This is a genomic window from Methyloversatilis sp. XJ19-13, assembly GCF_024580155.1.
Lineage (GTDB): Bacteria > Pseudomonadota > Gammaproteobacteria > Burkholderiales > Rhodocyclaceae > Methyloversatilis.
Map to the genome: position 1 here is coordinate 1 of NZ_JANINH010000019.1, position 41,243 is coordinate 41,243.

Sequence of the window (41,243 nt, forward strand, 5' to 3'; positions counted from 1 at the left end):
GTGAGGGCAGCGGACGCGTTTGCCGCGCAGTTCCATGACATGTTCGAGAACATACTGATTGCAGGAGACCTGGCTTGTTCAACAAGATACTGATCGCAAACCGCGGCGAGATTGCGTGCCGCGTCATCCGCACGGCACGCCGCATGGGCATCGCCACGGTGGCGGTGTATTCCGAAGCCGACCGCAGCGCGCTGCATGTCGAGCTGGCCGACGAGGCCGTGTGCATCGGCCCGGCCGCGGCGCGCGAGTCCTATCTGGTGATCGACAAGATCATCGCCGCCTGCAAGGCGACGGGTGCCGAGGCGGTGCATCCGGGTTACGGCTTCCTGTCGGAGAACGAAGCGTTCTGTGCCGCGCTGGAGCGCGAGGGCATCGTGTTCATCGGGCCGAAGGCGCACGCCATCGGCGCCATGGGCGACAAGATCGCGTCGAAGAAGCTGGCGAAGGAAGCCGGCGTGACCACGATTCCGGGCTGGAACGACCCGATCGAAAGCCCGGAGCGCGCGGTCGAGATCGCGCGCGGCATCGGCTATCCGGTCATGATCAAGGCCAGTGCCGGCGGTGGCGGCAAGGGATTGCGCGTGGCGTTCAACGATGCCGAGGCGCACGAAGGTTTCGCCTCGTGCGTCAATGAGGCGAAGAACGCTTTCAACGACGATCGCGTGTTCATCGAGAAATTCGTCGAAGAGCCGCGCCATATCGAAATCCAGGTGCTGGGCGACACTCACGGCAACGTGGTGTATCTGAACGAGCGCGAGTGCTCGATCCAGCGTCGGCACCAGAAGGTGATCGAAGAGGCGCCGTCGCCCTTCATCGATCCGGACACCCGGCGCGCGATGGGCGAGCAGGCGGTGCGGCTGGCCAAGGCGGTGCAGTATGAGTCGGCCGGCACGGTCGAATTCGTCGTCGGGCGCGACAAGTCGTTCTACTTCCTCGAAATGAACACCCGGCTGCAGGTCGAGCACCCGGTGACCGAACTGATCACCGGGCTGGACCTGGTCGAACAGATGATCCGCGTGGCGGCCGGCGAAAAGCTCGCCTTCACGCAGGCCGACGTGAAACTGGAAGGCTGGGCGATGGAAGCGCGCATCTGTGCCGAAGATCCGGCGCGCGGCTTTCTGCCTTCGGTCGGCCGGCTGATCCGTTACCGTCCGCCGGTGGCCAGCGATCGTGTCCGCGTCGACACCGGCGTGTTCGAGGGCGGCGAAGTGTCGATGCACTACGATTCGATGATCGCCAAGCAGATCTGCTACGGCGCCACCCGTGCCGAGGCGATCGCGCAGCTGCGCGATGCGCTCGACGCCTTCTGCATCCGCGGCCCGAACCACAACATTGCCTTCGTGTCGGCGGTGCTTGGTCACCCGCGCTTCGCAGCCGGCAACTTCACGACCGCCTTCATCGCCGAGGAGTATCCGAACGGCTACGACCCGACGACCGCAGCCTACGAGGACGAGGCGCTGCTGGTGGCGGTGGCCGCCACGGTGAACCAGCGCTACATCGAGCGTGCGTCGCGCATCGTCGGCCAGTTGCCGGGGCACGAATTCCGCATCAGCCCGGACGCGGTGGTGCGTCTGCGTGACGTCGAACACCGCGTACACGTCGAGAACGACGGCGACCACCACGCGGTGTTGATCGATGGCAAGCGTCACCGCATGGTGAGCGACTGGCGCGTGTCCGACCCGGTGTATCGCGGCGAGATCGACGGCCGCCCGTTCACGCTGCAGGTCGAACGCATCGGCTTGCGCTACCGGCTGCAGCACCGCGGAGCGCGTGTCGACGCCGAAGTGATGAGCCCGCGCGCTGCCGCGCTGCTCGAACGCATGCCGGTCAAGGCGGCCCCCGACCTGTCGCGTTTCCTGCTGTCGCCGATGCCCGGCCTGCTGCGTGAGGTCGCGGTGAAGCCCGGTCAGGCGGTGAAGGCCGGCGAACGGCTGGCGGTGATCGAGGCGATGAAGATGGAGAACATCCTGCGCGCCGAGCGCGACGGCGTGATCGGCAAGGTGTCGGCACAGCAGGGCGAAAGCCTCGCGGTGGACCAGATCATCCTGGAGTTCGCTGCCGGTTGAGCCATGGCGGCGGCACCGCCGCCATGGCTCAAGTCCGCTGCTGCGGGTGTCGTTAAGCTTTGCTGCTTCCCATTTCTGGCGTAACGACAACCCGGATCCATGAACTTCCGACACTTCAGCCCCGCCCGGCCACGGGTGGCAACCGGCCGTTCGCGTTGCGGCGGAGCGCTCTGACATGCGCGCCCGCGTCATGCTGGTGGAAGACCAGCGCGAGATCCGCCAGTTGATCCGCATGACCCTCGAGTTCGGTGATTTCGAGCTGGCCGAGGCGCCGGATGCGGATGCCGGCTGGGCGCTGATGCAGCAACGCCCGCCCGACCTGATCCTGCTTGACGTGATGATGCCGGGCTCGATGGACGGTCTCGAGTTGTGCCGCAGACTGCGTCAACACGCGGCGCTGCAGGCGATTCCGGTCATCCTGCTGACCGCACGCAGCCAGCAGCGCGACATCGAGATCGGTTTCGAAGCCGGTGCCAATGCCTATCTGACCAAGCCCTTCAGTCCGATGGAACTGCTGGACCGCGTCGCCGGGCTGTTGAATCCGCCGGACGCAAAATGAACCTGCGCGACCATGTGCGGGCCGAACCGGCCGGTGCATCCGGCGGCGACGCGCCGCCCTTCGTGCGTGCGTTGCGCGATCCGTCCGCGCTCGCCTGGCCGGCGCTGGCGCTCGGCATGCTGGTCACGCTGGTCATCACCTTCCTGCTCTGGGACAGGCTGGCCCAGGCCACGGCGCAGCGATTCGACAGCGAGGTCGAGAAGGTGGTCGCCCAGATCAGCCGCCGCATGGAGGCGCACGAGAACATCCTGCGCGCCGCAGCCGGCCTGATGCAGGCGAGCGATGAGGTGACGCGCGCCGACTGGTACAGCTATGTGAACGAACTGGGGCTGGAGCGCAACTTTCCGGGCGTGCTCGGGGTGGGCCTGTCACTGCGCATCCCGGCGGCACAACTGGCCGCTCATGAAGAGACGATCCGGCTAAACGATATGCCGACCTATGCGGTCTGGCCGAAGCACGCGCGCGACGAATACCACAGCATCGTGTTTCTCGAACCGCTGAACGAACGCAACTTCAGGGCCATCGGCTACGACATGTATTCCGAGCCGGTGCGGGCCGAAGCGATGCGGCGCGCGCGCGACAGCGGAAATGTGGCGCTGTCCGGGCGGGTGACGCTGGTGCAGGAAGGCAAGGGACCGGTGCAGCCGGGCTTTCTGCTGTACTACCCGCTGTACGTGCGCGACGAGCCGACCGATACGCCGGCCGAACGGGGTCGCGCACTCCTCGGATACACCTACAGTCCGTTTCGCGCGCACGATCTGTTTGGCGACATCCTGCTCGGTTTCGCCGACAAGGTGGTCGTGATGATCCACGACGGCCGGGGCGTGTCGACCGATACGCTGCTGTACAGCAACGCCGACGGCAAGCCGGTTTCGTCGCTCGAAGCGGTGCGCGAGATCGAACTTGCGGGGCATGAATGGACGGTACGCATGTGCGCGCCGGCGGCCTTCAGCGCCGACCACTTCGTGCTCTGGCTGGTACCGTTGATGGGCGCCGGGCTGAGTGCGCTGCTGTTCTACCTGCTGCGCCTGCTGGCGGCGACCGCGCGTGCCAATCGCAGCGCGCACGCCATGACGCAAGCGCTGACCATCAGCGAATCGCGACTGGTCGCATTGCTCGACACCGCCGCCGACGGCATCGTCACCACCGACGAATCCGGCATGGTGCTGACGGTCAATCGTTCCGCTGCCGAAATGTTCGAGATCGGCATTGATGCCGCGATCGGCCTGCCGCTGGCGCGCCTGCTGCCGATGTTCGATGCCGCATGGTTTGCCGGTCAGGCGGACACGCAACCCATCGGGCTGCGCTGGCGCTTCCGGAAGGATGTGCAGGGCGTGCGCCGCTCGCGTCGTTTTCCGGTCACCGTATCGGCCGGCCGCTTCAACCTGCACGCGCGACCGGTGTACTCGCTGCTGATGCGTGACATTTCCGAACAGGTGGAAGCGCAGACGCGCATGCGACTGCATGAGCGCGCGCTCGAATCGTCGAGCGAAGCGGTGATCATCCGCGACGTTCAGCGTGGCGGATACCCGGTGGTGTATGTGAATGCGGCATTCGAACGGCTGACCGCGCGCGCGGCCGACGAAGTGATCGGCCGCACCTTCACCCTGGCGTCGGGGGAGCAGAATCCGGAGCACGTGCTCGATGAAATGCGCTGGGCGATCGCACACCAGAAGCCCTTCAGCACCACGCTCGACGTGAGGCGTGCAGACGGCCGGTCGATCTGGGTGGCGCTTTCATCTTCTCCGGTGCGCGACAACGAAGGCCGGGTCACGCACTACGTCGACGTGTTCGGCGACGTGACCGAGCGCATCGAGTTCGAACGCAAGCTCATCCGCCGCACCAACCGGCTGCACACCGTGTTTTCGCTGTCGCCGGACGGTTTCGTCACCTTCGACGAGAGTGGCACGCTGACCAATGTGAACCCGGCGTTCTTGTGCATGACCGAGCTGACGCAGACCGATCTGCTCGGCCTCAGCGCCGCCGTGTTCGACGGCCGGTTGGCCCGGCTGGCCGACCCGGACAAGCCGTGGCCGGGACTGGTGCTCGATCAGTCGAGCGCCGAACCGCAGCGCCTGTGGCTCCGGCTGCCCGAACCTCGGGTGCTCGAACGCAGCGCGCGCGTGGCGCCCGAAGGTCGCTCCGAGACGGTGCTGTACTTCCGCGACATCACGCAGCAGTTCGAGGTCGACCGCATGAAGAGCGAGTTCCTCAGCACCGCGGCGCACGAGCTGCGTACGCCGCTGGCGTCGATCCTCGGTTTTGCCGAACTGCTGATCAACCGCGAGTACGACGAGCCGGCGCGCCGGCGCATGCACACCATCATTCACCGGCAGTCGCGCGTGCTGGTCAATCTGATCAACGATCTGCTCGACCTGGCGCGCATCGAGGCACGTGCCGGGCAGGATTTCCGGTTCGAAGACCTGTCGGTGAAGGCCATCATCAGCGCCACGCTGGACACGCTGACCATGCCGGACGACAGCCATACCGTGCGGCTGGACATGCCGCCGGCGGTGCCGCGCATCCGGGTCGATCACGCGAAGATGGTACGCGCGCTCGGCAACGTCATCACCAATGCCTTCAAGTATTCGCCGGGCGGCGGCGAGGTGGTGGTGACGGTATGTGAAGCCCTGCGCAACTCGCGGCTGATGGCCGGCATGCGTGTGATCGACCGCGGCATCGGCATGACGCCGGACCAGCAGGCGCGCATCTTCGAGCGCTTCTACCGCGCCGACCCGTCGGGCAATATTCCGGGCACCGGTCTGGGCATGTCGCTGGTGAAGGAAATCATGGACCTGCATGGCGGCGAGATCGAAATCGCCAGCGCACCGGGTGTCGGCACGACGGTGACACTGTGGCTGCCGGTGATGGACACGGCGACCACCTGATCGCCGAAGTTCTGCCATGATCCGCGCATTCAACGGAGATCGACATGCGACTGGGCGACGGGCGGGAAAGCGACAACATCGAGGACCGCCGGGGGGCGCGCGGCGGCGGCATGCTGGGCGGCGGCGGGCGCAAGATCGGTGTCGGCACCATCGTGCTGGCGCTGGTGGCGATGTATTTCGGCGTCGATCCTTCGGTGGTGCTCAATATGGGGGCCGGCCTGCCGCAGACTTCGCAGCAGGCACCGGCGACACCGGGCGTGCAGGCCACCGGTCGGGCGGAAGACGACGCACTGGCGCGTTTCACCGCGCAGGTGCTGGCTGATACGGAAGACACGTGGAACGAACTGTTCCGCGCCGGCGGCAAGCAGTACCGCGAACCGAAACTGGTGCTCTACACCGGTGGCACGCAGACCGCCTGCGGCACCGGGCAGGCCGCGATGGGGCCGTTCTACTGTCCGGGCGACGAGCGCGTCTATCTTGACCTCGACTTCTATCGCGACCTGCAGGCGCGCTTCGCCGCGCCGGGCGATTTTGCGCAGGCCTACGTGATCGCGCACGAGATCGGCCATCACGTGCAGCATCAGCTGGGCATTGCGGAAAAGGTGCAGGCCACAAAGCAGCGCGTCAGCGAGCGCGAAGCCAACCAGCTGCAGGTGCGAATGGAATTGCAGGCGGACTGCTTCGCCGGCATCTGGGCGCACCACGCCAACCGCTCGCGCGGCATTCTCGAACAGGGTGACATCGAAGAAGCGCTGCGCGCTGCGTCCGCCATCGGCGACGACACGCTGCAGAAACAGGCGCAGGGCTATGTTGTGCCGGAAAGCTTCACCCACGGCAGCGCCGAACAGCGCATGCGCTGGTTCAAGCGCGGCCTGGACAGCGGCGAAATGAAGGCCTGCGACAGTTTCGGCGCGCGCGAGCTCTAGCGGAGCAGCCGCTGTGGGAGCGGCGATCCAATCCCGGCTCTGCATGGCGGGCCGGCTCTGCGGGCGGCGAGCAGTGCTCGCCGAACCCCCCGCTCCGCCCTCGCCGCGGTGGGCACCGGCCCTGTGGGAGCGGCGGCCTCGCCGCGATACGCACTCCGCACAACGATGGTCGCGGCACGATCGCGGCGAGGCCGCCGCTCCCACAGGCACGCCCACAGGGAACCGTCCCCATCGCCATGGCTTCAGCCGATGCTGACGACGACCTTGCCGACGTGGGCCTGGCTCTGCTGGTGCGCGAGCGCCGCGCGTGCTTCGTCGAAGCCGAACACGCGATCGATCACCGGGTGGATCTTGTGCAGCGAAATCACCCGGTTCATCGACTCGAACATTTCGCGCGAGCCGACGAATACGCCGCGCACCGTCGAGGTGGTGAACAGCAGCGGCAGCGGATTGATCTCGCCGCCGGTCAGCACGCCGATCAGATGCGCCTGACCGTTCTGGCCGAGCGAAGCGATCGAGCGCTGCAGCGTGCCCGGGCCGCCGACTTCGACCACGTGGTCCACGCCCACGCCACCGGTGGCGTTGCGCACTTCCTGATCCCAGTCCGGATGGCTGCGGTAGTTGATCAGCGTGGTTGCGCCGAGCGCCTTCGCCTTTTCCAGCTTGGCGTCACTCGACGACGTGGCGATCACTTCGGCGCCCGCCGCCTTCGCCAGCTGCAGTGCGAACATCGACACACCACCCGTGCCGAGCACCAGCACGCGATCGCCGGCGCGCAACGGCGCCGGACCTTCGAATAGCGCATTCCACGCGGTCACTGCGGCGCACGGCAGGGTGGCCGCTTCCTCGAAGCTCAGGTGAGCCGGCTTGGCCACCAGCGATTCCTGCGGGAACAGGCGGTATTCGGTCAGCACGCCGGGCGCGGTGCCGCCCAGTGTCTTGCCGAAGTACTGCGGCTGCAGCCGCCCGGCGATCCAGGTTTCGAAGAAGGTGCCGATCACGTGGTCGCCGGCGGAAAACCGGTCAACGCCAGCGCCCACCTCGACCACCTCGCCGGCGCCATCGGACAGCGGCACCAGATCCTTGGAGTCGACGCCGGGATACAGGCCCTGCAGGATGAACAGATCGCGGTAGTTCAGCGACGCTGCGCGCATCTTCACCAGCACCTGACCGGGACCGGGACGCGGTACAGCCGCTTCGATCATCGTCAGGCTGTCGGCATTGCACTGCTCAAGATAGGCTTGGTAACGCATTCGTGTGAACCTCCGTTTGATATTGTCGTGGGCGCATGGCTCGAACTGCTTCGTGATGGTGCCATGCCCCGGCATGGTCAGGTGTCTCGCAGGCGCCTGCCTATATAGTCTGACTAGACTGACGACCTGACCGTATTGTCCCGCGACCCTCACATGTTGAAATTCCCGTCCTGCTTCCGCCGCTTGGTGCCGGCCTTTCTGCTGCTCTGCGTGCACGTCGCACACGCCCTCGGCCCGGGCGAACTGGCGGTCATTGTCAATGTGTCGGATCCGGCGAGCGTGGAAGCCGCCGCCTATTATCGTCAGCGGCGCGACATCCCGGCCGCCAACGTCATCGAGGTGAGCTTTCCGCACGAACGCGGCGCGCTGTCGCGGGAAGAGTTCGAACGGTTGTACGCCGAGGTCGGCGCAAAACTGGCGCCCGGCATCAAGGCCTTAGCGCTGGCCTGGACGCGGCCGTGGCGCGCCGGTTGCATGAGCGTCACTTCCGCTTTCGCCTTCGGTTACGACGAGAGCTTCTGTTCATCGACCTGCGGTCCGACACGGCCGAGCGGCTATTTCAACAACGGCCGCAACGCGCCCGAGAACGCCGCCATGCCCCGGCCCGCCATGCTGCTGGCGGGCGAATCGGTCGAACAGGTGAAGCGCCTGATCGACCGCGGCGTGGCCGCCGACTACAGCTATCCGAAAGGCACGGTGTATCTGGTGCGCACCGAAGACACGGCGCGCAATGTTCGCTCGCTGCTGTTCGACGAAACGATGACCCAGGTGCGCGGCCTGCAGTTCGCCAGCCCGAGGGCGGCCGAAGCGTTCGGCCAGCAAGACGTGATCGGCTATTTCACCGGCGCGGTGCGCGTGCCGGCGCTGCCGACGCTGGGCTTTCTGCCCGGCGCACCGGCCGACCACCTGACATCAGTCGGCGGCACATTGCTCGACAACAGCGCGCAGATGAGCGCACTCGAATGGCTGACGGCTGGCGCCACTGGCAGCTATGGCACGGTGATCGAGCCGTGCAACCACCTGCAGAAGTTTCCCCATCCGGGCATCCTGATGAGCATGTACGCGGAGGGCGACACGCTGATCGAGGCCTACTGGAAGAGCGTCGCCTGGCCGGGTGAGGGTGTGTTCATCGGCGAGCCGCTGGCGCGCCCGTTCGGCACCCGCGCCGTGCGGGACGAGGCTGGCTGGTGGGTCGAGTCGCATTCAGCGACCGGCCGGCGCGCGGTGATCGAAGTGGCGCCGAGCGTGGTGGGGCCGTATCGCGCGGTACAGCAGCTGATGCTGCCTGCGGGCTTTGGGCGGCAACGGCTGAAGGTCGACCGCGGTGTCGGCGCCGTCAGGGTGCGCTGAGGCCTGCCTGAAAGTCGCGAAAGGCGCGCGCGAGGCCCTCGGCCAGGCCGGTGCTTGCTTGCCACCCGATCGAATTGAGTCGCGTCACGTCCATCAGCTTTCTCGGCGTGCCGTCCGGCTTGGTCGTGTCGAACATCAGGTCGCCGTCGAAGCCGACCACCTTGCCGACGAGTTCGGCCAGTTCCTTGATCGTGACGTCTTCGCCGACACCCACATTCACCAGCGGTGGCTCGAAGCGGCCGGACTTTGACTCGTCGCTGCCCAGCAAGCTCGTGTATTTATCGTCCGGCAGGTTGATCAGGAAGACGCACGCGTCGGCCATGTCGTCGCTGTACAGGAATTCGCGCCGCGGCGTGCCGGTGCCCCACAGGGAGATGCAAGATTCAAGATTCAAGTTGCAAGTGGCGCGCAGTTGCGCCTTGAGGTCGTCGGGGATGGGGCCACGCGCCGCCTCGTCCTGCTCGATGGCAGCCCAGTTGCGTTGCGAGGCGAGTTTGGCGAGGTAAAACTTGCGAATCATGGCCGGGATGACATGACTGTTCATCAGGCTGTAGTTGTCGCCCGGCCCGTACAGATTGGTCGGCATCACCGCCAGATACTGCGTGCCGTACTGACGGTTGTAGCTCCAGCACATCTCGATCCCGGCGATCTTGGCCAGCGCATACGGCCGGTTGGTGGGTTCGAGCGGGCCGGTCAGCAGGCAGTCTTCGCGCATCGGCTGCTGCGCCATTTTCGGGTAGATGCAGCTCGAGCCGAGGAACATCAGCCGCGTCACGCCGTGCGTCCACGCGCTGTGGATCACGTTGGTCTGGATGACCAGGTTGTCGCGGATGAATTCGGCCGGGTAGCTGTTGTTGGCGACGATGCCGCCGACCTTGGCCGCGGCGAGGAACACGTACTCGGGCTTTTCGGCGGCGAAGAAGGCATCGGTGGCGGCCGCATCCGTCAGATCCAGCTCGGCGTGCATTCGGGTCACGAGATTCGTGTAGCCCTTGGCTTCAAGGTTGCGCACGATGGCCGAGCCGACCAGGCCGCGGTGGCCCGCTATATATATACGCGCGTTCTTGTGCATGTCTGTGCCCCGCGCCTATTCGAAGTGGTCGTAAGCCTTGAAACCCGCCATCTTCACCAGCGCATCGCGCTTGGCGCTGGTGTAGTCGGCTTCCACCATTTCCTTCACCAGCTCACGCAGCGTGGTCTTGGGCGTCCAGCCCAGCTTCTCGCGCGCCCGGGTCGGGTCGCCGAGCAGGGTTTCGACTTCGGTCGGGCGGTAGTAGCGCGGATCGACCTTCACGATCACATCGCCCACCTTCGCCTTGGCGCGGTCACCGGTGATCGCGGCGACGACGCCCACCTCCTGCTCGCCCTCGCCTTCGAAGCGGATCGTGATGCCCAGCTCGGCGGCGGCGAATTCGACGAACTGGCGCACGCTGTACTGCACGCCGGTGGCGATGACGAAGTCCTCCGCCACGTCCTGCTGCAGCATCAGCCACTGCATTTCGATGTAGTCGCGCGCATGGCCCCAGTCGCGCAGCGCGCTCATGTTTCCGAGGTACAGGCAGTCTTGCAGCCCGAGCGCGATGCGCGCGATGGCGCGCGTGATCTTGCGCGTGACGAAGGTTTCGCCGCGCACCGGCGACTCGTGGTTGAACAGGATTCCGTTGCAGGCGTAGATGCCGTAGGCCTCGCGGTAATTGACGGTGATCCAGTAGGCGTAGAGCTTTGCGCAGGCGTACGGGCTGCGCGGATAGAAGGGCGTGGTTTCCTTCTGCGGGATTTCCTGCACCAGGCCATAGAGCTCGGAGGTCGAGGCCTGGTAGAAGCGCGTCTTCTTTTCAAGCCCCAGGATGCGGATGGCTTCGAGGATGCGCAGCGCGCCGATGCCGTCGGCGTTGGCCGTGTATTCCGGCTCTTCGAAGCTCACCGCGACATGCGACTGGGCGGCCAGATTGTAGATCTCGTCCGGCTGCACGGCCTGGACGATGCGCACCAGATTGGTCGAATCGGTCAGGTCACCGTAGTGCAGGATGAACTTGCGGTTGTCGACGTGCGGGTCTTCGTACAGGTGGTCGATGCGGTCGGTGTTGAAGAGCGAGGAGCGACGCTTGATGCCGTGCACCTCGTAGCCCTTCTTCAGCAGGAATTCGGCGAGGTAGGCGCCGTCCTGGCCGGTCACGCCGGTGATGAGTGCGATTTTGGTCATGTGCTTTGATCCGGTGTGAATGGCACGGGATGACAGCGCGCGATTATCGCCGATGATCGTGCGCAACCTGCTCGAGTCGCGTAGCGAGCAGCGGTTCGATCAGTGCGATGCAGCGCCCGGTGGCGCCACGGTGCAGGGCGGCATACGCCCGGCCGGCGTCCGCCATGCGCCGTCTTGCCTGCGGATCGTCGAGCAGGGCGACGACCATCGAAGCCAGCTCCTCCGGTCCGGTGGCCCGCGCGGCGGCACCGGCCGCCAGTGCGTCGTCGGTGGCCTGGGCGAAATTGAACATGTGCGGTCCGACGACGACCGGGCAGCCCGCCGCGCACGCTTCGATCAGGTTCTGCCCGCCCAGCGGCAGCCAGCTGCCGCCGATGACGGCGACGTCCGCCAGCGCATACCAGGCGACCATTTCGCCCATCGAGTCGCCGAGCCACACCGGGTCGCTGTCGCCCGGCAGCTCGTTTTCGCTGCGCCGTATCGCGCGCAAGCCGTATCCGGCCACGATGCCGGCCACCTCATCGAAGCGCTGCGGATGTCTCGGCACCAGTGCGATGAGGACATCGCCCGGCAGCTGTGCCTGCAGCGTCGGCAGCAGCAGCACCTCTTCGCCGTCGCGCGTGCTGGCCAGCAGTACGACCGGGCGGGCGCCGAGCGCCGCGCGCCAGCGCTGGCCCAGCGCGAGTTGATCTGGTGCCGGTGACAGGTCGAATTTCAGATTGCCGGTGATCGTCACGTTGCGCGCACCGAGCGCATTCAGTCGTGTGGCGTCGGCAGCCGTCTGGGCCGCAATGCCGGACAGTGCTTGAAGCATCGCGCCGGTCAGTGCGGGCATTCTTGCGTAGCGGCGCGCCGACCGTTCCGACAGGCGCGCGTTCGCCAGCACGACCGGAACGCCGAGGTGGCGGCACTCGGCAATCAGGTTGGGCCACAGTTCGGTTTCCATCAGGATGCCGATGGCCGGACGCCAGGCGCGCAGGAAGGCACGCTGCGCCCACGGCAGATCCCAGGGCAGCCAGGCAAGGGCCACCGTGTCCCCGTAAAGCGCCTGCGCCGTGGCCCGCCCGGTCGCGGTCGTCTGGGTCAGCAGGATGCGCGCGTCGGGGTGGGCGTGGCGCAGCGCAGCGATCAGCGGCTGGGCGGCGCGCGTTTCGCCGACCGACACAGCATGTATCCAGAGGGTCGATGCAGCCGGTTCAACGCGGAAGAAGCCCAGACGCTGGGCGACATCGCATGCGTAACCCGATTCCCGGCGGGCTCGCCACGCCAGGCGCAGCAGCACGGCGGGCAGTGCGACCAGCCAGATCAGGGTGTACAGGATGCGATTCAGGGGCACGGGTCAGGAAGCCGGAGGCGGACAGCCGGCAGGGCGCCGGACCGATCTGTGCCAAGGATACCAAGATGGCGGCAGCCTCCCGGCTGCCCGCGGCGGCGTGAGATAATCGCCGGCCTCACCGGCGCGCAAATCCGTCGCGCGTTTGCAGCATGACTACTGGACCCGTCATTCAATGAAAGCCGTGATTCTCGCCGGCGGCCTCGGCACCCGGATTTCCGAAGAGTCGCACCTCAAGCCCAAGCCGATGATAGAAATCGGTGGCCGGCCCATTCTGTGGCACATCATGAAGATCTATTCCCGTTACGGGATCAACGACTTCGTGATCTGCCTCGGTTACAAGGGCTACGTCATCAAGGAGTACTTCGCCAACTACTTCCTCCACATGTCGGACGTCACGTTCGACATGTCGAAGAACGAGATGGAAGTGCATCAGCGCTATGTCGAACCGTGGCGGGTGACGCTGGTCGATACCGGCGAAAACACGCTGACCGGCGGCCGTCTGCGCCGGGTGCGCCAGCATCTGGGCGATGAGCCTTTCTGCTTCACGTACGGCGATGGCGTGGCCGATGTCGATATCGGTGCACTGGTCAATTTTCATCGCGCGCACGGCAAGGCGGCCACGGTGACGGCCATTCAGCCGCCCGGACGCTACGGCGCGCTGAACCTCGACGGCCATGCGGTGCGAAGCTTCCAGGAAAAGCCGGCCGGAGATGGCGCGTGGATCAACGGCGGCTTCTTCGTGCTCGATCCTTCGGTCATCGACCTGATTGCCGGCGACCAGACCAGTTGGGAAGGCGACCCGCTGATGCAGCTGGCGCGGGACGACAAACTGATGGCCTATCCGCACGCCGGTTTCTGGCAGGCGATGGACACGCTGCGCGACAAGAACCAGCTTGAAGAAATCTGGCAATCCGGTCGTGCGCTGTGGAAGTGCTGGGAATGAGTGGCGGCTTCTGGCGCAGCCGGCGCGTGCTGCTGACCGGGCACACCGGCTTCAAGGGAAGCTGGCTGTCGCTGTGGCTCCATGCGCAGGGTGCCGAGGTACACGGCTACGCGCTGGTGCCGCCCGCCTCCCCCAATCTGTTCACCGTTGCCAGGGTGGACGGCGCGCTTGCGTCGTCCACCCTGGCCGACATCCGCGACCTGACGACGCTGACGGCGTTGTGCCGCGAGGTGCGGCCGCAGATCGTGTTTCACCTGGCCGCCCAGGCGCTGGTGCGACAGTCCTACCGTGAGCCGGTCGACACCTTCGCCACCAACGTGATGGGCGTCGTGAACCTGCTGGAAGCCGTGCGCAGCGCCGGTGGCGTCAGGGCGGTGGTCAATGTCACCACCGACAAGTGCTACGAGAACCGGGAGTGGCCCTGGGCCTACCGTGAGATCGAGCCGATGGGCGGACACGATCCCTACAGCGCCAGCAAGGGCTGCGCCGAGCTGGTCACGGCCGCCTACCGCGCGTCCTTCCTGAAGGAGGCAGGCGTTGCGGTGGCGACTGCCCGGGCCGGCAACGTGATCGGCGGCGGCGACTGGGCCGAAGACCGGCTGCTGCCGGACATTTTCCGTGCGCTCGACGCGCGCCGCACCCTTCCGGTGCGTTCGCCGCATGCTGTGCGGCCCTGGCAGCACGTGCTCGAACCGCTGTCCGGCTATCTCGCGCTGGCCGAAGCCCTGGCCCGTGGCAACGGCGATTTCGCCGAAGCGTGGAATTTCGGTCCGGCGGAGGAAGACGCGCGCAGTGTCGGCTGGATCGTCGAACGCCTCGCGTCGCGCCTGCCCGATCTCGTCTGGCAGGTCGACGCGGTGCCGCAGCCGCACGAAGCCCATTATCTGAAGCTCGACAGCAGCAAGGCCCGTTCGCGGCTGGGCTGGCAGCCGCGCTGGCGTCTGGCCGAGGCGCTCGACCGCACGCTGCAGTGGCATCAGGCGTGGCGTGCCGGCGCCGATATGCGCGCTGTCTGCCTGGCGCAGATCGCCGACCATGCCGCGGCAGCGGATGCGGACCGTTCATGAGCAATCGCCCTGACTGGTCGCCCACCCCGCTTGCCGGACTGGTCGTCGTGCAGCGTCCGCGCTTCGAGGATCACCGCGGCTTCCTGTCGCGCTTCTTCTGCGCCGATACCCTGCGCGAAGCCGGCTTCGACGCGCCGGTCGCACAGATCAACCATACCCTGACGCGTGAGCGCGGCGCGCTGCGCGGCCTGCATTACCAGCGTCCGCCGCATGCCGAAGTGAAGATGGTGAGCTGCCTGCGCGGCGAGGTGTTCGACGTGGCCGTCGACCTGCGCGCGGGCTCACCCACCTTCCTGCGCTGGCACGGCGAAGTGCTGTCCGCCGACAACCGGCGCAGTCTGCTGATCCCGCGCGGCTTCGCGCACGGGTTCCAGGCGCTGACCGACGACTGCGAACTGCTTTACCTGCACAGCGCGGCCTATGCGCCCGATGCCGAGGGTGCGGCCAACGCGCTCGACCCCGCGCTGGCGATACGCTGGCCGCTGGACATCACCGGCCTGTCGGAGCGCGATCGCACGCACCCGATGCTCGACCCGGATTTCAAGGGAATCACCGCATGAAATGTCGCCACTGCGGCACCGAGCTGACGCTGCCGCTGATCGATCTGGGCAGCGCACCGCCATCCAACGCCTACCTGACGCAGGCCGCATTGTCGGAACCTGAGAAGTGGTATCCGCTGCGCGTGCTGGTGTGCGATCACTGCTGGCTGGTGCAGACGGAAGACTACGCGCACCACGGCGAGCTGTTTTCCGACGATTACGCCTATTTCAGCTCGTTTTCGACCAGCTGGCTGGCACATGCCCGGGCCTACGTGTCGGCCATGGCGGAGCGCTTCGGCCTCGGCGCGACTTCGCATGTGGTGGAGGTCGCGTCCAACGACGGCTACCTGCTGCAGTACGTGCGCGAACGCGGCGTTCCCTGCCTCGGCATCGAACCGACCGCAAGCACCGCCGCCGCTGCGCGCGACCGCGGCATCGAGGTGATCGAACAGTTCTTCGGCGTGTCGCTGGCCGATGATCTGGCCGCCGCGGGGCGGCGCGCCGACCTGACGGTGGCCAACAACGTGCTGGCGCACGTCCCCGACATCAATGACTTCGTCGCCGGCTTCGCCCGCCTGCTCAAGGACGACGGCGTGGCCACCTTCGAATTTCCGCATCTGCTGAATCTGGTGCAGCTCAACCAGTTCGACACCATCTATCACGAACATTTTTCCTACCTGTCGCTGGCCGCGGTTGCACGCATCTTCGAGTCGAACGGCCTGAGTGTATTCGATGTGGAAGAACTGCCGACGCACGGAGGCAGCCTGCGCGTATTCGCACAGCGCGCGCAGACCGGCCGCCGGCCGGTGGGCGCGGCCGTGGCCGGCATGCTGGCGCGCGAGCACGCGGCCGGCATGACCCGGCCCGCGTTCTACAGCGGCTTCCAGCACAAGGCGGAAAAGGTGAAGAACGATCTGGTCGCCTTCCTGATCGATGCGCGGCGCGACGGCAGGACGGTCGCCGCCTACGGAGCGGCAGCCAAGGGCAACACCCTGCTGAACTTCGCCGGCGTCCGCGGCGACCTCATTTCGTATGTCGTCGACCGCAATCCGGCCAAGCAGGACATGTTCATGCCGGGCAGCCGCATACCCATCGTCGACGAGTCGCGTCTGCAGGCCGAGCCGCCTGATTACCTGGTGATCCTGCCGTGGAACCTGCGGGATGAGGTGATGGCGCAGCTGGCCGATGTACGCCAGGGAGGGACAAAGTTCGTGCTGGCAGTCCCGACACTGGAGGTGATTGCGTGAAGGTGGTGGTCACAGGTGCCAGCGGTTTCGTGGGCCGTCACGTCGTCACCGCATTGATCGCTCGCGGACATGACGTGACTGCGGTTTCGCGCGCCCTGCGCGAGACCGCTCCCTGGACAGGATCGGCGCGGCAAATTGCGCTCGACCTTCACGACCCCTCCATCGACCCGGTCTCCTTGATCGGCACCCCGGATCTGCTGATTCATCTCGCATGGCCCGGCTTGCCGAACTATCGCGGGCTGTTTCACATCGATCGGAACCTGCCTGACGATTGCCGTTTTCTTCGCCGGATGGTCGATGCAGGGCTGCCAAGGCTGCTGGTGACCGGCACCTGTTTCGAGTACGGCATGCAGGACGGCGCGCTCGCCGAAGACAGTCCGACGCTGCCGGACAACCCCTACGGCGTGGCGAAGAACACGCTGCGCCTCTATCTGCAGAGCCTGTGCAGCGAGCAGGCCTTCTCGCTGCAGTGGGCACGGCTTTTCTACCTCCATGGGCCCGGTCAGAACCCGAACAGCCTGCTGGCCCAGCTCGATGCGGCGATCGATCGCGGCGATGAGGTCTTCCCGATGTCGGGTGGAGAACAGTTGCGCGACTACCTGCCCGTCGCAGACGCCGCCGCCTTGCTGGTCAGGCTGGCCGAAAGTCCGAATGCGCAGGGCGTGTTCAACTGCTGCAGTGGCGCGCCGGTATCCGTGCGACGCCTGGTGGAGCAGCGGCTGCGAGAACGTGGCGCGTCGATGCAGCTCGAGCTCGGGCGCTATGCTTATCCGGATTACGAACCTTTCGCATTCTGGGGCGTCAGGAAGCGCCTTGACGACCTTCATGGTTCTTCCGCCATATTGCATGAAGCTTGAGAATTTGTATTTCAATTATTCAAAATCCAAACATGGCACTGTCCCGTCAAAGCGTTTGGGCCTGCTTTAAGAAGCAAGCTGTTTTCCCTGGTTCAAAAGGAATTTATAATGAGTAATGAATTTGAAAAAGAGATTGTCGAAAGAATAGGTGAAAACAGTAGAAACGAAGCGCTCAAAAGCGGTGCCCGTTCATTCTTGCTCGAGTCGGTAAAGGCCAAATATTCATATAATTTTTCGTGGCTTGGTCGTCCGATAATACAATATCCGCAAGATATCGTTGCCATGCAGGAAATAATATGGAGCCTGCAGCCTGATCTGATCATTGAAACCGGTATAGCACACGGCGGCTCGTTGATTTTCTCCGCGTCGATGCTTGAATTGAATGCGGCATGCGGAGGCCCGGCGGATGCGATGGTTTTGGGTGTCGATATTGATATCCGGGCACACAACAAGGAAGCGATCCTTGCACATCCACTTGCGAGACGAATATCAATGATAGAGGGGTCTAGTATCGATCCAGAGATCATCGAAAAAGTACGCGCGCAAACGGAGGGCAAACAATGTGTTCTCGTCTGCCTTGACAGCAATCACACGCATGCCCACGTTCTTGCAGAGCTCGAGGCATATGCTCCGCTGACTACTGTCGGTAGTTACTGCGTGGTATTTGATACCGTGGTTGAGGACATTCCAGCTGATTATTTTACCGATCGGCCATGGCGTGACGGGAATAGTCCGAAAAGTGCGGTACGGCATTATCTGAAGACGCATGCTGAATTTGAATCAGATAAAGGCATTGACAATAAATTACTGATTTCAGTTACGCCCGACGGTTACTTGCGTCGCGTACGCTGACACCGAGCCATCCCGGGTCGAAACGGGTGTCGGTACGTCGTAACGTCATCGCCAACTATGTGGGGCAGGGTTGGGTAGCGTTGATGCAATTTGCATTTGTGCCCCTCTACATCCATTTTCTTGGTGTCGAGGCGTTTGGTTTGATCGGCGTCTTCACGATGCTGCAGGCCTGGATGGTGCTGCTGGACCTGGGCATGACGCCGACGCTCACTCGCGAAATGGCGCGCTTCACCGCTGGCTCCCACTCGGCGCGGAGCATCAACGACCTGTTGCGCACGCTCGAATGGATCTGCGTCGCGATGGCGGCCGGCATCGTGCTCGTAATCTGGGGTGTGTCCGGCTGGCTGGCGTCGGACTGGCTGCAACCTGGCGCGCTACCCGTTTCGTCGGTGGCCGACGCGATCGCGCTGATGGGCATAGTGATCGCGCTGCGCTTCGTCGAAGGCATCTACCGCGGCGCGTTGATGGGTCTGCAACGACAGGTCTTCGTCAATGCCTTCAATGGCGTGAATGCGACCTTCCGTGCGGCGGGCGCTTTAGCGGTGCTGATCTGGTTGTCGCCGACCATCGAAGCCTTCTTCATCTGGCAGGCGTGTGCGTCACTGTTCGCCGTCGCAGGGCTTGCGCTGGCCACCCATCGCACGCTGCCCGGCATCGACACCGTCGCGCGATTTTCAAAGCAGGCGCTGCTGGACGTGCGTCATTTCGCAGGCGGCATGGTCGCCACCACTCTGCTGGCGCTGATGCTCACGCAGATCGACAAGGTGCTGCTGTCGCGCCTGATTTCGCTCGAAGCCTTCGGTTACTACACGCTGGCCGCAACCGTTGCGTCGGCGCTCACGTTGCTCGTTGGACCTGTTACGCAAGCCGTTTACCCGCGATTCACCGAAATGGTTACCCACGGGGAATCTGCCCGACTTGCGGAGCTATATCATCAAAGCGCCAAAACAGTTACGGCCATTTGCGCACCTGTCGCAATGGTTTTTTTGATCATGCCAGACGTCCTGCTGAACGTCTGGACTGGAGATTCAAAGATATCGGCCGAGGCTGCTCCTATCCTCGCCCTGTTATCCGTGGGAACGTTTCTAAATTCATTGATGCATGTTCCTTACGTGCTTCAGCTCGCATATGGATGGGTAAGTTTTGCAGCAACAATGAACCTCATCGCTGTTCTGTTATTGGTTCCCTCAATTTTTTGGCTGGTGCCTCACTATGGCGCCGTTGGTGCTGCATGGGCTTGGGTCGCATTGAATGCCGGTTATGTTTCGGTTGGCTTGTACTTCATGCACCGGCGCCTCTTGCCAGCCGAAAAGACGGAATGGTACCTAAAGGATGTGTTCACGCCGCTTGCAGTAGCTGCCATCGTAATCAGCGCCTTTTCATGCCTGGTATCCGATTCGATGCCACGTTGGTTACAAGCGCTTCTATTGATTGGGTCTGGCATCAGCGCGCTTATTTCCTGTCTTTACAGTGTAGGCAGATTGCGCTTCTTTAAGGCGAAATTTTAGAACTAAATCGGAGTACTGCCGATTGAAAAGCCAAATGACCGACATTCCTTCTCTAACAGTAACGCTGTGTCGTTTTTCGGGGATTCTGTTTTGGCAATATTTGTCATTTCAGTCGAGGGTTTGTCAATTTTCCATTTCTAATTTTGGTGTATTGAGTGATGAATTCGTCGGTTAAAGTAAGTATAGGTATGCCCGTTTTTAATGGTGCTATCTTTATTGAATCGGCAATAGAATCGTTGTTGGCGCAATCGTTCACAAACTTTGAATTGATTATTTCCGACAACTGCTCAAGCGACCAGACTAGAGAGATATGTACGAAGTATCAAGCCGCTGACTCCAGGATCTGCTATTTTCGCCAAAGCGAGAATATTGGGGCTGCGGGAAATTTCGAGTTTGTGCTCAAAAAGGCTCGAGGTGAATTTTTCATGTGGGCTGCGCATGATGACTTGTGGGATCAATCGCATCTCGCTTCGGCTTTGGCTGTATTAGAGAATGATGGGTTGGATTTCGCATTCCCTAGTTTTTGGCTTGAGAGCACGCGCTTCGGCATTCGAAAGCGAGTCGATCCGCAGATGTTCGATTTTTTGGACCATCAAGACCGTCGCGTGAGGGTCTTGCGCTTCCTGGCATTACATCATATGTCGCACAAGTGCAATCTCGTGTATTCGTTGTTCCGAGTTGATTTGATACGCACTGCGTTGCGAATGCAGTCTATCGACGATGATGCAGTCTTGTCGGCAGTGTTGCTTGGGCTCTCCAGAGGCCGGGCGCTCAAGCAGAATTCTTTTCGTAAAAGGTATCAGCTTCTCTGGCCGGGTCTTTTTAATTTCCGGAGGTTTTTCAGTTTTTTTTTCCATGATCGTCGACCGTTCACGGAATATAAAGGCCGCGCCGTTTCAAAGCTAAGCGCTTTCTTTCCAGATTATTCGGCTGAAATTGAGAAGATTTTTTCGAAATATGGTGAATGGCGATACGGTCAAAAGTATAAAATATGCGATTCGGATTTTTACGAGGCGCGATGATGCATCTCTTGCTCAGAGAGGCGGTTCTTTTCTAGAAAGTGCTTCGGACGATTCACGGTGCCTATTTAAAATGTTTTTTGTGCGATTAGCGGCATTCGAGCGCTCATAACCTCACGATTACATCGGGCCCATTCAATGCCTCACTGATGCAACGCCTCCAGCCTTCCAGGATTTGATTCAACGTGATCGCCCTTCTCAGAAAACAGCTCCGCACGAACCCCCTGTTCGCCTTCAACCTCGTCTTCCGCGATCGCTGGGTGGCGCAGCAGGCGGCGTCGCTCCCTGCCGGCACGCGGGTGCTCGATGTGGGCGCCGGCTCCTGCCCCTACCGACCGCTGTTCGCGCACTGCGACTATCGCACGCAGGACTTCACCGGCCTGAAGGACGACCAGCTGCGGCACGGCGGTTACGGACAGATCGACTACATCTGCGATGCCGCGGCGATCCCGGCACCGGATGCCAGTTTCGACGCCGTGCTGTGTACCGAGGTGATCGAACACCTGGCCGAGCCGGAAAAGGTGATCAACGAGTTTGCGCGCCTGCTGCGCCCGGGCGGCCGGCTGATGCTGACGGCACCGCTCGGTTCCGGCATCCACCAGGAGCCGCATCATTATTTCGGCGGCTTCACGCCCTGGTGGCACCGGCGCGTGCTCGAAGCGGCCGGGTTCGAGTCGATTCACGTCGAAGCCAACGCCGGCTCGTTCCGCTTCTTTTCGCAGGAATCGCTGCGCTTTGCCGCCGGCACGATGCCGTTCCGTCGCCTGCCCCTGTTGCCCAGCCTGCTCTGGCTGCCGTTCTGGCTGCTGCTGCTGCCGGTGCTGGCCGGCCTGATTCCGCTGGCGGCCGCGCTGCTGGACCGCTACGACCGCGAGCAGCGCTTCACCATCGGCTATCACGTGACGGCGGTGCGTCGTGCTGCGGCGCCCGTCCTCGGGACGCCCTGAAGCATGAATATCCTGTGTGTGTTCGGTCGCCACAACTACGGCGACCCGTCGCGCGGCGAGGGCTACGAGTACAGCAACTTCCTGCCGGCGCTGCGTGCGCTCGGCCATGACGTGCACCATTTCGAATCGTGGGACCGCACGGCGCAGGCCGATTTCGCCGCGCTCAACACGGCATTGCTCGACCGTATCGATGCGCTGCGTCCGGACCTCGTGTTCTGCGTGCTGATGGGTTACGAAATCTGGTCGGAAACGCTGCAGACGTTGCGCGACGCGGGTCTGCCGGTGCTGAACTGGGGCACCGACGACTCATGGAAGTACAGCCAGTTTTCGCGTTTCGTCGCGCCCGAAGTCAGCCTGTGGGCGACCACCTCGCATGACACCGTCGACGCAGCCCGCGCCGACGGACTGGCCATGTTCCGCCTCAGCCAGTGGGCAGCCAGCGGCACCCGCACGCGCGAGCCGCTGGCGTCGGCCGACTGTGAGCATGACGTGAGCTTCATCGGCTCGGCCTACGGCAACCGGGGTCGCTGGGTCGAGCGTCTGCGCCAGCGCGGCTTGCCGGTCGCGTGCTTCGGCCAGGGCTGGCCGAGCGGGCCGGTGGCGGCAGAGCGCATTCCGGAGCTCTACCGCAGTTCGCGCATCAGTCTCAATTTCGGCGATTCGGGCTTGCAGTGGCGCGGCTTTCGCCCGTACCGCAGCCGGCAGATCAAGGCGCGCGTATTCGAGGTGCCGGCGGCTGGCGGGTGCCTGATGACGGAGGTCGCCGACCGTCTCGACGCGTATTACGCCTGCGGCAGCGAGATCGAAACCTTCACCGACGAGAGCGACCTGGTCGAGCGCGCGCGCGCGCTGCTGGCCGACCCGGCGCGCCGCGACGCCATGGCGTGGGCCGGCTACCGGCGCACCATGGCCGAACACCTGTACGAAAGGCGCTTCCAGCCATTGCTGGACGAATGCGCCGGGACGTCGCGCACGGCGGTCTGGCCGATTGATCGCACGAGATTCCTCCGGGCGGTGGCCGGGCATCGCAGCGGCCTCGCGCTGCGCGCGCTGCGCGGCCTGATGGTGCGGCCGATGCAGTGGCTGTGGGGCGAACGCCGCGGCGAGCGCGCCGCACGCCGGCTGCTCTTCGAACTGAGCTGGCGGCTGTGCGGTGCGGCGACCTATCGCGCGGCCGGTCTGCCCGGCCGGCTGTTCTACCGTGCGAGCTGACGCCGTGTCAGAAGCAGCGCCGCGCATCAGCGTCGTGCTGTCCTTCCGCGATGGCGGCAGCGGACTGGATGACGCCGTGGCGTCGCTGCAGTGGCAGACCGAAGAAGACTGGGAACTGATCGCCATCGACGACGGCTCGCGTGACGCGGGCGCCGAAATGCCGCGCCTGCTGGCCGACCCGCGCATCCGCCTGATCCGGCACGCGCACAGCGCCGGGCTGGCCACCCGGCTGAACGAGGGCGTGCGACTGGCGCGCGGCCGCTACATCGCGCGCATGGACGCCGACGACATCGCGCTGCCGCAGCGCCTGCGCGTGCAGGCCGACTACCTTGACGCACATCCGGACGTCGATCTGCTGGCGGCGTCGGTGCTCATGATCGATGACGCCGACGCGCCGATCGGCGTGGCGCTCAGCCCGACCGGGCATGACCAGCTCGTGCATCGTGCGGCGCTGCATTTTCCGATGCCGCATCCGACCTGGATGGGCCGGGCGGAGTGGTTCCGTGCGCATCCGTATGACGAGAAGGCCGTCAAGGCGCAGGACCAGCATCTGCTCTACTGCACTTTCCGCAGCAGCCGGTTCGCGGCGATCGGGCAGCCGCTGCTGGCCTACCGCTACGCGCAGCTGTCGGTGCGCAAGACGCTGCTCGGGCGCTACCACTTCCTGCGTGCGGTGTGGGCGCACGGCTCGCCGGTGGACGCCGTCGTGTCGACGATGCTGCACGCGGCAGCGGCCGTGCGCGATCTGCTGGCCATGGCCTTTCGCCGCGATCGGGACGTTATCCGTCGCCGCGTCGGTACGATCCCGGATACCCTGCGCGACGAATGGACAAGACTATCGGCGCAGCTTCGCGCCGCGCGGAACTGAAAGACACCCATGTGTGCAATTGCAGGACTGTGGTCGCCGCGCGCCGACCCCGCTGAAGCTGTGTTGGAGGCCATGGCGGCGACCATGCTGCATCGCGGTCCGGATGACGGCGGTACGTGGATCGACAGCGGGACCGGACTGGGCCTGGCGCACCGGCGGCTGGCCATCGTCGACCTGTCGCCAGCGGGCCATCAGCCGATGCAGTCGCGCTGCGGCCGTTACGTGATCGCCTTCAACGGGGAAATCTACAATCACGCCGCGCTGCGCGACGCGCTGGATGCGCAGCGCGGCGGGGCCACGCCGTGGCGCGGCCATTCCGACACCGAAACGCTGCTCGAGGCGTTTGCCGAGTGGGGCTTCGCAGCCACGCTGCAGCGCTGCGTCGGCATGTTTGCGCTGGCGCTGTGGGACCGCCAGGCGCGCGTGCTGCAGCTGGCACGCGACCGGCTCGGCGAGAAGCCGCTCTACTACGGTCGTGCGGGCAATGGCGATCTGGTGTTCGCGTCCGAATTGAAGGCGTTCGGCGCGCTGCCCGGCTGGTCGCCCGAAATCGACCGCCAGGCGGTATCGCTGTTCATGCGCTACGCCTGCGTGCCGGCACCGTGGTCGATCTATCGCGGCATCCGCAAGCTGGAGCCGGGCGCGATGGTGCGCTATGACGCGGTCGACGCCGAGCCGGTGATGGGGCGCTACTGGCATGCGCTGTCCGCCATCGAGGCGGCGCGCGCACAGCCGTTTTCCGGTTCGCTGCAGGACGCGGCAGACACGCTGGAGCAGCTGCTCGGCGACACGATCCGTCTGCAGAGCATGGCCGACGTGCCGCTCGGCGCCTTCCTGTCGGGCGGCATCGATTCGTCGACCGTGGTGGCGCTGATGCAGAAGCTGGGTGGCGCGCCGGTGCGCACCTTCAGCATCGGTTTCAACGAAGAGGGGTACGACGAGGCGCAGCACGCAGCGGCCGTGGCGCGCCATCTGGGCACGCAGCACACCGAACAGTACGTGACGGCCGACGAGGCGCGCGCGGTCATTCCGCTGCTGCCGCAGCTGTACGACGAGCCGTTCGGAGATTCGTCGCAGATCCCGACCTATCTGGTGTCGAAGCTGGCGCGCGGACATGTCACGGTAAGCCTGTCGGGCGACGGCGGTGACGAGCTGTTCGGCGGCTACAACCGCTACTTCATCGCGCAGGCGCTGTGGCGCAGGCTGTCCGGTCTGCCGACGCCGGTGCGGGCGCAGGCCGCAACGATGATCCGTCTGCTGCGGCCGGTCACCTGGTCGAAGCTGCTCAAGCCCTTCATGGGCCTGCTGCCGGCCCGCTACAACTACGCCAATCCGGGCGACAAGCTGCACAAGCTGGCCGAAGTGCTGGCGCTGGTCGAGCCGCGTGCGCTGTACGACCGACTGGTACGCTTCTGGGAATGGGACATCTGCCCCGGCGTCGAGCCGCCGGACGCGATGGCCGCCGATGCCGGCTGGGAGAGCTTCGGTGGCAACGACCGTTTCGTCGACGCGATGATGTATGCGGACACCGTGAGCTATCTGCCGGATGACATCCTGGTCAAGGTCGACCGCGCGTCGATGGCGGTCAGTCTGGAATCGCGCGTACCGATGCTCGACCACCGCATCCTTGAATTCGCGTGGCGCCTGCCGGACAGCGCGCGCGCATCGGGTGGCGTGGGCAAGCGCGTGCTGCGCGAAGTGCTGGCGCGCCACGTGCCGACCGCGCTGACCGACCGGCCGAAGATGGGGTTCGGCATTCCGATCGGCGAATGGCTGCGTGGTCCGCTGCGAGCCTGGGCGGATGCGCTGCTCGACCCGCAGCGCCTGCGCGCCGACGGTTATTTTGCGGCCGATCTGGTGCGCGCCCGCTGGGAGGAGCATCTGTCCGGCCGGCGCAACTGGGAGTATTCGATCTGGAACGCGCTGATGTTCCAGTCCTGGCTGGAGCACTGGCATGGCAAGCGGTAAGGCGCCGGTGTCGCTCGCCGGAAAGAAGCTCCTGTTTCTGGTGACCGAGGACTGGGCGCTCATTTCGCACCGGCTGCCGCTGGCGCTCGCCGCGATGGATCAAGGCATGCACGTGTTGGTGCTCGCCCGTACCGGCGATCGCGCCGACTACCTGCGCAGCCTTGGCCTCGAAGTGCACCACGTGCCGTTCGAGCGCGGCAGCCTGAACCCGTTCAGCGACCTCACGCTGCTGATGCATATCGTACGGCTGTACCGACAGCTCAGGCCCGACGTCGTACACCACGTTGCGCTCAAGCCCGTGATCTACGGCGGGCTGGCTGCCCGACTGACAGGCATGAAGCATGTGGTCAACGCGCTGCCCGGTCTGGGCTTCGTGTTTTCTTCATCGACGCTGACCGCACGCCTGCTCAAGCCCTTCGTGCGCGCCGTGCTGCGCAGTGTGCTGGCCGTGCCGGGCAGCCGCCTCATCCTTCAGAATCAGGATGATGTGCGCATGTTCACCCGGGAGGGTCTGGCACCCGAGCGGAGCATCCGTTTCGTCCCGGGTGTCGGCGTCGATCTCGATGCCTACAGTCGTGCGCCCGAGCCGGATGGTCGCGTCAGGATCGTGCTGCCGGCACGCATGCTGGTTGACAAGGGCGTCAATGAATTCGTCGAGGCCGCCCGCCTGCTGCACGCCCGCGGCATCGACGCCGATTTCGTGCTGGTCGGCGGCATCGACGCCGACAACCCGGCTGCCCTGAAGGCCGAACAGTTGCGGGCCTGGGAGCACGCCGGCCTGGTGAGCTGGAGCGGGCACTGCACCGACATGCCGGCCATGCTGGCGTCGGCCCACATCGTCTGCCTGCCGTCCTACCGTGAAGGTCTGCCCAAGGCGCTGCTGGAGGCCTGCGCCGCGGCGCGTCCCATCGTCACCACGGATGTGCCCGGCTGTCGCGAGGTCGTGCGCGACGGTGAGAACGGCCTGCTCGTGCGGGTGCGCGATGCCCGCGATCTGGCCGACAAGCTGGCGACGCTGATCGCCGATCGGTCGCTGCGATGGCGCATGGGGCAGACCGGACGCCGGATCGCCGAACGTGAGTACTCGGCGGCGCTGTCGTCCGAACAAACGATTTCGATCTATCGCGAACTGCTCTGAAGCCGATCCGCTCGCGCCCGCCGCAGCCGGTAATCCGCGAGAATGAGCGCCCATGCTTGATAATATGTCCGGCGGATCATCCGCACAGCCTTGCAGTCCTCAATGTCCATCGAATCAGTCCTGCCCGCCCTGACCGCCTTCGGCATGACTGCCATCGTGCTGCAACTGTTGCTGATGCGCGCCCGCCACCTGCTTCCGATGGATAGACCGAACGAGCGCTCGCTGCACACGCAGCCCGTTCCGCGTTTCGGTGGTCTGGCCATCCTGATCGGGGGTGCGCTGGCCCTGCCCCTGGCCGGCCAGTCCTGGGCCGGCTGGCTCTGGCCGGTGCCGGTGCTGGCCGCCGTGTCGCTGATCGACGACTTCGTCACCCTGCCTGCCGTACCACGCTTTGCGGTGCAGATCGGCGTGGCCGCTGCCTTCGCCGCATCGTTGATGGGCATCACCTGGTGGCTGCTGCCAACGGTCTTTGCAATGGTCTGGATGACCAATCTGTACAACTTCATGGATGGCTCCGACGGGCTGGCCGGCAGCATGGCGCTGATCGGCTTCGCTGGCTACGCGCTGCTTGCGGCACTGGGTGGCGACCTGCAGCTGATGTCGGTCTGCCTCGTGATTGCCGGCGCCGCGCTTGCGTTCCTGCTGCGCAATGTCCATCCGGCAAAGGTGTTCATGGGGGATGCCGGCTCGATTCCGCTCGGTTTCATGGCGGCCGCGATCGGCCTCATCGGCGTGGAACGCGGATTGTGGGATCTTTTTGCGCCCGCGATGCTCTTCCTCGTGTTCGTCGCGGATGCATCGGCAACGCTGGTGCGCCGGCTGCTGCGCGGCGAGCGCGTGTGGCAGGCGCACCGGACGCATTACTATCAGCGGCTGGTGCGCATGGGCCTGGGACATTCGGGCACGGCCCGACTGTATGTCGCGGCGATGGTGGGTTGCGCCGCCTCGACCGTGATCATGCAGATGCTGTCGCCGGCCCGCACGATCTGGTTGCTTGTCGCGTGGTGCCTGCTGTTCGGCGCCATGGGGCGGCGTATCGACAAGCGCTGGCGGTCGTTCGAATCGAAGCTGACGGAGGGTCAGTGATGAAATTGCTTTCCCGTTCCACGGTTGTATTCCTGTGCGACATCGTGCTTGCCGGCGCCGCCTGGTATCTGTCCTTCCTGCTGCGCTTCAACTTTTCCATCCCGGAAGATTTCGTCCGCTCGCTGTGGGTCACGCTTCCGTGGGTCGTCGGGGCGCAGGCGCTGGTGTTCCGGCTGATCGGGCTCTACCAGGGCATCTGGCGCTTCGCCAGCCTGCCTGACCTGCAGCAGCTGGTGCGTTCGGTCGCCGCGGCGGCGCTGTGCGCGCCACTGATCGTGCTGCTCGGCATGTCGGTCGTCGTGCCGCGTTCGGTCTACGTGCTGGACCCCATCCTGCTGATCATCCTGATGGGTGGAGTGCGCTTTGCATACCGCGCCTGGCGCGAGCATCGCGAATTCGGCGCGCTGATGGCCAAGGGCAAACCGGTGCTCGTGCTGGGTGCCGGCGAGACGGCGGCGCGGCTGCTGCCGGACATCAGCCGCTCGGGCCAGTGGCGCGTGGTCGGCCTGCTCGACGACAACGCGAAGAAGCACGACCGCACGCTGTACGGCTTGCGCGTGCTCGGACCGGTGCGCGAGCTTGAACGGCTGGCGCGCGAAATGAAGGTGTCGCACGCCATCATCGCCATGCCGAACGCTTCGCACGAGGCGCGGCGCGATGCCGCCAACACGTGCGTGCGGGCCGGCGTGAAGCCGATGACCGTGCCGTCCTTCGATGACCTGATCAGCGGAAAGGTGTCGGTCGCCGCCGTACGCGAGGTCGAGGTGGAAGACCTGCTCGGGCGCGATCCGGTCAAGATCGACGCGCCGCGCCTGCGTCAGCTGATCGAAGGTCAGGTGGTCATGGTGACAGGCGCCGGCGGCTCGATCGGCTCCGAACTGTGCCGGCAGATTGCGCGTTTTTCGCCGTCGGCCATCGTGGCGTTCGAACGCGGCGAATTCTTCCTCTACAACCTGGTGGAAGAATTCGCCGAGGTGTTTCCGCAGCAGCGCATCGAGCCGGTGATCGGCGACGTGCGCGACGAGACGCGCCTGACTGCGGCGATGCAGCAATACCGCCCGGTCGTCGTGTTCCATGCCGCCGCCTACAAGCACGTGCCGCTGATGGAAGGCGCCAATGCGGCCGAGGCCGTTCGCAACAATGTCGGCGGCACACTGGCGGCGGCGCGCGCGGCGCAGGCTTGCGGCGTACCGCGCTTCGTGCTGGTGTCGACCGACAAGGCGGTAAACCCGGTGAACGTGATGGGAGCCACCAAGCGGCTGGCCGAAATGGCCTGCCAGGCGCTGGCTGCGCGCGGCGGCACGACCGCCTTCAGCACGGTGCGCTTCGGCAACGTGCTGGGCAGTGCCGGCAGCGTCATCCCGAAGTTCCAGGAACAGATTGCGCGCGGCGGGCCGGTTACCGTGACCCATCCGGACATCATCCGTTATTTCATGTCCATCCCCGAGGCGGCGCAGCTGGTGCTGCAGGCGGCGCTGATGGGCGAGGGCGGCGAAATCTTCGTGCTCGACATGGGCGAGCCGGTGCGCATCGCCGATCTGGCGCGCGACATGATCCGCCTGTCCGGTGCGTCGGAAGACGAAGTGAAGATCGAATTCACCGGCTTGCGGCCGGGCGAAAAGCTGTTCGAGGAGCTGTTGGCCAGCGACGAAACCACACGGCCGACCCATCACCCCAAGGTACGCATTGCGCGTGCCCGGGTGATCGATGACACGCTGTGGCTGGCCCGTCTCGAACGCTGGCTGTCCGGTGCACTGCCCGTCGATCCGGTGGCGCTGCGCAGCGAGCTGGCGCAGTGGGTCACCGAATACAAACCGCAGAACGACGCACCGCAGCCGGTGATGCTGGCGCCCGCGGCAGCCGGACCGGACAGTCAGCAGGCATGAGCACCTACGCGATCGGCGATCTGCAGGGCTGTTTCGATCCACTCGAAGCACTGCTTGAACATTGCGGCTTCGATCGCAGGCACGATCGCCTGTGGTTTGTCGGCGATCTGGTCAATCGTGGCCCGAAATCGCTCGAAACGCTGCGCTTCGTGCGCGATCTGGGCGACGCTGCCGTCACGGTGCTCGGCAACCACGACCTGTCGCTGCTGATGATCGCGGCCGGCCAGGGCAAACGGCACCGTCTCGACACCTTTCACCACGTGCTCGACGCACCCGATGGCGACGAGTTGATCGACTGGCTGCGCCAGCGCCCGATGATGCACGTCGAGGGCGACTACGCCATGGTGCACGCCGGCCTGTTGCCGCAGTGGGACATCGCGCAGGCGCTGGCGCTGGCGCACGAGGTCGAGGCGGCGCTGCGCGGACCGCAATCGGTCGAATTCATGCAGCGCATGTGGGGCAGCGAACCGGCTCAGTGGCGCGACGACCTGCACGGATGGGACCGCCTGCGCATCGTCGTCAATGCGCTCACCCGCATGCGCTTCTGCACGCCTGACGGTCGCATGGAATTCCACAGCAAGGGCGCACCCGAGGAGCCGCCGGATGGCTATCTGCCGTGGTTCGACAACGCGGCCGCGCGCTGGCGCAGCCATACGGTGGTGTGCGGCCACTGGTCGGCGCTCGGCTATCGCACCGCCGATCACGTCATCGCACTCGATTCCGGCTGTCTGTGGGGCGGCGCGCTCACCGCGCTGCGGCTCGACGACCGCGCGGTGTTCCAGGTGCCGTGCGAGCGCTGCGCGACGTTCTGAGCCGTCGGTCGGGTCTCGGGAGCGGCGGTCTGTGAGCGCGGCGGCCCTGTGGGAGCGGCGGCCTCGCCGCGATTCGCACGCTGCACAACGATGGTCGCGGCACGATCGCGGCGAGGCCGCCGCTCCCACAGGACTGCTCCAGAGGGTCGTCTGCGGCTGTTGCTCTGGATCCGGAGGCAGTGCCCGCCGGCATCATCCGACCGGGCCGGCCCGTGGAAGATGTCGAGCGATCTGCGATTTGGGGCCAACAGACCCTAGAATGCGGGCTCGCCTACGGAGGATTTCCATGATCGGGTTGTTTCTGATCACCCACAGCAGTTACGGCGAATCGCTGATCCAGTGCGCCTGCCACGTTCTCAACACCCGGCCGGTGCAGATGGCGCAGCTGGGCGTTTCGGGTCAGGACGACCCGCTCGACCTGCTGCCGCTGGCCCGCAAGTGGCTGTCGGTCGTCGACACCGGCGACGGCGTGCTGCTGCTGACCGATGTGTTCGGCGCCACGCCGTCCAACCTCGCGCAGAAACTGTGCGAGCCGGGGCGGATCGAGGCGGTGGCCGGCCTGAATCTGCCGATGCTGCTGCGTACGCTGACCTACCGCGAACGCGAAACGCTGCACGGTCTGGTGAACCGGGCAGTGAGCGGCGGTCGCGACGGAGTGATGGCCATGAGGACGACGCGCGATGCCAAGACGTGACATCACCATCATCAACAAGCTGGGCCTGCATGCGCGCGCCTCGGCCAAGCTGACCCAGCTGGCCAGCCGTCATCAGTGCGAAGTCTGGCTGGAGCGCAACGGCCGCCGCATCAACGCCAAGAGCATCATGGGCGTGATGATGCTGGCCGCCGGCAAGGGCAGCACGATCACCATCGATACCGAAGGCAGCGATGCCGACGCGGCGATGGCCGGGCTGGTCGCGCTGATCGAAGACCGTTTTGGCGAAGGCGAGTAACGTGACCTTTACGTTGCACGGTCTCGCGGTGTCGGGCGGCATCGCGATCGGCCATGCCTACCTCGTGTCGCACGCCACGCTCGAGGTGGCGCACTACGCCGTGGCCCCGCGCAAGATCGAGGACGAAATCCTCCGCCTGTCGCGCGCCTTCGACACGGTGCGCACCGAGCTGGCCGAGCTGCGCAGCGGGCTGGTCACCGACAGCTCCGAAGCGCTGGGCGAACTGCTTGCCTTCGTCGATCTGCACAGCATGATTCTCGACGACCCGATGCTGCTCGACGAGGCGCGCGAATTCATGCGCACGCGCCGCTGCAACGCCGAGTGGGCGATCAAGCGGCAGATGGACCGACTGGTCGAACAGTTCGACCAGATCGACGACGCCTACCTGCGCAGCCGCAGCGCCGACGTGGTGCAGGTGGTCGAGCGCGTGCTCAAGGTGCTGGCCGGCAAGCGCAACCGCATGAGCACACGCCGGCGCGACACCGACAGCATCGTCGTCGCGCATGACCTGTCTCCGGCCGACACCATCCAGTTCAAGGCACAGCGCATTGCCGCCTTCGTGACCGATCTCGGCGGCGCCACCTCGCACACCGCCATCGTCGCGCGCAGTCTGGCCATTCCGGCGCTGGTCGGCATGCATCAGGCACGCACGCTGATCCAGGACGACGACATGCTCATCGTCGATGGCCTGCGCGGCGTACTGATCATCAATCCGGACGACAACATCCTCGACGAGTACCGGCTGCGCGCGCGCGAGATCGAGATCGAGCGCTCGAAGCTGAAGCGCCTGGTCGGCGGTGTTGCGAGCACGCTCGACGGCGAGGTGGTGCAGCTGTACGCCAACATCGAACTGCCGCAGGACGTCGAGCAGGTGCGCGAGGTGGACGCCGACGGCATCGGCCTGTTCCGCACCGAATTCATGTTCCTGAACCGCGACACGCTGCCCGACGAGGACGAACAGTTCGAGGCCTATCGCAGTGTCGTGCAGGCGATGAAGGGCAAGCCGGTCACGCTGCGCACGCTGGACATCGGCGCCGACAAGGCGCTGCGCGGCGCACAGCGCAGCGAAGCCAATCCGGCGCTGGGCCTGCGTGCCATCCGCTATTGCCTGGCCGAACCGCGCATGTTCGTCACGCAACTGCGTGCCATCCTGCGCGCCTCGCACTACGGCAGCGTGCGCATCATGCTGCCCATGGTGGCGTTCCAGCACGAGATTGAATCGGCGCTCGCCCTGGTCGCGCTGGCGCGCCAGCAGCTGCGCGAGGCCGGACGCAAGTTCGACGAGCGCGTGCCGGTCGGCGCCATGGTCGAAATTCCGGCCGCCGCGCTGGCACTGGGCACGCTGATGAACCACTTCAGTTTCCTGTCCATCGGCACCAATGACCTGATCCAGTACACGCTGGCCATCGACCGTGCCGACGAGGCGGTGGCGCATCTTTATGATCCGCTGCATCCGGCGGTGCTGCGGCTGATCCAGCAGGTGATCGCGCAGGCCAAGCGCGCCGGCATGCCGGTGGCGGTGTGCGGCGAAATGGCCGGCGAGCCACAGTTCGCCCGCCTGCTGCTCGGCATGGGGCTGCGCCAGTTCTCGATGCACCCCTCGCAGCTGCTGGAAGTGAAGCGCGAAGTGCTGCGCTGCGACTGCGGCGACGTCGCTCCGCGCGTGCTCAAGCTGCTGCGCTCCGACGACCCGCTGCGCATCCGCGAGCAGCTGGAACGCATCAACACCGGCATGACGCCGGTGCAGTGATGCGCATACTCGGCATCGACCCCGGTCTGCGCATCACCGGTTTCGGCGTGCTGGAAGCGGTGGGCGCGAAGTTGCAGTACGTGGCCAGCGGCCGCATCACGTCGAACGAACGCGATCCGCTTCCGTCGCGCATCGCCATGCTGTTCGAAGGCATCCGCGAGGTGGTCGACACCTGGCAGCCGACGCACGCCGCGGTCGAAATCGTGTTCGTGAACGTCAATCCGCAATCGACGCTGCTGCTCGGCCAGGCGCGCGGCGCGGCACTGTCGGCGCTGACCGCAGGCGGTCTGCCGGTGGCCGAATACACCGCATTGCAGGTGAAGCAGGCGGTGGTCGGTCACGGCAAGGCGAACAAGGAACAGGTGCAGTTCATGGTGACGCGCCTGCTTGCGCTGGCCGCCACGCCAGGCACCGACGCCGCTGACGCGCTGGCCTGCGCCATCTGCCACGCGCACGCCGCCCGCGGCATCGGCGCACTGGCCGGCCCCGGCAGCCGCCGCCGCGGCGGCCGCATCATCGCGCGTCGTCCGGCCTGACGCAGGTATCGGTGCTGCCGGGAGCGGTGGCCTGTGGAAGCGGCCCCTGTGGGAGCGGCGGCCTCGCCGCGATAGTGCTGTGACCAGCGTTGTGCAGAGTGCGAATCGCGGCGAGGCCGCCGCTCCCACAGCAAGCTCCCACACAGCCTTTCCTCTCAGGCCGCATCCCGGGGCGGTCGCTCGCCTACAATCGCGGCATTCACGGGGCGCGCGCGCTTGCGGCCAGGCATGCAGAGCGCTCCCGGTCACCCCTGATTCCGGAGTCCCCATGATCGGTCGCCTCACCGGCACGCTGCTTGAGAAGAACCCGCCGCGCATCCTGCTTGACGTGCAGGGCGTGGGGTATGAAGTCGATGTGCCGATGAGCACCTTCTACAACCTGCCGTCGGCCGGTGAGCGGGTGACGCTGCATACCCACTTTGTGGTGCGCGAAGACGGTCACTTCCTGTTCGGCTTCGCGTCGCCGGCCGAGCAGGCGGCCTTCCGCCAGCTGGTGAAGATCACCGGCATCGGGCCGCGCATGGCGCTGGCCGTGCTGTCCGGCATGTCGGTGGATGAACTGGCGCGCGTGGTGGCCATGCAGGAAGCCGGGCGCCTGACCAAGATCCCCGGCATCGGCAAGAAGACTGCCGAACGGCTGCTGCTGGAGCTGCGCGACAAGCTGCTGCCGACCGCCTCGCTGGCCAGCGCCGTGGCACCCGACGCTGGCGCCGACATCCTGAATGCGCTGATGGCGCTCGGCTACAGCGAGCGCGAAGCGCAGTCTGCGCTGCGCACGCTGCCCGAGGGCGTGGGCGTGTCGGACGGAATCCGGCAGGCCTTGAAGGCCTTGTCGAAGGCTTGAGTGGCGGTTTCACCACGCGCCGCTGTTGCGGCGCAACATCCGTTTGATGTGCATCAATCCCGCGGTCAGGCGCCGGTCGTAGCGTGTACGCATCGTTCCGAAGCCTTCAACCATCAGGAGTTTCATCATGCACATCGTCCACACCGCACTGGCTGCCGGCCTCGTGTCGCTCAGCCTGATCAGTACGCCTGCGCTGGCCGATCCGGCGAAAGATACCGCCATGCTCAAGCTGGCCGCCAACAGCGGCTGCACCGTCTGTCACAGCGTGGAACCCGCAGCCAAGGCCGACGGCAGTGTTCCGGTCGGCCCGCCGTGGCGCGACGTCGCGTCGCGCTACTACGGCGTCAAGGATGCGCAGACCACGCTGACGCAGATCGTCATGCACGGCTCCAGCCCGTATTCCAGCCACTGGAAGGGCAAGGTCGGTGGACTGGCGATGCCGCCGAACGAGGTCGCCATCAGCGAAGCCGATGCGAAAAAGCTGGTCGGCTGGATCCTTTCGCTCGATGTGAGATAGGCACGCTTGACTTGGTGTGCGCACACTTCTAATGTGCGCACTCGCGCCGATGTGAGCCACAGCTTGCGGGCGCGTTACAAAGAGAGTCCCGACCCGTCGGTACGCTTCCTGCGTTCGACGGGTTTTTGCATTGGTGCCGCCATGATGGCGTGACGTCATTGCCTTGACCCTCTGCAGTGCCGACCGCCCCGCACCACGGAGACCCAGATGATTCGCCCCGACTGCACCGACCTGCTGAACGACCTGATGACCCGCCGCATCCTGATCCTGGATGGCGCGATGGGCACCATGGTGCAGCGGCACAAACTGGTCGAGGCCGACTACCGGGGCGAGCGCTTCGCCGTGCATCCGAAGGACCTCAAGGGCAACAACGACCTGCTGCTGCTGACCCGGCCCGACGTGATCCGCGGCATCCACGCCGCCTATCTGGAAGCCGGCGCGGACATCATCGAAACCAATACCTTCAACGCCACCGTGATTTCGCAGGCCGAATATGGCCTGGAGTCGGTGGTGCATGAAATCAACTTCACCGGCGCCCGCCTGGCGCGCGAGGTGTGCGACGAATACACCGCGAAAAACCCGGACAAGCCGCGCTTCGTCGCCGGCGTGCTCGGCCCGACGTCGCGCACCTGTTCGCTGTCGCCCGACGTGAATGACCCGGGCTACCGCAACGTGAGTTTCGACCAGCTGGTGGACGACTACGTCGCCTCCGCGCGCGGTCTGACCGAAGGCGGCGCCGACCTGCTGCTGATCGAAACCATCTTCGACACGCTGAACGCCAAGGCCGCCATCTTCGCGGTCGAGAAGTTCTTCGAAGAAGAAGGCCGCCGCTGGCCGGTCATGATTTCCGGCACCATCACCGACGCGTCCGGCCGCACATTGTCCGGCCAGACCGGCGAGGCGTTCTGGAACTCGCTGCGCCATGCCAACCCGATTTCGTTCGGCTTCAACTGCGCGCTCGGCCCGAAGGAATTGCGGCCGCACGTCGAAGAACTGTCGCGCATCGCCGACACCCACGTGTCGGCCCACCCGAACGCCGGCCTGCCGAATGCCTTTGGCGAGTACGACGAATCGCCGGCCGACATGGTGAAACACATCGCCGAATGGGCGAGATCCGGCTTCCTGAACATCGTCGGCGGCTGCTGCGGCACCACGCCGGACCACATCCGCGCGTTCGCCGAAGCCATGGAAGGCATCGCGCCGCGCCGCGTGCCGGAGATCGAACGCAAGCTGCGCCTGTCCGGGCTGGAGGCGTTCAATGTCGGCGCCGACGCGCTGTTTGTGAACGTCGGCGAGCGCACCAACGTCACCGGCTCGAAGGCCTTCGCGCGCATGATTCTCGAAGGCCGCTTCGACGACGCGCTGGCAGTCGCCCGCCAGCAGGTCGAAAACGGCGCCCAGGTCATCGACATCAACATGGACGAGGCGATGCTCGATTCGGTCGCCGCGATGGACCGCTTCCTGAAGCTGATCGCCTCCGAACCCGACATTTCGCGCGTGCCCATCATGCTCGATTCGTCGAAGTGGACGGTCATCGAAGCCGGCCTTAAGTGCATCCAGGGCAAGGGCGTCATCAATTCGATCTCGATGAAGGAAGGCGAAGCCGAATTCCTGCGTCAGGCCAAGCTGGCGCGCCGTTACGGCGCGGCGGTCATCGTCATGGCCTTCGATGAAAAGGGCCAGGCCGACACCTGGGCGCGCAAGACCGAAATCTGCCAGCGCGCCTACACGCTGCTGACCGAAACGGTTGGCTTTCCGCCGGAAGACATCATCTTCGACCCGAACATATTCGCCATCGCCACCGGTATCGCCGAGCACGACAACTACGCGGTCGATTACATCGAGGCGGTCGGCTGGATCCGCGACAACCTGCCGTACGCCAAGACCTCGGGCGGCGTGTCGAATGTGAGCTTTTCGTTCCGCGGCAACGACCCGGTGCGCGAAGCCATCCATACGGTGTTCCTGTATCACGCGATCCGCAACGGCCTGTCGATGGGCATCGTCAACGCTGGCCAGCTCGGCGTGTATGAAGACATTCCGCAGCCGCTGCGCGACAAGGTCGAGGACGTGGTGCTCAACCGCAGCCCAGGGGCCGGCGAGGCGCTGGTCGAATTCGCCATCACGGTGAAGGGTTCCGCGCGCGAGAACGAGAAGGATCTGGCCTGGCGCGAGTGGCCGGTCGACAAGCGGCTGGAGCACGCGCTGGTCAAGGGCATCACCGAATTCGTCGTCGAGGACACCGAAGAGGTACGCGCGCGGCTGGCCGCCGAAGGCAAGCCGCCGCTGGCCGTGATCGAAGGCCCGCTGATGGCCGGCATGAACCACGTCGGCGACCTGTTCGGCGCCGGCAAGATGTTCCTGCCGCAGGTGGTGAAGTCGGCGCGCGTGATGAAGCAGGCGGTGGCGCATCTGCAGCCCTACATCGAGGCGTCGAAGAAGGTCGGCGAAACCAAGGGTCGCGTCGTCATGGCGACGGTGAAGGGCGATGTGCACGACATCGGCAAGAACATCGTCGGCGTGGTGCTGGGCTGCAACGGCTACGACGTGATCGACCTCGGCGTCATGGTGTCGTGCGAGAAGATTCTCGCCGCCGCGCGCGAGCACAAGGCGAACGTGATCGGCCTGTCCGGCCTGATCACGCCTTCGCTCGAGGAAATGAGCCACGTCGCGTCGGAAATGAAGCGCGAAGGCTTCGACATTCCGCTGCTGATCGGCGGCGCGACCACGTCGCGCGCGCACACCGCGATCAAGATCGCACCGTTCTACGACCATCCGGTCGTGTACGTGCCGGACGCCTCGCGCGCGGTCGGCGTGGCGACCAGCCTGCTGTCGATAGATCAGCGCGCCGGTTTTGCCGCCGAGGTGGCCGCCGACTACGTGAAGATCCGCGAACAGCACGCCGCCAAGAAGGGGCAGAAGCTGGTGTCGCTGAACGAGGCGCGCGGCAACGCCTATGTCAGCGGCTGGGGCAGCGAGGTCGTGCCCGTGCGTCCCGCGAAGACTGGCCGTCAGGTCATTGTCGACCAGGACCTCGCGGCGCTGGTCGACTACATCGACTGGAGCCCGTTCTTCCAGACCTGGGAGCTGTCGGGGCCCTACCCGGCCATCCTCGACGACGCGGTGGTCGGTGACGAGGCGCGCAAGCTGCTCATCGACGCGCAGGCCATGCTGCAGCGGATCATCGACGAAAAGTGGCTGACCGCGCGCGCCGTGTTCGGCGTGTGGCCGGCCAACAGCAACGGTGACGACATCGAGTTCTATACCGACGACACGCGTCAGACCACCGCGATGGTGTGGCACAACCTGCGCCAGCAGCACGAACGCCCGGCCGGCAAGCCGCACTTCTGCCTGTCCGACTTCGTCGCGCCGCGCGCCAGCCGCGTGGCCGACTGGGCGGGCGCCTTCGTCGTGACCGCCGGCATCGGCATCGAAGCGAAGCTGGCCGAATTCGCGAAAACCCACGACGACTACAGCAGCATCATGCTGAAGTCGCTGGCCGACCGTCTGGCCGAAGCCTTCGCCGAATGGCTGCATGCACGCGTGCGCCGCGTGCACTGGGGCTACGCCGCCGGCGAGGCGCTCGACAATGCCGCGCTGATCGCCGAGAAGTATCAGGGTATCCGCCCGGCGCCTGGCTATCCGGCCTGCCCGGACCACACCGAGAAGGGCGACATGTTCCGCCTGCTCGACGTCGAAGCGGCTATCGGCGTGTCGCTGACCGAGAGCTACGCGATGTTTCCGACCGCAGCGGTCAGCGGCTTCTACCTTGCGCACCCGCAGGCGCAGTACTTTGCCATCACCAAGGTCGGCCCCGACCAGGTCGCCGATCTGGCGGCGCGCAAGGGTCTGCCCGAACCGGTGATGAAGCGCTGGCTGGCGCCGGTGCTGTAAACGTTGCGAAGTCGGCGCAGCCGACGGCACACATGGCATCCATTGACAATGGATGCCATGGTCGCGATGCTTCAGTCTGGAGGAAGACGCCATGCAGACCATGAACATTTCCTTGCCCGAACCAATGAAGCGATTTGTCGAACAACAGATTGCGTCCGGCCGCTATGGCAATGTCAGTGAATACGTCCGTGCGCTGATTCGCGAGGACGAAAGGCAGCATGCGCAGGAAAAGCTTGAAGCGTTGTTGCTGCAGGGGCTCGAAGGAGAGGCTGCGGCGCTTACCGATGACGACTGGCGCAGCATCAGGGAGACCGCCGTTGCGCAGCTCAAGGCAAGGGCCGTTCGTCGCGCATGAAGCGGGTCGTGCGCAGTTCGTCGGTTCGCGCCGATCTGACCGCGCACTTCGTCTATCTCGCGGAGCAGGCGGGCGAGCCCACGGCCGACCGTTTTCTGCGGTGCGTCCGTGAAAGCACCGCCACGCTTGCGCAGCAGCCCGAAATCGGTGCCTTGATCGACACCTTGAATCCGGCACTCGCGGGCATGCGCAAATGGCGCGTGCGCGAATTTGACCACTTCCTCATCTTCTATTTACCGCGCGAGAACGATGTTCTGCTGGTGCGCGTACTGCACACGGCACAGGACTGGTGGTCCTTGCTTGACGTGGCGCCTTGAGCGGCTGAGGTCCGCCAGCGGCACGGATTGCGGGGCACGAAGCGTCAGACGCGGTCAGTCTCCGGTGGCCCGCGGATCGTCCGCCGGCAGCGCCAGCGCCTCGAACACCTTCAGCGCCGCCCACGCGTCGTTCGCGGCGTACAGCACCTGTGCTGGCGTGAGCACCGGCAGCGACCAGTTCGACGTGGTCACCGACTTCGACTTGCGAAAGTTCTGCCCCAGCACCACACCGACCGCCGCGCGCACCCCGATCGAGTTGTTGTAGCCCTGCTTGCGGAACACGCGGTCCAGATCGACCAGTCCGCGCGGCACCACACCCAGCTTGGCTAGCACCTGTGAGCGGTCCGACGACAGGCCGAAGCCGATCTTCAGCACCTCTTCGTCATGCAGCAGCTCGGCCAGCACCGGCCAGCAGTCGCGATGATGCAGCTGGAACACGTACGCACGATCGGTCAGCGCGAACTGCACCACATGCGGGCCGCTGCTCACCTCGCCCGGCTTGAAGGTGGGTTTCGACTCGGTGTCGAAGCCGACCTGCCGCGCCGCGCGGATGTCGGCCGCCGCCGCGGCAAAGGCAGCCGGCGTCGCCGGCACATGGATGCAGTCCGGCGGCACGCCGGGAAATACGGGCAACAGGTCAGTTTCCGCTTTCGAAGGGGCGGTTTTTCGCATCGCGGTGGTTTCGGGTTCGCCGAGGATGGGGCGGGGGGATGATCGCTCAGTCCGGTGGATTTCGACAGCACGGCCGGAATCCACCCGTGGTGATCCGGTGGGGGCGACATCTGTGGGAGCAGCAGCCTGTTGGTGTGGCGGCCTTGTGGGAGCGGCGGCCTCGCCGCGATCGGCGCGTTGATCAACGATCATCGCGGCATCAATCGCGGCGAGGCCGCCGCTCCCACAGGGGCACTCCCCACAGGGGCACTCCCCACAGGGGCACTCCCCACAGGGGCACTCCCCACAGGAGCAGCCCTCATAGGGATAACGCCCACAAGGGCCGCGCCACACAGCCGGCACGGCTCACGGGAGCATGTCCCTGCGCCGGACTGCCTTCAGCCCTTCAGCGCCGCGTAGCGGGTCATCCGGTTGCGGTAGTCGGGGATGTGGTTGGACAGCAGCGTGGCCAGGCCTTCGACGTCGTTGCGCCAGTCGCGGTGCAGTTCGCAGGCCACGCCGAACCAGTTGATCAGTTGCGCGCCGGCCTGCGACATGCGGTCCCAGGCGGAATGGCGTGCGATGTCGTTGAAGGTGCCGGAGGCGTCGGTGACGACGAATACGTCGAACCCTTCCTCGATCGCCGACAGCGCCGGGAAGGCGACGCACACTTCGGTGACCACGCCGGCGATGATGAGCTGCTTGCGACCGGTGGCCTTGATCGCCTTGACGAAGTCCTCGTTGTCCCGGGGGCTGTTCTCGGTCGGTTTGTCCAATGCGTTGGCGTTTAGAAGGCTGCGAACAAGGCGCGCGACGCTGTCGAGACTGGCCGTCTCGACGAGGAGCGCAACGCAGTGCGCAGCCTTCTAAACACCAACCCGTAGGGCCCTGGGCGGATGCCC

Annotated in this window: 36 protein-coding genes; 30 read left to right on the plus strand and 6 right to left on the minus strand. The window is 65.2% G+C overall.

Features of this window, described 5'->3' with window-relative positions; all coding sequences use genetic code 11:
• Nucleotides 1–74: 74 nt before the first annotated feature.
• The 4 genes from NMQ14_RS17385 to NMQ14_RS17400 all read left to right on the plus strand — a co-directional run bounded on the left by NMQ14_RS17385 (nucleotide 75) and on the right by NMQ14_RS17400 (nucleotide 6,439).
• Nucleotides 75–2,066, plus strand: coding sequence for an acetyl/propionyl/methylcrotonyl-CoA carboxylase subunit alpha (locus NMQ14_RS17385; RefSeq protein WP_257098141.1), 1,992 nt, complete (start codon nucleotides 75–77; stop codon nucleotides 2,064–2,066).
• Nucleotides 2,067–2,241: 175 nt separating this feature from the next.
• Entirely contained in the window at nucleotides 2,242–2,625 is a 384-nt protein-coding gene (locus NMQ14_RS17390) for a response regulator transcription factor (protein WP_257098142.1), read from the plus strand.
• Nucleotides 2,622–5,513: a CHASE domain-containing protein gene (locus tag NMQ14_RS17395; protein ID WP_257098143.1), complete on the plus strand. Its 2,892-nt coding sequence runs from the start codon at nucleotides 2,622–2,624 to the stop codon at nucleotides 5,511–5,513. Before NMQ14_RS17390 ends, NMQ14_RS17395 begins: the two co-directional genes overlap by 4 nt.
• A 44-nt stretch (nucleotides 5,514–5,557) precedes the next feature.
• Nucleotides 5,558–6,439, plus strand: a complete 882-nt coding sequence (locus NMQ14_RS17400) for a neutral zinc metallopeptidase (RefSeq protein ID WP_257098144.1) — start codon at nucleotides 5,558–5,560, stop codon at nucleotides 6,437–6,439.
• A 242-nt stretch (nucleotides 6,440–6,681) separates the two neighbouring features.
• On the opposite strand, the gene NMQ14_RS17405 is transcribed toward NMQ14_RS17400, so the two are convergent.
• Nucleotides 6,682–7,692 carry an NAD(P)-dependent alcohol dehydrogenase gene (locus tag NMQ14_RS17405; protein ID WP_257098145.1) on the minus strand — a complete coding sequence of 337 codons (1,011 nt, stop codon included), beginning with the start codon at nucleotides 7,690–7,692 and terminating at the stop codon, nucleotides 6,682–6,684.
• Nucleotides 7,693–7,845: 153 nt separating this feature from the next.
• Here NMQ14_RS17405 and NMQ14_RS17410 point away from each other — a divergent pair, with 153 nt between their 5' ends.
• Nucleotides 7,846–9,042, plus strand: a complete 1,197-nt coding sequence (locus NMQ14_RS17410; protein ID WP_257098146.1) for a TIGR03790 family protein — start codon at nucleotides 7,846–7,848, stop codon at nucleotides 9,040–9,042.
• Here the strand turns inward: NMQ14_RS17410 and NMQ14_RS17415 are convergent.
• From NMQ14_RS17415 to waaA, 3 genes are read right to left on the minus strand one after another with little or no spacing between them, the layout of a single operon-like run.
• Nucleotides 9,029–10,114: a GDP-L-fucose synthase gene (locus tag NMQ14_RS17415; protein WP_257098147.1), complete on the minus strand. Its 1,086-nt coding sequence runs from the start codon at nucleotides 10,112–10,114 to the stop codon at nucleotides 9,029–9,031. The genes NMQ14_RS17410 and NMQ14_RS17415 overlap by 14 nt on opposite strands.
• A gap of 15 nt (nucleotides 10,115–10,129) precedes the next feature.
• Complete coding sequence (gene gmd / locus NMQ14_RS17420; RefSeq protein WP_257098148.1) at nucleotides 10,130–11,245, minus strand: GDP-mannose 4,6-dehydratase; 1,116 nt, start codon at nucleotides 11,243–11,245, stop codon at nucleotides 10,130–10,132.
• Nucleotides 11,246–11,288: 43 nt separating this feature from the next.
• A complete protein-coding gene (gene waaA / locus NMQ14_RS17425; RefSeq protein WP_257098183.1) occupies nucleotides 11,289–12,575 on the minus strand; it encodes a lipid IV(A) 3-deoxy-D-manno-octulosonic acid transferase in 1,287 nt (428 codons plus the stop codon).
• 178 nt (nucleotides 12,576–12,753) lie between these two features.
• Between waaA and rfbF the strand changes: the two genes are divergently transcribed.
• The 25 genes from rfbF (at nucleotide 12,754) to NMQ14_RS17550 (ending at nucleotide 39,690) form a co-directional block, all read left to right on the plus strand.
• Nucleotides 12,754–13,524, plus strand: a complete 771-nt coding sequence (rfbF, locus tag NMQ14_RS17430; protein ID WP_257098149.1) for a glucose-1-phosphate cytidylyltransferase — start codon at nucleotides 12,754–12,756, stop codon at nucleotides 13,522–13,524.
• Nucleotides 13,521–14,591: a CDP-glucose 4,6-dehydratase gene (gene rfbG / locus NMQ14_RS17435; protein ID WP_257098150.1), complete on the plus strand. Its 1,071-nt coding sequence runs from the start codon at nucleotides 13,521–13,523 to the stop codon at nucleotides 14,589–14,591. Before rfbF ends, rfbG begins: the two co-directional genes overlap by 4 nt.
• On the plus strand, nucleotides 14,588–15,151 hold the full coding sequence (gene rfbC, locus NMQ14_RS17440; RefSeq protein ID WP_257098151.1) for a dTDP-4-dehydrorhamnose 3,5-epimerase: 564 nt from the start codon (nucleotides 14,588–14,590) through the stop codon (nucleotides 15,149–15,151). Before rfbG ends, rfbC begins: the two co-directional genes overlap by 4 nt.
• A complete protein-coding gene (locus tag NMQ14_RS17445) occupies nucleotides 15,148–16,377 on the plus strand; it encodes a class I SAM-dependent methyltransferase (RefSeq protein WP_257098152.1) in 1,230 nt (409 codons plus the stop codon). The genes rfbC and NMQ14_RS17445 overlap by 4 nt, the downstream gene beginning before the upstream one ends.
• Nucleotides 16,378–16,382: 5 nt before the next feature.
• A complete protein-coding gene (locus NMQ14_RS17450) occupies nucleotides 16,383–17,234 on the plus strand; it encodes an NAD(P)-dependent oxidoreductase (protein ID WP_257098184.1) in 852 nt (283 codons plus the stop codon).
• A gap of 108 nt (nucleotides 17,235–17,342) precedes the next feature.
• Nucleotides 17,343–18,086: a cephalosporin hydroxylase family protein gene (locus tag NMQ14_RS17455; RefSeq protein WP_257098153.1), complete on the plus strand. Its 744-nt coding sequence runs from the start codon at nucleotides 17,343–17,345 to the stop codon at nucleotides 18,084–18,086.
• Between the two features lie 26 nt (nucleotides 18,087–18,112).
• Nucleotides 18,113–19,594, plus strand: a complete 1,482-nt coding sequence (locus NMQ14_RS17460) for an oligosaccharide flippase family protein (protein WP_257098154.1) — start codon at nucleotides 18,113–18,115, stop codon at nucleotides 19,592–19,594.
• Nucleotides 19,595–19,752: 158 nt separating this feature from the next.
• Nucleotides 19,753–20,616, plus strand: a complete 864-nt coding sequence (locus NMQ14_RS17465) for a glycosyltransferase family 2 protein (protein ID WP_257098185.1) — start codon at nucleotides 19,753–19,755, stop codon at nucleotides 20,614–20,616.
• Between the two features lie 182 nt (nucleotides 20,617–20,798).
• Nucleotides 20,799–21,560: a methyltransferase domain-containing protein gene (locus NMQ14_RS17470; RefSeq protein ID WP_257098155.1), complete on the plus strand. Its 762-nt coding sequence runs from the start codon at nucleotides 20,799–20,801 to the stop codon at nucleotides 21,558–21,560.
• Between the two features lie 3 nt (nucleotides 21,561–21,563).
• Complete coding sequence (locus NMQ14_RS17475) at nucleotides 21,564–22,772, plus strand: glycosyltransferase (RefSeq protein ID WP_257098156.1); 1,209 nt, start codon at nucleotides 21,564–21,566, stop codon at nucleotides 22,770–22,772.
• Nucleotides 22,773–22,776: 4 nt separating this feature from the next.
• A complete protein-coding gene (locus NMQ14_RS17480) occupies nucleotides 22,777–23,640 on the plus strand; it encodes a glycosyltransferase family 2 protein (protein WP_257098157.1) in 864 nt (287 codons plus the stop codon).
• Between the two features lie 9 nt (nucleotides 23,641–23,649).
• The gene (asnB, locus tag NMQ14_RS17485) at nucleotides 23,650–25,608 is read left to right on the plus strand and encodes an asparagine synthase (glutamine-hydrolyzing) (protein ID WP_257098158.1); all 1,959 of its coding nucleotides are present in this window, start codon (nucleotides 23,650–23,652) and stop codon (nucleotides 25,606–25,608) included.
• Nucleotides 25,595–26,746, plus strand: coding sequence for a glycosyltransferase family 4 protein (locus NMQ14_RS17490; protein WP_257098159.1), 1,152 nt, complete (start codon nucleotides 25,595–25,597; stop codon nucleotides 26,744–26,746). Before asnB ends, NMQ14_RS17490 begins: the two co-directional genes overlap by 14 nt.
• A 102-nt stretch (nucleotides 26,747–26,848) precedes the next feature.
• On the plus strand, nucleotides 26,849–27,832 hold the full coding sequence (locus tag NMQ14_RS17495; RefSeq protein WP_257098160.1) for a glycosyltransferase family 4 protein: 984 nt from the start codon (nucleotides 26,849–26,851) through the stop codon (nucleotides 27,830–27,832).
• Nucleotides 27,832–29,718: a nucleoside-diphosphate sugar epimerase/dehydratase gene (locus NMQ14_RS17500; protein ID WP_257098161.1), complete on the plus strand. Its 1,887-nt coding sequence runs from the start codon at nucleotides 27,832–27,834 to the stop codon at nucleotides 29,716–29,718. The genes NMQ14_RS17495 and NMQ14_RS17500 overlap by 1 nt, the downstream gene beginning before the upstream one ends.
• On the plus strand, nucleotides 29,715–30,530 hold the full coding sequence (locus NMQ14_RS17505; protein ID WP_257098162.1) for a symmetrical bis(5'-nucleosyl)-tetraphosphatase: 816 nt from the start codon (nucleotides 29,715–29,717) through the stop codon (nucleotides 30,528–30,530). The genes NMQ14_RS17500 and NMQ14_RS17505 overlap by 4 nt, the downstream gene beginning before the upstream one ends.
• A 286-nt stretch (nucleotides 30,531–30,816) precedes the next feature.
• Complete coding sequence (locus tag NMQ14_RS17510; RefSeq protein ID WP_257098163.1) at nucleotides 30,817–31,224, plus strand: PTS sugar transporter subunit IIA; 408 nt, start codon at nucleotides 30,817–30,819, stop codon at nucleotides 31,222–31,224.
• A complete protein-coding gene (locus tag NMQ14_RS17515; protein ID WP_069039008.1) occupies nucleotides 31,211–31,480 on the plus strand; it encodes an HPr family phosphocarrier protein in 270 nt (89 codons plus the stop codon). Before NMQ14_RS17510 ends, NMQ14_RS17515 begins: the two co-directional genes overlap by 14 nt.
• 1 nt (nucleotide 31,481) lies before the next feature.
• Nucleotides 31,482–33,230 (plus strand): phosphoenolpyruvate--protein phosphotransferase, encoded by a 1,749-nt coding sequence (ptsP, locus tag NMQ14_RS17520; RefSeq protein WP_257098164.1) that lies wholly within the window; start codon nucleotides 31,482–31,484, stop codon nucleotides 33,228–33,230.
• Nucleotides 33,230–33,766, plus strand: a complete 537-nt coding sequence (gene ruvC, locus NMQ14_RS17525) for a crossover junction endodeoxyribonuclease RuvC (protein WP_257098165.1) — start codon at nucleotides 33,230–33,232, stop codon at nucleotides 33,764–33,766. The genes ptsP and ruvC overlap by 1 nt, the downstream gene beginning before the upstream one ends.
• 268 nt (nucleotides 33,767–34,034) lie before the next feature.
• On the plus strand, nucleotides 34,035–34,610 hold the full coding sequence (gene ruvA / locus NMQ14_RS17530; protein ID WP_257098166.1) for a Holliday junction branch migration protein RuvA: 576 nt from the start codon (nucleotides 34,035–34,037) through the stop codon (nucleotides 34,608–34,610).
• Nucleotides 34,611–34,737: 127 nt separating this feature from the next.
• Nucleotides 34,738–35,127, plus strand: a complete 390-nt coding sequence (locus NMQ14_RS17535; protein WP_257098167.1) for a c-type cytochrome — start codon at nucleotides 34,738–34,740, stop codon at nucleotides 35,125–35,127.
• A 207-nt stretch (nucleotides 35,128–35,334) separates the two neighbouring features.
• Nucleotides 35,335–39,018, plus strand: coding sequence for a methionine synthase (gene metH, locus NMQ14_RS17540; protein WP_257098168.1), 3,684 nt, complete (start codon nucleotides 35,335–35,337; stop codon nucleotides 39,016–39,018).
• 91 nt (nucleotides 39,019–39,109) lie between these two features.
• On the plus strand, nucleotides 39,110–39,373 hold the full coding sequence (locus NMQ14_RS17545) for a type II toxin-antitoxin system ParD family antitoxin (protein ID WP_257098169.1): 264 nt from the start codon (nucleotides 39,110–39,112) through the stop codon (nucleotides 39,371–39,373).
• The gene (locus NMQ14_RS17550; RefSeq protein WP_257098170.1) at nucleotides 39,370–39,690 is read left to right on the plus strand and encodes a type II toxin-antitoxin system RelE/ParE family toxin; all 321 of its coding nucleotides are present in this window, start codon (nucleotides 39,370–39,372) and stop codon (nucleotides 39,688–39,690) included. The genes NMQ14_RS17545 and NMQ14_RS17550 overlap by 4 nt, the downstream gene beginning before the upstream one ends.
• 54 nt (nucleotides 39,691–39,744) lie before the next feature.
• Here NMQ14_RS17550 and NMQ14_RS17555 read toward each other — a convergent pair whose 3' ends face one another.
• A complete protein-coding gene (locus NMQ14_RS17555; protein ID WP_257098171.1) occupies nucleotides 39,745–40,323 on the minus strand; it encodes a 3'-5' exonuclease in 579 nt (192 codons plus the stop codon).
• 416 nt (nucleotides 40,324–40,739) lie between these two features.
• On the minus strand, nucleotides 40,740–41,117 hold the full coding sequence (locus NMQ14_RS17560) for an isochorismatase family protein (RefSeq protein WP_373457206.1): 378 nt from the start codon (nucleotides 41,115–41,117) through the stop codon (nucleotides 40,740–40,742).
• Nucleotides 41,118–41,243 lie beyond the last annotated feature (126 nt).

Coding starts and splice junctions, on each gene's coding strand:
- NMQ14_RS17390 (WP_257098142.1), top strand. CDS start 2,242: ATGCGCGCCCGCGTCATGCTGGTGGAAGACCAGCGCGAGATCCGCCAG.
- NMQ14_RS17455 (WP_257098153.1), top strand. CDS start 17,343: ATGAGTAATGAATTTGAAAAAGAGATTGTCGAAAGAATAGGTGAAAAC.
- ruvC (WP_257098165.1), top strand. CDS start 33,230: ATGCGCATACTCGGCATCGACCCCGGTCTGCGCATCACCGGTTTCGGC.
- NMQ14_RS17505 (WP_257098162.1), top strand. CDS start 29,715: ATGAGCACCTACGCGATCGGCGATCTGCAGGGCTGTTTCGATCCACTC.
- NMQ14_RS17475 (WP_257098156.1), top strand. CDS start 21,564: ATGAATATCCTGTGTGTGTTCGGTCGCCACAACTACGGCGACCCGTCG.
- metH (WP_257098168.1), top strand. CDS start 35,335: ATGATTCGCCCCGACTGCACCGACCTGCTGAACGACCTGATGACCCGC.
- rfbF (WP_257098149.1), top strand. CDS start 12,754: ATGAAAGCCGTGATTCTCGCCGGCGGCCTCGGCACCCGGATTTCCGAA.
- NMQ14_RS17415 (WP_257098147.1), bottom strand. CDS start 10,114: ATGCACAAGAACGCGCGTATATATATAGCGGGCCACCGCGGCCTGGTC.
- NMQ14_RS17405 (WP_257098145.1), bottom strand. CDS start 7,692: ATGCGTTACCAAGCCTATCTTGAGCAGTGCAATGCCGACAGCCTGACG.
- NMQ14_RS17515 (WP_069039008.1), top strand. CDS start 31,211: ATGCCAAGACGTGACATCACCATCATCAACAAGCTGGGCCTGCATGCG.
- rfbC (WP_257098151.1), top strand. CDS start 14,588: ATGAGCAATCGCCCTGACTGGTCGCCCACCCCGCTTGCCGGACTGGTC.
- NMQ14_RS17465 (WP_257098185.1), top strand. CDS start 19,753: ATGAATTCGTCGGTTAAAGTAAGTATAGGTATGCCCGTTTTTAATGGT.
- NMQ14_RS17550 (WP_257098170.1), top strand. CDS start 39,370: ATGAAGCGGGTCGTGCGCAGTTCGTCGGTTCGCGCCGATCTGACCGCG.
- NMQ14_RS17490 (WP_257098159.1), top strand. CDS start 25,595: ATGGCAAGCGGTAAGGCGCCGGTGTCGCTCGCCGGAAAGAAGCTCCTG.
- NMQ14_RS17410 (WP_257098146.1), top strand. CDS start 7,846: ATGTTGAAATTCCCGTCCTGCTTCCGCCGCTTGGTGCCGGCCTTTCTG.
- gmd (WP_257098148.1), bottom strand. CDS start 11,245: ATGACCAAAATCGCACTCATCACCGGCGTGACCGGCCAGGACGGCGCC.
- NMQ14_RS17400 (WP_257098144.1), top strand. CDS start 5,558: ATGCGACTGGGCGACGGGCGGGAAAGCGACAACATCGAGGACCGCCGG.
- NMQ14_RS17510 (WP_257098163.1), top strand. CDS start 30,817: ATGATCGGGTTGTTTCTGATCACCCACAGCAGTTACGGCGAATCGCTG.
- NMQ14_RS17445 (WP_257098152.1), top strand. CDS start 15,148: ATGAAATGTCGCCACTGCGGCACCGAGCTGACGCTGCCGCTGATCGAT.
- NMQ14_RS17535 (WP_257098167.1), top strand. CDS start 34,738: ATGCACATCGTCCACACCGCACTGGCTGCCGGCCTCGTGTCGCTCAGC.
- NMQ14_RS17495 (WP_257098160.1), top strand. CDS start 26,849: ATGTCCATCGAATCAGTCCTGCCCGCCCTGACCGCCTTCGGCATGACT.
- NMQ14_RS17545 (WP_257098169.1), top strand. CDS start 39,110: ATGCAGACCATGAACATTTCCTTGCCCGAACCAATGAAGCGATTTGTC.
- rfbG (WP_257098150.1), top strand. CDS start 13,521: ATGAGTGGCGGCTTCTGGCGCAGCCGGCGCGTGCTGCTGACCGGGCAC.
- ruvA (WP_257098166.1), top strand. CDS start 34,035: ATGATCGGTCGCCTCACCGGCACGCTGCTTGAGAAGAACCCGCCGCGC.
- NMQ14_RS17395 (WP_257098143.1), top strand. CDS start 2,622: ATGAACCTGCGCGACCATGTGCGGGCCGAACCGGCCGGTGCATCCGGC.
- asnB (WP_257098158.1), top strand. CDS start 23,650: ATGTGTGCAATTGCAGGACTGTGGTCGCCGCGCGCCGACCCCGCTGAA.
- NMQ14_RS17500 (WP_257098161.1), top strand. CDS start 27,832: ATGAAATTGCTTTCCCGTTCCACGGTTGTATTCCTGTGCGACATCGTG.